The sequence below is a fragment of the Buttiauxella noackiae ATCC 51607 genome, assembly GCF_001654865.1.
In the GTDB taxonomy this organism is placed as follows: domain Bacteria; phylum Pseudomonadota; class Gammaproteobacteria; order Enterobacterales; family Enterobacteriaceae; genus Buttiauxella; species Buttiauxella noackiae.
Map to the genome: position 1 here is coordinate 1 of NZ_LXEO01000051.1, position 57,671 is coordinate 57,671.

The following is a 57,671-nucleotide window of genomic DNA, read 5'->3' on the forward strand; positions in this document are numbered from 1 at the left end:
GCCCTTTGCTACTGTCTTTAATTTCAGTTCTGGGAACAACTTTAATATTTAGCCCACTGTTTTTTATCGCGACCGATCTCATACCAATCCCATTATTGCCAGCTTTGCCTATGATCCCGCTCCCCCATGCTTGCGGACATCTTAATGTGAAGCTTGCATCTACCCATGAAGAAGCCGGATCAGGGATTGCTCCGTGATTATAGTTACCCAAGTACACGTTTACATTGGCGAAAGTACAGGTAGCAGGAAAAAGATTTAGCCCACCCGTGATTGAAGTAAAGCTTGCCGTCCAACTGTTAGGAAGTGGTGCGGGGCCAGTGCCTGCCTGAGATTTGGGACTTATTGTGTTCGGTGGATAAACCATATTAGCCTGCACATAACTTGGCCCCGTAAATGCCAGAACCCCATTGCTGTTGACATCCCCTAACGGGCCAGGAATTCGCCATATTGTAACCATTGGTGTTGACCATTCCGTGGTCGTTGCCGACCCTGGGTAAGTACGGCGAATATCAGGTGAAATGGCATTGAGCGAGGGGGTTGGGGTTGGGTCTCGACCCCATAATATGTCATTAAATGACATACCAATCCCACTCACTGATGTTGGGAAAATTAAATAATCAATGCCATCATCCGAATGTCTAATCGGCTCTTTGCCATTAACAGGTATCGCATAATAAACCACACTCCATGGCCCTTTATCACACCCGAGCGTAACACTCCCGACATTTATCGAGCTATAGGTATAAAGCTTAGTAAATAGTTTTTCACCAACAATCGTCCTGTCGCTTGTTTCAGAGTAAGGCAGCGCTATAGAGATGGGAGCTTTTCCTTTCCAACAAGTAATCTCAGCAGCGTAGACTTGTGTTCCACAGCAAATAATAGCCAGAAGGAATATTACGTATTTATGCATAGACAATACCGGGAGAGATAATTAGTGAAACCGCTAATAGAAAATGTGTATCATTATAATATTTTCAGGCTCACAGCTTATTATAGAACCATCTCGATTGTATTTGAGAAACTTACTCTTTTTAGTATTAAAATCTCACTCCTGATACCAAATATATTTTTCCGTACATTTATTTACTTATATACCCTTCATACTTCAAGCTGCCGGAAAAATCTTTGGCATTTGAACGGCGCTTGCGCTGACCCCGAAGGGACGAGGCCAGAGGATGAATAGACGCAGCCAATACACCCATTTTCGAAAAGTTTAGCTGCGCATCGCGCTGTATATTGCCTGTTGAATTCGAGCCTCATCCGGGCTTACTACTTCAGCCTGTATGCCCTGATCTTTGGCTCCATCCTGACGCTTTTGCCCGGCAGCCTTGCGAAGCAGCGCTCTTTCCAACTCCTCTTTTTGCCGCTTGATAGCATCCGGCGCGCTGCAAAAGGTTTTCAAAAACTGTTTGCGTAGTGAGGTCAGACTTTGCCCGTCATGCATCGCCTGGCTCATGGTTCTGATCATGCGTCGGCATGGTCGGTCTTCATCCATCTGCGAACGGTACTGCAGCAAAGTATTGAGCGCGTCGCGGTAATCGCCCGCTAATGCAGTTTCGGTGAAATAGATTTTCCAGTTCATCCCCCCTTGCATAAACAGCCTTACCACCGTGGTATCGCCGCGTTCGATTGCCGAGCGTAAGTTGCCTTCATCCCATGTGATTCCGATATCCGCCAGCTTTTCGCGCGCGCTTTCGGTTTCCGGGAGAGAATCGATCATGGTGACTTTGAATGGCGTATTTTTCGCAGCGGCAGGTTTATTGGTGACATCACTCAGAAAGTACATACCAAAGATGGCGGCGCTAATCACTGCCACTCCCGCCACGCACCACATCAGCATCAATAACGTTTCGCCGGAGTCCTGCTTTCTTTTGGTATTACGCAACTCAGGCCGTTCGATAGCGTCGCGCACCTCTTCGGTATCGCGTCCGGTTGCCTGGTATTTTTTCTGTGCCTGCATGAGCCAGGCTTGTAATTGTGAATCATCGGCTGCCAGAAGCATCGCCGGGTTCACCTTCGTTCGTCCCTCATCGAATGCGCGCTGAATGGTGTCGCTACTTTCCTGATAGTAACTGTCGAGCAACGTGAGTTGTACGGAAGTGAGGGGTTGCTGTTGAACCAGATCATTGCGAATTTCACGCACATCATTGAGAAACGTTTGCAGTGTCTTGCGCTGATCAATCAGTAAGCTCAGGTGCGAAGAGTGCTGAAATAGCCCGGCGTAATGGTTCGCGTACTCTTTTTTATCGACCACCATCAAAGCCAACTCGCTAAAGCGCATCCCACTTAGCACATCGCCACGTTCGCCATTTTTTAACCAACGACGGACACAATCAGCACCAAACTGCTTTTTCAGCTTATGTACCAATTGTGATTGGCTGGCATAGCTTTGATCAACCAGACCTTTAAGCATCAGCTCCAAAGCGCGCATCTGGCGTGTCGCTTTATGTTGCTGAGAATTATCATTATTTTCGATTTCTGTGGAGTAGCCAAGCAAAGGCTGCTTTGCTCGCACAAGCTCGAGATAACTCACAAAGCGCAATGCCGCAATGAGCTGGTTGTGGCTGACTTCCTGGCCGCTTTCATACTGCGGCACCAGTTGCTGTAAATGCCTTAGCAACAGCGTGAAATGTGAAATCTCAGCATCATTAAGATTTAATCGTTTTGCCACCGCCATCCAACTTCCCAGCGCCAGGCGGGCTTGCTCAAGCTGTTGAAAAAACCATTGCGGATCCTTGCCTTCACTGGCTTTGATGGTGAGAAGTGGCAGGATTTGCAATGACGCCTGGCGAATCACACTCAGGCAAGTCTCGAACTTTTCCCGCATCAGCAACTGTGCAGCGCTGGTCATGATCTTCCTTTCAATTAAAAAAAGCATGTACGCCTGGCGTGGGTACACAACACCATGACGCACAATTTTATCTCAGGTGGGTAACAGTCTATGGCTGTAAAAGAGTAGGAAAATTAACCATTTTCAAAAATATGGCCGATGACCTCGCCCATATTACGCAGTGCGGTTTCAGTCTCGGCATTGAACGGCAGCGCATAATTCAGGCGCATACAGTTGCGATATTTTCCGGAAGCAGAAAGCAAAGACCCCACCGCAATGCGGATATTGTGCTGACGCAGCGTATCGCTGATCGGCACGATATCAATATGCTCAGGCAACTCAATCCACATCAGAAAACCGCCCTGTGGCCGAGAAACACAGATTCCACATGGGAAATAATGGCGCACCCAACAAGTGAATACATCCAGGTTGCGCTGATAGTGCTGACGCATGCGCCGCAGGTGGCGATGGTAATGGCCGTTACGCACAAACTCCGCGACCGCCATTTGCGTAAAAGTGGTACTGCTGCCGGTCACGATGTACTTCATATGCATGGCGCGGTCGAAATAGCGCCCCGGCACAATCCAACCCACGCGCAGTCCCGGTGCCAGCGTTTTTGAAAATGAGCTGCACAACAGCACTCGCCCATCAACATCCAGCGATTTAATCGTCATCGGGCGCGGATATTCATACGCCAGCTCACCGTACACATCGTCTTCAATAATGGCGATATCAAAGCGTTGAGCGAGGTTCAGCACCGCTTTTTTACGTGCATCTGGCATGATAAAACCAAGCGGGTTATTACAGGTAGGAACCAGAATGACCGCTTTAATCGGCCACTGTTCGAGCGCCAGTTCTAACGCTTCCACACTGATGCCCGTTTCGGAATCCGTTGGTATTTCAACCACTTTAATCCCGAATGCGCGCAGCATTTGCATGGTGCCGTGGAAGCATGGCGATTCAACCGCCACAATGTCTCCTGCCTCACACACGGCACGAATCGCAATCGACAACGCTTCATGGCAACCGGTGGTCACCACAATATCGTCTGGTGTAACAACACAGCCGCTGTCGAGCATCAAACGGGCAATTTGTTCGCGCAGTACCTGCTTACCGTTAATGCAGTCATAACCCAAAATTTCAGGCTCCTGATGCTGCACAATACGGCTCATTTCACGCCACAGCGGTTTAATCGTTGCCTGGGTGACATCCGGAAAACCACTGCCAAAAGCGATGCTTCCGCTATCTTCCCTTCCGGTTAACTGTTCAAGCACCGCATCCCATTGGGTAATTTCTACCGGGCGCTGCGCCGGGCGTGTCAGGGCGGGCACTGGCGGCTGAGATTTTTGCGGTGTCACAAAGTAGCCAGAGCGCGGCTGCGGGGAGATAAGCTGGCGGTCTTCAAGAATATGATAGGCCTGCTGTACGGTGCTGATACTGACGCCGTGTTCACTACTCAGGTTACGCACCGAAGGCAGGCGTTCACCACTGCGATACAAGCCTTGTTCAATGCGTTCTGCCAGCAAAGTGGCAAGGTGTTGGTAACGCGTCATGCTGTATCCTCTTAATTCACCATACAGACAGAAAAAGCAGTACAGAATTATGGCAAAACCACCATTCAGATCTTGTTTTAGCGCGTCTGTATGTTAAATAAAAGTTATTTTTGAGTCTGCCTGCAATCTGTATGACGGCGCATGATAGACCTCGTCAACACGATGAGGAGCAAGATCATGGGCTATGAAGAGAACCGTCCGCACAAACCGTTTTATGGCTTTGTGATGATTTACCGTTATTTGCGCCAGAGATGGCTAAATCACCAGACAGCACGCACGTTGCAAGGATTGAACAAGGAACAATTACGAGATATTGGGCTGACATGTGATGATTTATCCCGCTGGAAGTAACCCTTCATAACGGCGCATAACTATGGCGCCGTTATTTTTTTGCTGATATCTATTAAAGGACCTGCAAAAAAATAATAAGGGATAAGAATGCGTATTAACGACCTGCCGTTTAATACCACCGACTGGGCGACACTCAGCGCCACAGAACATCCGGGCATCACCGGCAAAGCGTTCTGGCGCACTCAACAATTCGGGGAAATCCGTGTTCGGATGGTGGAATACAGCGCCGGATATCTTGCAGACCACTGGTGCCAGAAAGGGCACATCCTGTTTTGCCTGGCTGGAGAATTACAAACTAAGCTGGAAGATGGGCGCATATTTACGTTAAAGCCGGGAATGAGTTATCAGGTCGCCGATAATGCTGAACCACATCGTTCCTCCACCGCTATTGGCGCAACTCTCTTTATCGTGGATTAAAAACCATGTTCCCACTTGTGACTTCAAGGCTGCACTTAACCCAAATTACCGAACAAGAATGGCCGTTCTTTTTGCGCTTACAGCAAGATCCAGACGTGATGCGTTATGTTTCCGATGAACGACGAGAAGCTGAGGTTCGCCAGATTTTTAATTCACGCCTTGTTCGCTGGGAAACACAAAGTCGACACTGGCTTTGCCTGGTTATGCGCGACAAACATAACGGCACACCTATTGGTTTTACTGGGTTTGTGCGTGGAGATGAGGACATGGCAGAAGTGGGCTTTATTCTCGATCCGGTATTTCATGCGCAAGGCTACGGTTATGAATCGCTTCATGCCGTGTGCAAATTTGCCTTTGAGAAATGCGCGATCCGCAAACTGACAGCAACAGTAACTGTCGGGAATATCGGTTCGAAAAAAGTCCTGGAGAAAGCCGGTTTTCAGTCGGAAGGGGTACTGCGAGAAAACTATTTTCTTGCTGGAACCTGGCAGGATGACTGGATATTTGGTTTATTACGCAGCGAGTTCAGATAAAACACGGGCCGCACAACGGCGGCCCATACAGCGTGAATTCTTAGTTATACATCTCGGCAACACCAAACACTTTGTTATCGCCACCAGCAGAAATGATGCGGATTGATTTGGCACCAGCCTGCTCAGCTTTTGCTTGCAGTTGTGCCTGTAGGCTATCGATATTCGCAGCACCGCTCACTGAAACTGTACCGATTTTTTGGCTTTCAACCGATTGAGTGGTTGCAGCGAAACTTGAGAATGAAGCAGCCAGGGTCATAACTACGGCAAAATATTTGATGCTTTTCATGATGTATATCCTTGAGCTTGTTTAAGTGAGAAAGCTTGTTCGCTTTCGATGTGATAAGAATAGTGCCGTAGCATAAGTGGTGATAGTGGAATGATTCGCTCATATCATTCAATATTTTTGACAAACATTTAACGACGGAGGGTGAAGTAAATTTCACCCTCGCATATACCCTTTCTTATAAGAACATCCCACCGGAAACTTCAATGCGCTGCGCATTCATCCAGCGGCTTTCATCACTGAGCAGCACAGCAATTGCATCACCAATGTCATCTGGCTGCCCGACACGCCCTAAAGCGGTTTGTGCAGCAATGGCTTTCGCCACCTGTTCGTTATCACGCACTACGCCACCACCGAAATCAGTCGCAATCGCGCCCGGCGCGATAATGTTCACCGAGATCCCTCGCGCGCCCAACTCTTTGGCCTGGTACTTCGTCAGCACTTCCATCGCCCCTTTCATAGCGGCATAAGCCGCTTTGCCTGGTAGCGCAAAACGTGTCAGGCCAGTCGAAACGTTCAGGATACGCCCACCGTTTTTAATCAATGGCAGCAAGTGCTGAGTCAGGAAGAATGGCCCCTTCAAATGGATGTTCACTAAATCATCAAACTGTTGCTCTGTTGTTTTTTCGAACAGCGCATCCAGACCTGTTCCAGCGTTGTTTAATAAATAATCAAACGAATCACGCTGCCATACGTCATGTAGTTGTTGCTTTACTTCTTTCGCAAAGGTGGAGAACCCTGCACTTTCTGCGACATTCAATTGAATTGCCACAGCTTTTACGCCAATTAGCTCAATTTCACGAACAACATTTAGTGCCTCTTGCTGCTTGCTGTTGTAGGTCAGAATAATATTCACGCCACGCGCTGCCAGCTTCAATGCTGCGTTTTTACCTAATCCACGGCTACCGCCGGTCACTAATGCGATTGTTTGACTCATGATTTGCCCCTTCGATGACGGTTCGGTTGTTGAGATAGAGCTTATTACCTGCTACAAAATCAATAAAGAGTGCCAATTGCGGATCACTGTTTCACCCACAACAACAATAAGGAAAAATAGTGGATAAAATACAAGCAATGCAGCTATTCATTAGAGTGGCTGAACTGGAGAGTTTTACTCGCGCAGCCGATGCTCTGGGCCTACCTAAAGGTAGCGTATCGCGTCAGATTCAGGCGCTGGAAGGGGTGCTAGGAACAAGGCTATTGCATCGCACCACGCGTCGGGTACAACTCACCCAGGATGGAATGGTCTATTACGAACGCTGCCGGGATTTACTCGCAAACCTGGACGAATTAGACGGGCTTTTTTTACACGACCCCAAAACTGTCAGCGGGCGTTTGCGCGTGGATATGCCGGTCGGCGTGGCTAGAAATTTAGTTATTCCCAAACTGCCCGCTTTCTTGCAGCAATATCCAGGTATTGAGCTGGAATTAAGTAGCAGCGATCGCATGGTCGATGTAGTACGCGAAGGGTTCGATTGCGTTATTCGTGTTGGGCAGCTTAAAGATTCGGGACTGGTGGCGCGACCGCTAGGGAAACTGACTTTAATTAACTGTGCCAGCCCCGATTATCTGGCGCGCTTCGGTTATCCGGAGAATCTTGACGATCTCGCCTCTCATGCTGTAGTGCATTACGCACTCAATCTCGGCAACCGCCCACAAGGGTTTGAAATCCTGGAAGATAAAAACACGCGCTGGATAAAAACGGGTGGCGTGATAACAGTGAATAGCACCGAAACGTATCAGGCGGCATGCCTTGCGGGGCTTGGTATTATCCAGGTGCCTCGTATCGGCGTAAAAGAGTTACTGAAGAGTAAAAAACTGGTTGAGATCCTGCCGCAATATCGCGCCGAACCGATGCCGGTTTCCCTGCTGTATCCACATCGCCGCAACCTTTCGCGACGGGTTCATCTGTTTATGGAGTGGCTGACGGGGCTAGTTAAAGGGTACGTGGACTAGCACCAGGCTATAATTTTTTTAAGCTCCTGCCACACCTATAGGGAAAAGAACCTGATGACAGTGCCGGATAACACCGAAAAACGCCCAACAGAAACGCTCGACTATGAACCGATAGTCAAAATCAAAACCAGTAACGAGAAGGTCAATAAAACCATCGATAGTGTGAATAACACCGTCGAGCGCGTCGAACGTAATCCCATTATTGCGCACCTGATACGGGCGGCTGAACGGTTTAACGACCGCATGGGAAATCAGTTTGGCGCAGCCATCACCTATTTTTCGTTCTTGTCACTGATCCCGATTTTGATGGTGGCGTTTGCCGCCGCCGGTTATATCCTTGCCTCACACCCCACACTGCTCGAGGAGATTTTCGAAAAAATCCTCACCAACGTTAGCGAACCAACACTTGCCGCCACGCTGAAGAACACCATCAATACGGCGGTGCAACAGCGTACAACCGTTGGCCTGGTAGGTCTGCTGATTGCACTCTATTCCGGTATTAACTGGATGGGGAACTTGCGTGAGGCGGTACGTGTTCAGTCACGAGATAAATGGGAGCGCAACCCGCAGGATCAGGAGAAGTTCTGGGTAAAGTATCTGCGTGATTTAGTGTCGCTAATAGGTTTGTTGGTAGCACTGATTGTAACGCTGTCTATCACGTCGGTTGCCGGTTCAGCCCAGGCATTCCTGATAACTCTTTTACATCTCGACGGTATCGAATGGTTAAAACCCGCCTGGCATTTGGTCGGGTTGGCGATCTCTATTTTTGCTAACTACCTGCTATTCTTCTGGATTTTCTGGCGTCTGCCGCGCCACCGCCCGCGCAAAAAAGCGCTGATCCGTGGGACGTTCATTGCGGCGATTGGCTTTGAAGTTATCAAAATCATCATGACCTACAGCCTGCCAAAACTTGTCAGTTCGCCATCTGGCGCGGCATTTGGCTCCGTTTTAGGACTTATGGCATTTTTCTATTTCTTCGCCCGCCTGACGCTGTTTTGTGCCGCGTGGATTGCCACCGCACAATACAAAGATGACCCGAGAATGCCGGGTAAAACAGATAAATAATCTTCTCAAAAGTGTAGGGCGGATAAGCTTTAGCGCCATCCGCCATCTCACCTGACAGCGGCAGATGGCGCTGCGCTTATCCGCCCTACCGTATTCTCAATCCACAATCACAGCACATAAATCCAGCCTGTAACTTTTATTTAACCTAAAAGCAGTTTTATTATCTGATTTTTCAAATATGAGAAGCACGACATAGATATTTATTTTCTGGACTAAAAATTATCCTCTTATTGCTCGTTAATCGCACAGCGCCGCAGGCAACCGTGCGTTGAAATGCGCCTTTTGCTATGCGTAATATGGCTTTCGTTCGCTATAAATAAGAAAAATCTATGCAAGCCACCATCGCTGATTCAATCAATACCGAAACTGACGCAACACCCGTCAACTCACGCGGAAAAGTTGTCGTTGCCTCGCTTGTCGGCACCGCCATCGAATTCTTTGATTTCTATATTTACGCCACTGCGGCGGTCATTGTTTTCCCGCACATCTTCTTCCCGCAGGGTGACCCAACCGCTGCAACGCTACAGTCGCTGGCCACGTTCGCCATCGCCTTTGTTGCACGCCCAATTGGTTCTGCACTCTTTGGACACTTTGGCGACCGCGTAGGCCGCAAAGTCACGCTGGTAGCATCACTTCTGACGATGGGTGTTTCCACCGTGGTGATTGGCCTGCTACCGAGCTACGAAACTATCGGCGTGCTGGCTCCCATGCTGTTAGCGCTGGCGCGCTTCGGGCAAGGTTTGGGTCTGGGCGGCGAATGGGGCGGCGCGGCATTGCTGGCGACCGAGAACGCACCACCGCGCAAACGTGCGCTGTACGGTTCGTTCCCACAGTTAGGCGCGCCAATTGGCTTCTTTTTTGCCAACGGCACCTTCCTGCTGCTTTCCTGGTTATTGACTGACGAACAGTTCATGAGCTGGGGCTGGCGCGTACCCTTTATTCTTTCTGCAGTGCTGGTGATTATCGGCCTGTATGTGCGTGTGTCTTTGCATGAAACCCCGGTATTCGCCAAAATCGCCAAAGCGGGCAAACAGGTAAAAGTGCCGCTCGGCACTTTGCTGAGCAAGCACCTGAAAGCGACGATTATCGGCACGTTTATCATGCTGGCAACTTACACGCTGTTCTACATCATGACGGTCTACTCCATGACGTTCAGCACCGCCGCTGTGCCTGTTGGCCTTGGCTTCTCACGCAACGATGTGCTGTGGATGCTGATGATGGCGGTAATTGGTTTTGGTGTGATGGTGCCGATTGCCGGTTATCTGGCTGATAAATTTGGCCGCCGTAAGTGCATGATTGTTATCACCAGCCTGATGATTATCTTTGCCCTGGCCGTGTTCCAACCGCTTTTAGGTTCAGGTAACCCGACACTGGTTATGGCATTCCTGCTGATTGGTCTGAGTCTGATGGGTTTAACCTTCGGCCCAATGGGCGCGCTATTGCCAGAGCTGTTCCCGACCGAAGTGCGTTATACCGGGGCATCGTTCTCTTATAACGTGGCATCGATTCTGGGCGCATCCGTGGCACCGTATATCGCGACCTGGCTGCAGGCGAATTACGGTTTGTTCTACGTCGGGCTGTATCTGGCAGCGATGTCAGCGATTACGCTGGTTGCGTTGCTGGTATCGAAAGAGACGCGTCATTTGTCTCTTTAACGTAAAACAGCGCGGTGGAAACCGCGCTGTTATTTAAAATCCATCAAAAACAAAATCTATCGCCCCTTTAATCTCCGTCCTCCAGGCCATCGCGTTACCCACTTCTTCTCGTAGAACGCTGGCATCCACACTTGCCATTTCATGCGTCATCACGATGAATTCTTCCCCTTCAACCTCAACGATGGGACAAATTCTTTCTGGTAACCGGGTTTGTGCCTGCGAGGCATGCACTAAAGGAATAACGATACGAGTAGTCAGCAGGTCGATAAGATCACTTTGCACATCAATTAGATAAGGATACTTTTTATTATTACTACCATTGCGGTAAAAGTAATATTGCATAGTCAGAACTTCCGATGTTCATCCGCGAAGTTTCCACACTGCTCCATGATGCGATTAAGTTCAATAAGCCCCTCACGGTTGCGCTGCTTCCACTGCTGACGTTCGATTTCCTCAAGGTCCTGGGCAATAACCACGCTCAGGCGTTGTGACAAATTAAGACCATGAGCACGAGCGCGAACATAAAGCTCGTCGTCTATAGTCACACTCACGGTACGCTTCGGACCTTTCATTGCGACACTCATTGTGTTTCCTCTTGCATAAAGCACGTGTTTTCAACACGTGCTTTATGCAATATATAAGTGGGTTGTTATTTAAGCAATATCACTTCTTCATCTGTCCCAAAATATTCTGGCACTGGTTCTGCCCACCTTCGGACGGTGAAATCAGTGCCAACAGCGCTGCGGCTGGCGTCACCAGCGTTGCCAGTGCTGCGGCTACCGCACCGCGAGCAATAAGTGGCCCCGCTTTCACACCGGCATCCGGGTTCTTAAAGGTACCGCGCACATACAGCGGTGAACGCAGTGTGATGATGCGAATCCCTTTGCTTTCAGGATCGATGGTTAAATCGAGCCGTTCACTGGCAAAGTTGGTGGTACCTGTGACGTTTATCAGCGCGTTTTCAGTATCGAAGGCGAATATTCGTGGAGTCGCCACACCGCCGCGTAAATCAAGGTTTGCCGCCGCACAGTTAATCCGCACTTCGTCATCACCAAAGATTTGCCCAACAATATAGTTCCCCACATTCAGGCCGACGATTTCCATCAGGTTGCGGCTGATTAACCCATCATTCATCAACAACTTCAGGTTACCGTCGCTGCTACCCAACAACTCAGCAATAGAGTTACCACGGCCCCGTAATTCCGCATCACCGTTTAGCTCACCGAGCGTTTTTTGCATCGACTCCACTTTCGGCATCAACTGTTTGAGTTGTAAACGCCGCGCCCGAATATCTGCTCTTCCCTGCATCGGCTTTTTGTCGCCTTCCAGGTGGATATTGGCGCTGATGGTGCCGTTCGCCATGCCAAATTTCAGCGGCTGGAGCCGCAGGTCAGCGTTTTTCAAAATCACGTGCGTGGATAAGTTACTCAGTGGCAGCGTGCCGCTGTGTTCGATACGGCCGCCTTTAAAGCGCACATCGGCATCCATCACATCCCACTTGTCGGTTTCAAAACGGTCATACGGCAAAACTTTGTCGCTCGGCTGAACGGTTTTCTCGCCTTTGGCTTGCTCAGACTGTTTGCTCTTTTGTGCACCTTTGCCAGAGTCCACGCCAATCAGCGGGCCTAAGTCGGCCAGACGGAGCTGTTTAGATTCGAGATCCCCCTCCAGTTTCGGGCGCGGTTTGCCTTGCGAGTAGGTGAGCGAGCCGTGAATGTCGCTGTCGCCGATACGCCCGTTAAAGTTCTGGTAGCGGAATACCGAGCCTTTTTCAGTATCGATTTTTGCCAGCAGGTGCCCATCAGTTTCAAACGGTGGCGTATCTGGCAACAATACGCCGGTTAAATCATAAAGATTGCCCAGCGAATCACCGGAGAATTTAAGCTGTAAATCGACGCCACCCATTTTCATTGGGTCGTTAATGGTACCGATAAACGCCACACGGGAATTACCGGAATGGACATCCGCCTGCACCGGGAAGGCGGTTTCACCTTCGCTGCGTAGCGCTAACATGCCGCCGATTTTGCCGTTACCTTCGAGCGGCGCGCCGTTATAACGACCACTCACTTTCAGGCCAAACACATAATCTCCGGCTTTTGCGGCATCTTTGCCCGTGGGTTTCTTCCCTTCTACTTCACTAAACGGCAATGGTTTGCCGAGTGGGTCGACGAGGATCTCTATCTCGGCTTTGGTGAGTTTATCGTTAACGGCGATGCGGCCTTTATCGAACAGAATATTGTCCATTCTGAATGACCAGGCAGACGGCGTTTGATTGGGATCTTTTGTCCCATCGCTGGCAAGTTTAAAGGTCCAGTTATTGTTTTTTTCTGACAGGCGAATCAGCCGCGCATCCGGTTGCACCAGCTTAATCCATGGGATGTAGACCGTTTTCGTCAGCAGTGCGAGTGGTGCCAGGGTGGCGTCAACACGCGGTAGATGCACCATCGTGATTTCAGGAATGTCAGGCGGGTTACCGAGAATAATATCTTCGGCATGAACATGCGGCCAGGGCACCCAACTGCGCCAGCCTGTCTCTTCTTTGTTGCGTTCCCAAACCACACCTAAATCGCCACGAATGGCGAATGGCCTGTTCAATTCTGTCGAGACTTTTTGGTTGATGGTCGGTTTGAGCCGATTCCAGTCAAACGTCGCAATCACAATGATTGCCACCACAACCAACAACAATAAAACCCCGACGACTCCACTAACGATTTTTCCAGTTTTTGTCATGCCTTTCACCCTTTCCTGATGTGGCTCACTTTCACTAAAGATAGTTTAGTGGCGCCAAAACGGCATCAGGAGAGGCGAGTTAGCACATTTTCTAACTGTTCAAAAGGAATGGGACGTGAGAGAAAATAGCCTTGTGCCGCAAACGCAGGTGAGTTTTGAACATCGCGCCATTCATCTTCCGTTTCGACGCCTTCGACGATGACACCCTCGCAATAACGGTTCATCAATTGCAGTAACATGGTGAATAAATTGCGACCTTCATCGCTGGTGCGCAGCATGATGAATAAGTCACGCGCGACTTTGATGTAGTCGTAGCGCATCTCACTTAACGCCGAAAAATTAGCGACTCCAGTCCCGAAATCATCAAGCCATAGCGGCCCAAATTCGTGCATTCCAGCAAGCGTAATAGCCTGTGGTTGGGTGATATGTTCAACCAGTTCAAAGCGTACCCACGGCATTTTATTGATGCGAGCAAGAATCGGTTGGTGCTGTTTCATCGCCATCAATGTCGGGCCATCGACATTTACCGAGGCTAATATTTTATAGCCGAGGAAGACGGACTCCCATTCAGCTAGCAGGCTAAGTTGCTCTTCGATAACCATCAGTCGCGTACGGAAAGAGACAGATGTGAAGTAACGATCGGGTGGAATGCGAATTTCCGGTTCATCCGGGTGTGTCACCACCGTTAGCAACTCGATTGCCATTAAGTTGCCGTCGATTTTATAAATCGGCTGGAAGGTGTACTGCCGCTGGCACTGCAACCAGAACCGCCGCTCCTGCAAACTTTCGACACTCGCCTCAAGCGTATTAAGCCGGTGAGTGATCTGCTTAAACTTCATCATGTACGTCCTGTTTACCTTGATAACTCAGATGGCTCATCGAGAAGTTATCGGCGTGGCGCATGAGAACTTTATGTTCGCTTTCAGTACAACCTCATTCAGTGGGAGTTATCTAACATCGTCAATAAACTGCCTTAGCTCAAAGTTTTCCGAAACATCGTTTTAAATTGTTTGACTCGTTTTTAACCGACCATCAAACTAGTGGTAATTTCATTAATTCAGGTTTACTGCTATGCCAACGCGCAAAATCGCCGTTATCGGTGAATGTATGATTGAACTGTCGCAAAAAGGTGCGGAAGTTAGCCGCGGCTTTGGTGGCGACACCCTAAACACCTCCGTTTATATCGCACGTCAGGTTGACGCAGCCGATCTTGAAGTCCATTACGTTACAGCTCTGGGTGAAGATAACTTCAGCCAACAAATGCTCGACGCATGGCAGCAAGAAAATGTTCACACCGAACTGACACAGCGCCTGGAACACCGCTTGCCAGGTCTGTATTACATCGAAACCGACTCCACTGGCGAGCGTACCTTCTACTACTGGCGCAACGAAGCCGCAGCCCGTTTCTGGCTGGAGAGCGATCAGGCTCAGGCTATTTGCGCTGAACTGGCACAGTTCGACTACCTGTATCTGAGCGGCATTAGCCTGGCGATTCTGAACGCGGCGAGCCGTGAAAAACTGATGGCTCTGCTGACTGAGTGCCGTGCTAACGGTTGCAAGGTTATCTTCGATAACAACTACCGTCCGCGCCTGTGGGCAAGCCGTGAAGAGACACAACAGGTCTATCAGCAAATGCTGGCCTGTACTGACATCGCGTTCCTGACGCTGGATGACGAAGATTTGTTGTGGGGCGAGAAACCCGTTGAAGAAGTGATTCAACGTACTCAGGCAGCTGGCGTGCGTGAAGTGGTTATCAAGCGTGGCGCTGACTCTTGCCTGGTGGCGATTCAGGGCGAATCAACGTTAGAAGTTCCTGCGGTGAAACTACCGAAAGAAAAAGTGATCGATACGACGGCAGCTGGTGACTCTTTCAGCGCGGGCTATCTGGCAGTACGTTTGACTGGTGGCAGTGCAGAAGAAGCGGCAAAACGCGGGCATTTGACCGCAAGCACCGTGATTCAGTATCGCGGCGCGATCATTCCTAAAAAAGCGATGCCGAAGTAACAATACCGTCATAACTCGAGTTGCAGATTGGCTGTATCTCGAATGATTTAGGCCTTAAGAACATTGTTCTTAAGGCCTTTTTTACGGTCACTGAGCTGGAGGAATATCTGAAGTCGTATCTTGCTTTGGTTCATCCGTTAACGGAAACGCCTTAGCTGGAACCATCACTTTATCCCACGTCGCTTGCAGATCCTTCATGTTGTATTCAGGCTCACCCTGGGGTTGCAACAACACCAGAGCCATGTCCTGAGACAACTGCTGGCGCAAATCCTGGTTCAGCATGCTCAGTGTCAGATTGCTCAGGAAGTCCTGACGAAGTTTCTGATACTGCTCCGGGGCAATATCCACAACCTGGTTTTGCAGTGAACGCATACGCTGGCTAATTAATACATCGGTATCTGTCCGCGCGTAAGTGGCAAACAGCTTGGCAAGCTCAGCTTTTTTCTGCGCAATTAACGCATCAAATTCTTCCTGAGATAGCCCTTTATCACGCACGTTAACCAACTCTTTGCCGACAGCCATCAAGTTAGCGTTCAGTTTTGAATTTGGCGATTCCAGATTAATGCCGCACTGCGCACGCTGATAAAGTACGCGGCAATCGAAACTCAAATTCAGTTCCTGGATATTCTGCTTGCTGAGATTCTGCTGAACATGCCAGAACAGCGCCTCACGTGCGAGGTCTGCACGCCAATAATGCAATAGCGCAGAAGACTCACGGATAGGCTGCCAGGAGTTGTCCCACATCAGTGAGAGCCTGTCCTGGCGCACGCTATCGGTCATCAGACTTACTGGCGTGCGTTTAAGCGGAGAAAGGGTAGCAACCGGTGCAGGTGTTGCACGCTTACCAGTCAGGGTGCCAAAGGTTTTGTTGATTTGATCGGCAACGCTGCGGCTATCGACATTACCTACCACAATCAGTGTCATCGCATCCGGGGTATACCATTTCTGGTAGAACGCCTTCAGTTGTTCGTTATCAACTGGCTGCTTGAGATCTTCTGCCGGGTCATGGCCCAACAGCGAGGAACCTTGCAAACGATAGCGCCACCAGTTGTCTTTAGTGTTCATCGGCCAGGTGGAAACCATATCTTGAGTTTGGAGCGCAACATTTACCGTTTCAGGGGTAATTGCCATTCTGCCACTGCTGTCTGAAAGATAGGTTAAGGCTTCTTTGAGTAAATCATTGCGGTTATTTGGCAGGCTGAGATTAAACAGCGTGAAGTCATAAGAGACGATAACCGGGGGCAGAGGACGCGTTGGGTCCACACTTTGCTGCCATAGAGAACGAGCCTGTAACGGCTGCAAGCTGCCGCTTTGTGTCAGCGCCAGACGAGGTAAAAAGTGGCTATAGCCGCTCTGTTGGGTGGTTTCAGTCAATGAACCAGTATTAACCAACAGACGAATTTCAATACGATCGCTAGGACGCTGAGGTGTGGCCAGGACTTGCCATTGAAAACCGTTGGCCAGCGTCCCTTGCTGCCAGGCTGGGTCGGGCTGTAGAGCTTCTGCCTGCACATTACTGCCGGCGGCGACCAACAGCAATCCGCCAGCTAAGAGTCGAATTTTGGTGCCCTGCATGTGAACCCCTGGAAAACAATCCTGATTAAAAAGTGTAATGGCGACATAGTATTACGCAACAAAGCCACCACAAATGGCATTTCACCACTCCGTTTGACCGCATCTTCACGGAAACGTCACTTTAAAATTAAAAAAAACGCCAAAGAAAATGGCTCAGGGGTCAATTATGCGCAGCAGCCCACAGCGAGGGCAAGTCGCTGTGGGCAATTGAAGGGGTTAAGACGAGACTTCGCTCACTTTTTTTGCAGATTGTGGATTATCAAGAGTTTCTTTCAACTGTTTCTCATCCAGTTGCTTCACCCACTTCGCCACTACGACCGTCGCAACACCGTTACCGACAAGGTTTGTCAGCGCGCGGGCTTCCGACATAAAGCGGTCAATCCCCAGAATCAGCGCAAGTCCTGCTATCGGCAGATGCCCGACAGCAGAAATCGTCGCAGCCAACACAATGAAGCCGCTTCCGGTTACACCCGCCGCGCCTTTGGAGGAGAGCAGCAGTACTACCAGCAGCGTGATTTGATGGAAGATATCCATGTGACTGTTGGTTGCCTGCGCGATAAACACCGCCGCCATCGTCAGATAAATAGAGGTGCCATCAAGGTTAAACGAGTAACCGGTTGGAATCACCAGCCCCACTACCGATTTGCGACAGCCGAGTTTCTCCATTTTATCGAGCATTCTTGGCAACGCAGATTCAGACGAAGATGTACCCAGAACAATCAGCAGCTCTTCTTTGATGTAACGGATAAATTTGAAGATGCTGAAACCTGTCACGCGGGCAATCGACCCTAACACCAGCACAACGAACAGAATACAGGTGATGTAGAAGCAGATAATCAGTTGACCTAGCTGCACCAACGAGCCCACGCCATATTTACCGATGGTAAACGCCATGGCCCCGAAAGCACCGATTGGCGCAAGACGCATGATCATATTGATGATGCCGAAGATGACCTGCGAGAAGCTTTCAATGACGTTGAAAATCAGTTGGCCTTTGTGGCCCAGACGATGCAGCGCAAAACCAAACAACACGGCAAACAGCAGCACTTGCAGGATATTGCCGCTCGCAAAAGCACCGATAACGCTACCTGGAATGACATCCAGCAAGAACGCCACGACACCCTGTTGTTGCGCCTGCTCGGCATAGATTGCTACCGCTTTAGCATCGAGAGTTGCCGGGTCAACGTTCATGCCAGCACCTGGCTGTAACACGTTTACCACGATCAGGCCGATAATCAGCGCGATGGTACTGACCACTTCGAAGTAAAGCAGCGCTACCGCACCAGTACGGCCCACAGCTTTCATGCTTTCCATACCGGCAATACCCGTCACAACCGTACAGAAGATAACCGGGGCGATAATCATTTTAATCAATTTAACAAACGCATCGCCGAGCGGTTTCATCTGTGCGCCTAATTCCGGGTAAAAGTGCCCGAGCAAAATACCGATGGCTATTGCTGTGAGCACCTGAAAGTAGAGGCTTTTGAAGAGAGAGAGTTTCATAGGGTGTCCTTGAGAGGTAGAGATTCCACAAAACCTTTCGGTTTGCGGCACCAAAAATAACACCCTCAAAAACACCCAGAAGTGATATAGCGCTAATTTGTAAACATAATTGTTAAATAATTGAACTGACTCGCGCCAGCCTGGTAACATTTACTACAAATAGTTTACTAGTGAGCGGTAGATAGATACTGCGCATCAAACTCTTTAAGTGTCATGGCCCTGGAGAAGAGATACCCCTGTGTAAGCGTCACACCTTCGTTTAATAGCCAGTCACACTGAGCCTGGTTCTCAATCCCTTCGGCTACCAGTTTCAGCCCAAGGGTTTTCGCCATACCGATAATCACGCCAGCCATCGCACTGTCTTCCGGCAAGCCATCGATAAAGCTCTTGTCGAGTTTCAGGATATCTACCGGTAGCGCTTTCAAATAGTGCAAATGGCGTAGGCTGGCATAGCCCATCCCAAAGTCATCCAGTGCGATACGCACTCCGGCTTTACGCAGAGGTCGCAAAATGCTAATCGCTTTTTTCGGGTCGTCGATATGGTGACTTTCCGTTACTTCCAGAATCAGCATGCCCGGCTGAATGCGGTAACGCGTCAATAACTCTAACAGCGACGAGCCCATTTCTTCGTGCAGCAACTGATGTGCAGAAACATTCACACACAACGACATCGTGATGCCCTGGCTCTGCCAACCGGCCAGGACGCGGCAAGCTTCTTCAAGAACCCAGTTGCCGATAGTGAACATCAGGCCACAATCTTCAATACGCGCAATCAAATCGTCAGGTAACGCCCAGCTCCCATCTGGCTGTTGCATACGCAGCAAAACCTCCGCGCTCACAACTTCGCGGGTATGCATATTGACCTGTGGTTGCAGCCAGATAGCAAACTGCTGGTTCTCTAAAGCATTCATTAAATCGTGCTCCTGAGTCAGATGGCGTTGAGCCAGTTCCATCTGTTCAGGGTCAAAGAATTGAATCTGGTTTTTGCCGTGGCGACGGGCAGAAAATGCCGCCGATACCGCGCGACGATACAACTGCTCTGCTGCCAGGCCGCTGTGATACATCGCAATACCGATGCTGGCCGTAGGCTTAAGAGATATCGATTGAATCGGTAATTTTTCGTTGAGCACCGTGAGGATTTGCTTTGCCAGCGCCATCGCCTGCCAGGCGTCCTGAACACCATGCGCAATAATGCCGAAGTCATTGCCACTAAGCTGTGCCAGAACCATATTCGGTGAGAGAACACTTTTAATTTTTTCGACCAGCGTCAGCAACAGCATTTCGCGCTGCTCTTCATTTAACACGCCAGCTGCATCCTGCAAGGTTTCACTGGCAATCACGATCAGTGTGCTGTTCTTGCCACTCGCCGTGAGTTGTTCCAGCAACGCCAGGAACAGGGCTTTATTTGGCAGTTCTGTGAGCGTATTTCGGGTGCTCACAGCGCTCATTTCTTCATGCAAGCGCAGCGACATTTGTTGATTGCGGTTATAACTGCGCACCAGCATCCCAATCTCATCATCATGATGAAGATGCGGCAGTTTGAGCTGATGACTCGCCGCTTCTTGCGGACTTAAGCTGTCGAGCTCACGAGCGATTTTGCGGATCGGGTGCACAATTAAACGGTTAATCGACCAGCTGATGGCAACCGAGAGAATCAGCGCCAGTAGCAAATATGTGGTCAGCAACGTGGAAATCGTACTGATGATGAATTTGTACATCCGCCAGGAATCCGCCTGCAACACCAGATAAGCCAACGGCTGCGGATTTGCCGGGCGTTCGAGTGAATACAGTGGTAACGAAATTTGCACCGGGAGCTCAAACAGGCGAGCTATCCACATCGGAATCGGGCGTTCCGGTGCAAAGCTCTGGCGTAACGCCTGGAACTGATTCGGTAAAACAACATCTGCCCGGCTGATAATCCCGGAGGGTTGTATTTGATTAAGAATGAATTCAGCTTGAGGAATATCTGCTTTAAGGATTGCTGCAGACAGCGGAATACGCACCGAATGGGCGATTTTCTCCATCTGGCTTGCTGTGTCGTAGCGGCTTTGCTGCACAAAGTGGAAAAGCTGTACCACGATAAAAATAAAAATAAACAGTATGGAAACGGCTGACACCATTGCCATTTGTTTAATCGTTAATGAACGACTGACTCGCAAACTTACTCTCCGCAATTACCGTGCCGTATAGGCATATTCTTAAGCAGGCTGAGTATACTGCATTGTAGTGATGTTTAGGTGTTGAGGCTGGCTAATCAGGGAAATCTTCAGGATGTACCCTCTCCTGATGGAGAGGGTTCGGGTGAGGGTACTACGCACTATCAAAAATCACCTCACCGACAGTGACACCAGCATCTTCAAGCTCGCGGAATAATAGTCGTCCTGAGCCATAATTTGCGGTTGCTCAACACTTGCCGACTGGAGCATTAAATCGCGCACCGCCAATAACCCACCGTTCATCATATATGGCGCCGGATCGCCAGTTGTCACATTCACCCAGGCAGGCGTTTTATCGCGCGCAAAGCGCCCCCACCAGTTTTTGTAAACCTGAAGCTCCGGGCTGCTACGGTTAAACCATGATACGTAAAGTGGAACACGAATCGCATCATAGCTAAAGCGCGCAGGCCACTGTTTTGCCGGAACGGTGCGACCATCAGAATAGAGTGAAACCCAGTCAGAAGGGAGTTGTGGATTACCAAAGTGCATTTTCCCCAACAACTTCTGCCCGTCGCTAATCAAATCTTTCCACACCATTAAATGGCTGCGGTTAGCAAAGTCCTGCCAGGCCGGAAAAATAAAATAGGAAGGGTTAAGGTTCACGTAGCTGTTGAGATTAAAGCCTTTGGCTCCGGGCAGCATCACCTGGTAACCCGCAAAACGGACAACGTTATGTGCAATCAGTGCCTTGGTAATCGCATCTGATTGGTTGAGATAATCCTGGTTTTGCCATTTTGTCCCCGCCTTAAGCAACGCCCATGCGATAAAAGTATCGCCATCGGTGGCGTTATTTTTATCGGTGATCGGCTGTGCCTCGACCGGGTTATATCTCCAGTAGAACAGACCATTTTCAGGGTTTTTCAGGGTTTTTCGTGTCCAGTTCCACATCTTATCGAAACTGACTTGATCATCGTTGACCACCGCCATCATCATGGCAAAGCCCTGCCCTTCGGTATGGCTAACGCTTTTATTGCCAGTGTCGATGATGCGACCATCAGGCATTAAAAACCGTGATTTGTAGCTATCCCATGCATTATCAGCCAGAGCTTGCTGACTAAAGATCAAGGCAAACACTGCCACTATCAGTGTCTTGCATCGCTGCCACATCGAAGCACCTCATCGACTATTTTGATATCGAAAGTGTACCACTGTTGCCGACCCAGAAGATTCACGCCACAGCGACACATGCGGTTTTCCACCCTGATCACGTAACCAACGGGCGTATACGCCTTCCAGAACCGCGCTAAACGCGCTATTCCAGGAGGCCTGTTGCGCTTCATCCGCAGGAACAGGTAAAGCCATGTGGCGAATCAACATCGCCGTTTCGCTGGCTTCGATATCAATATAGCCCCAGTTGAAACGAGCGAGCTGAACATTTATCTGCGTTTCGAGCTCACCCACAGTTCGCGCTAATGCTAACGGGTGGCGTCCAGCCAACGCATCACCCATTTGTATCAGAAATGGGCGACTTTCTGCTTCACCTGCATTCGCCACCATACTGTCTATCATGATGTGGAGCAGAGAAAACCAGCCCGATTCGGTCTGCTGATTTTGAAAATACTGCAAAAGCTGCGCGTCATTCATGATTAATTATTCCCCAGCAGGTAACGGAAGTAGAGTTGCGCGGTACTTTCGTTGTAATCACCAAAGGTGTCATAGCCGACCTGGCCACCAATCGTCATATCTTTATTAACTTTGTAGTCGGCTGCGGCACGCAAGTTATAACCCATACCGTTTTCACTACTACCGCTGTACCACGCCTCTTTGGCAAAACCTCTGGAGACGTAATCTTCCAGCTGTGATTGCATGGCTGAGTCAGTCGGGAAGTACGGGCTTTCGTCCTGGCTGTAAGACTGATAACCCAGCGACGCACCAACAGACATATTCCAGTTATCAAATTTCTGAGTGTAATCCACCGGGAAGGAGACGCTAATATAATCCTGCGGGCTAAAGTAGCCACCTTGCCCATAACTGAAGTAGCTAAGGTTTTTAGAGAAGTCCATGTAAGTCATACTGATACCGGTTTTCAGCTCGCGGTCATCAGCACGATATGGACGAATATAAACTCCCGCATTTCCGGTGAAGTTGTCATTGCTCGGTACGTTTTCGCCGATGTAGTTATACAACCCGACACCTGCGTAGAAACCGGCATCACCATCGTCGTAGCTCAACTGCGCGCTACCGCCGTTTTTGGTGACCTGGCCCCATTTTTTGCCGCTGTATTTATCTTCTACACCGACATAAGAAAGCAAGCTGTCGACTACCGCACGGCGTTCGCCGGTCAAAATCAATTTCAGGTAATCAGTCAGTTGTGGTGACCACTGCACGCCACCAACAACGGTATTCAAATCCTGACCTAACGGTGTTGAACCGACATCAAGTTTGTACTGCTCACCCGTTAACGCCATGGCGACTTCTACACCCGCAGTGCTTTGCGAGCCTTGTGAAGGCACCTTGATCTTGTCGATATTTGGCAGTTCCGGCGGCGTGGTGGTTGAGGAGTTATACAAATCCTGGGCAACTTCCCCTTGAATTAATGCTCCCGTACCAAAACGACGGCTGGATTCATCTGACGAGCTACCGGCATTCAGACTAATTGGCGTAACGTTAAGATCTAAACGCGAATCGCCAAATGGCACCGTTGACCACTGTAGCGGAGCCTTTATCTCGGTGAGTTTGCTCAGGCCACTTTCGCCATCACGACCACGTACAGATACCGCACCTCGTGCCCATGTGGCTGTTTTGTCGGTTAACTGCTCCATCATGTTATCCACCTGACGCAACGTGCCTGCCTGAGCTGTTTCTACAGGCAGATCGGTACGCGTAGTGCCTGGATATGCAGTTTGCGGATTACGTGCCAGTTGAGCGACTTGCCACGGCATCGCTTCGCCATACAGTGAATTTGAAGCCGTTTGCGGGGCGACAGAAGTTTTCGGGGTAAACGGGTTATCCGCCAACGCCAGGCCACCTAATGTCGGAGCCGTGCCATCACCGACCCCTTGCAGACCAAGCAACTTCCCACGCGCAGTACGTAAATAGCTCATCGCCTGTTGGTGGTTACCATCAGCTTCCGCCACACGCGCCAGCAACAGCAAGCGATCCGGTGTTTCATCGTTACGCAAACCAGCTGCTAGCTGCTTCGCTTTATCCACATCTTTGCTGGCAAGCGCGACATCAATAGCACCCGCTCGCGCATCTTGATCAGGCGTGTCACGGGTCATCAGGTAGTCGTAAACCACCCCGGCTTCTTTATTCATTTTGCCGGATTGATACAAACGCGCCATCGCAAACATCAGGTCCGTATTTTGCGGGTCACTCTGCATGGCGCGGATCAATTTGTCGTACGCTGCCGCGTAATTGCCTTGAGTCCGAAGCTGGTCAGCTTCATTGATCACGTAGCCATTGCGAACGCTGGCAAGCTGAGTCGGCGTGCTACGCGACTGCAATTCCGGGCTGGCAAGAAACGCCTGCGCTTCACGCCCAAGCCCCGCCTGATTCAGCACGGCAATCTGGTCGCCATAATCGCCCGCATTGCCCTGCACACCCCGGCTCATGTTGCCGCGCACAATCGCCACGGCGGTACTGACATCACCCGTTTGCGCCAGCATTTTTGCCAACTTGCCAGCATCAGCCGGGCTTTGCGGTGGACGCGTAGCCAGTGCTTTTAAGGTATTAGCCGCAGCGACGTTATCACCCTGGGCCAGATAACGTTCCGCCACAGTCATTTGCAGGTTGTAGTTCACACGCGACGCAAGTGCGCGCATCTCGCTTGTCTGGCTAGAAGCCGGAATGCGCGACAACAAAGTCTGGGATTGCTGCCAGGCGTTGTTTTCGCTGGCAAACAAAGCGCCTGCATAGAGTTCAGTATTGGAAGCATTCGGCCGGAAAGAGGGCGCCATCACGTTGCTGGCTTCCGCGCTGTTGCCCTGTTTTTGTAGCTGGCGTGCTAAATCAAGGCGCAACCATGGGTCAGATGGGTAGCGTGCAACACCCTGCTGCAAAATGGCGATGGCACGTTGTGGATCGCCATTTGCCGCCGCCTGCTGTGCCTGGCGTCGCACCGGGTCAGTAGGGTTGCCACCGGAAACTCGCGGCTGCAACTTCGCTTGTAAACTTGCAGGCAAGGTTTGCAACATGGCCTGCGCTTCAGCGGTTTTATTCTGCTCACGCAGCACGTAGTAAAGGTTTTCACGGGCTGAGCCATTATTTGGCTGCTCGCTCAAAATACCGCGCAATGTCTGCTCTGCGGCGGCGTAATCTTTATTGTGGCGCTGCACATCGGCGCGGAATAATTTTGCCGCTGTGCCACGTTCACCGCTTTGCTGCGCCAGAGGTGCGCTGAGTGCCAGCGCCTGGCTGACATTACCCTGTTTGAATGCCGCCTGAGCGCTCGCCAACTGCCCGTAAAACGCCGCGTCCTCAGCCTGCTGTTTGCGCTCATCCGACTGGTCGCCACCGAGGCTTGCTGCACGGTTTAAGTATTCTGATGCAGCAATGTAATCACCTTTGCGTTGTGCGACGTAACCCATCCCGGCAAGCGCATCGGCATCTTGCGGGTTAGTTTGCAGCACTTGTTCAAACTGGTTTTTTGCCGCATCAGTATTGCCGCTATTGAGTGCGGTAAAGCCTTCACCTTTCGCTGTACCACCAATGCTTTTACGGTAGTGGTCTTGTACCGCCATATCTTTTGGATGGCGTTGCAGGAAGGTTTGATAATAGGTTTCATCACTCGCCGTTGGGCCAAGCCACAACAATGCCTGGCGCAGCGATTTATCAGCGTCTGAGCTGCCGCTCGCCATATTTTGCAGCAGATCGATCCCTTCACGGCGCGTGCCTTCCTGATAGGTCAGCACTTTACCCAGCGCAATTTTCCCGCCGTTATCCTGCGGGTTTTGCGCGACAAACTGGCGCAACCCCGCCAGAGCTTGCGGATAGAGTGATTTATCACCCGCCATCGTCAGATAATATTCTGGTGCGAGGCTTGGCGGCGGCTGATCGCCATTAAACAAACTTTGCCAGGTGGCCAGAGCGGCGGGAATGTTGCCGCTTCGCGCCTGCTGACGCGCTAAATCCAGCTGCCCACGAGGGATTTGCTGAATTTGTTTCGCGTTATCGAGTGCCTGCAAATTGTTATCTTGCGGTGACACCGCCGCGAGGCGTTCGCGCCACTGGGCAGCACCTTTGATATCCCCGGCCTGCTGCGCCCACAATGCCATCAGGTACATCGCCTGCGTGTTATTGGCATCAACCATCAGCACTTTTTGCAGCGCTTCTTTTGCCAGCTCGTCATGCGACTTTTCATGCCAGTAATTAGCCTGGTCAAACAGCGCTTTTAACGCCGGGTTGTTTTCCGCAGCCTGGGCGCCGAACGCCAGGCCGCCAAAGAAGCACAGAGTTAACAAGCGACGGGCGGTTTTGTTTTTATGATTCATGAGCACCACCTTTACTTACCATCATCCTGAGGATTAAGACGTTTATGCGCGCGTTTTTTCAGTAAGGCATACAAGCTCAAGCCAATCACTGTGGCGAACAACAAACCTAAAATGGCCAGCAGTGCAGAATGCTGGTTGGCATACCAGACCACCATCATGTACCAGGGCATTTGGCCGCTTGGGAACTGCTGGCCAACGCGGAAGCTCCGCACCCCGTTTTCATCGGTAATGATTGAGGCATCACCACGAATTCCGGCGTTAATGCGTGCCGAGGCTAAGTCGGTCTGAAGACGTGAAAGCTGCTCGTCTGTGCTGCCAATCGCCATCACCACCACGCGGTTTGGGTTCCATTGCGAGCGGAAGCTGACAAACCCGCGCCATGCCTCGTTAGAAGAGAAGTAACGGTCGGCGGCAATACCGGTCGAACCCCAGTCGCCTTCAAGCCAGCTCTGTACTTTTTGCCAGATTGAACGTTCCCGCACACCGAATGAGTGTTCGTTGCTGGTAAACGGTGACTGAGCCAGCAGCGTCCGGTTAAAGGTATTTTTGTTGATGGTAGAAACCGCAAGCACATGGCTTTCTTCGAGGCGTTGCAGGTTGCCACCGGCTGTCGGTACCCCGAACATCACGACGTTATTGTTAAGCGACGTTCCGGTCGCATTGCCTGAACGTGCCGCCATATTCAGGAGTGTGCTGATTTCAGCCTCACCTGGGTTTTCTGGCAGCAGCAACACGGTATGCGCGAAGTCAGCAAAGCGTGAGAACGGGAATGATGCACCCACGAAGTAAGAGAGATTTGGCAACAGCGAGAAGTGGCGAGTTTTGCTCAAATCAATCGATGAATTTTCATCGATACGGCTCTTGATGTTGTTGTTGAGCAGTACGCTACACGGTGCCGTTTCTTTGGTCTGGATGTTGAAGTACAACGACAACTGGTTGTCGCCGTAAATCAGGTAAGGCTCCAGCGCCAGGTTGTAATCTTCCTGGCGCGCATCGCCGCCTACTTTGCGCCACAGCGTTTCCAGCGCACCTTGTTTGTTTACCGGCAGGTTATGCAGGAAGGTGCCGTTAAAGGTCAGTGAAAGATAAGAGCGATCTTCATCAATCCAGGATTCCGTCGGGAAGCGGTAGCCAATCTTCACGGGAATAGTTTCACCATCCCACAAGAACAGATCCGGCGCGGCACGGAAGGCAACACTTAACGGCTCATGCCAGATACCCGTTGCCGTCAGGCTTTGGTCTTTGCGCATCAGTTCGGTCAAGCGCACCGGGCGATCGGTCGGTATCCAGCGCGGTGCGTCATACGCTTTACTAACCGGGATTGTCTGGTTTTCAACCAGGGTGCTTGCAGTTTGCCCAGGGAATTTACCCTGAGTTAAACGCCATGCCGCTGCACGTAATTGTTGGTCTGAATTACCCACTACCAGCAGCAGTTTATAAACCGGGTTGCCAGGGTTATCGATAATTTGCAGCATCGGTTTTTGCGTTTCTGGCAGCGTCAGGCCGCCAATTTGCTCACCCGATTTGCCAAACAGAATGCCGTTCTTCTCCGGCAATGTGTCGCGCAATGCGTTAAAGGAGATGCCACGATAATCCGCCTCAATCCCCAACCAGGAAGCGACTAATGCCGCAGCACTGACTTGCTCCGGTAATGTTTTTGCCGGGAAAGCGAACGTCACAGAAGCCGGGGTCATTTGCATCGCGTCAAAGAACGGGCGCGGGAAATGGCTGAGGTCTGCGCCAATATTGAGCTGCTGCCCTTCCAGATCCAGGCGCGTGTTCGGCATGATGGTGACCTGGTATTTTTCAGACAGGTCGCGCAGGCACAGTAAGGCATCGCCATCATTAATTTTGAAGCTGATGTTGTTGCTCGACACCACCATCGCCGCCGGGATTTCCAACTGGTAGCTGGAGACATCGCTATCGGCAGAACCCAGCGGAACAGTCCCTAGCGGCTGACCATTCATCATCAACTGCAATGTAGTATTTCTTGCCGCCATTGCCGGAGACACTTTCAGGTTCAGCGCCAATTGCGCGTTGGTAATGACCTGATCCGATGGCAACGTGAAATCAATACCCGCCTGCAACTGGCCGCCGCTCAGCGTAATACCTCGCGGTTGGCCCATTTGCGCCATGGTAATGCTGCTGACACTCCCCGGAACAAAGACCGATGGTGCCGCCGCAGGAGCCGGAGTTGGAGCTTGCACAGGATCGGGGACAGGCACCGTTTCTGGTGCTGGCATAGAATCTTGTGGCTCCACGGCTTCTTGCCCCGGAGCCGGTAAATCTACCGGCAGCAACGACTCCACCGTCGTTGGCTCTTCGGCCATAACAGGCGAAGTCAATACGCTAAATGCGAGCAACAACTGACAAACTGTATAGGTCATCCGTTTCATGCAACGTTGTCCTCGCCGGCAGCTTCCATACGTCTTGCTTCTTCCTGACGTAAACGGCGATTTTCGCGGCGTGATTTCCACGTCAGCCAGAACAGGTCAAATACACAACGAATAATGATTAGCAGGGAACGGAACGGGTTGTCCTGCGGCTTTGGCGGGTTAATCCACGCATCAGCACGGGCCAACACAACACGCACCAGCTCACGACGGCGGTCCAGTGGGATCTCTTCAAACTGCAAGCGAATTGCCTGTTCGTCGTGGGCAATCATTTGAACAGGAATACTGATGGAGCCGGATTTCAGTTGCAGTTCGATCTCTTCGATTTCATCAGTAAGATGTCGGTCATCTGGCACCGCAATTCGGCAGCCGCCCATTGATAAATCGAGCGTATTGCTGCGCGAAGAAATACCGCTGGCATAGTGAATAACGACTGGAACTTCGACATCAATACGGATAGTTTTACGCGTCTGGCGCGTTTCGCGAGCTACGGCAATTGCCGCCAGCAGGAACACCAGACTGTACAAGCCCCAACCGACGTTGAGCGCAATAACGTTCGGATCGACACCAAAGTAGTCATGGGCGCAGGCACGCACTATCCCGGCGATCACCGCCACCGTCAGCAGCACTGCGATAATCATGTGAAGCCGCACCACGCTGAAATCAAAGTAACCCACGTTCAGCAGCGCACCTTTGTCCGTCACGTTGAACTTGCCGCGTTTCGGGAAAATCATGGTGATAACCGTTGGCAAAATCAGGTGGAACGCCAGCACCAGGTCGTAAATCTCACCCCAGAAGCTGTAGCGGTAGCGCCCATTCATTCTCGAGTTCAGGTAGATGGTTAGTAGCAAATGCGGCAACGCATAAGCAAAAATCAGGCTTGCGGAGGAGTGAATGATGTTCAGGTTAAACAGCAAATACGCCAGTGGTGCGGTCAGGAACGCCACGCGCGGTAAAGCGAACTGGAAGTAGAGCATCGCACTGAGGTAACAGCAGCGCTGTTGCCACGTCAGGCCACGGCCAAACAGCGGATTATCCATACGGAATATTTGCGTCATACCGCGCGCCCAGCGGGTTCGCTGAATCACATGTAGTACCAGGCGCTCAGTCGCAAGCCCTGCCGCCAGCGGAATATCGAGGAATGCAGATTTCCAGCCAAGGCGCTGCATCTTCAGCGCGGTGTGGGCATCTTCAGTTACGGTTTCAACCGCAAACCCACCAATCTCTTCAAGCGCGGTGCGACGAATAACGGCGCAAGAGCCGCAGAAGAATGTCGCGTTCCAGTTATCGTTACCTTGCTGAATTGGGCCGTAGAACAGCGAACCTTCGTTAGGGATATTACGTCCACCTGATAAGTTGCGTTCAAACGGATCGGGTGAATAGAAGTAGTGTGGCGTCTGTAGCAATGCCAGTTTTGGATCTTTCAGGAATGCTCCAACCGTCGCTTGCAGGAAAATACGCGTAGCTACGTGGTCGCAGTCAAAGACGCAAATCAGCTCACCTTTGGTCAGCTTCATTGCGTGGTTGAGGTTACCGGCTTTGGCATGCGAGTTGTCGTTTCGCGTGATGTAACCCACGCCAACATCAGCGGCAAAAACTGCAAATTCACGCCGCTTACCGTCATCGAGCAGATAGATTTTGATCTTATCGCGTGGGTAGTCGATACATTGCGCGGCCAGTACGGTATCACGCACCACATCGAGGCTTTCGTTGTAGCTGGGAATATAAACATCCACAGTCGGCCAGGTCGACGTATCATCCGGCAACGGCACAATTCCCCTTTTTAACGGGAAAGAAGTTTGCAGATAGCTCAGTAATAAAATGACCCAAATAAACAGTTCAGCTAAAAATAGCCCTATTCCGAGGATGGCTTCTATTTCAGAATTAAAGTGCAGCGTTTGAGTGGCACGAAAATAAATATAACGCGTGGACATCAAGACCGAGACCAGCATCATGATTATCGACACGCTGTGCTTTTTGCTGAAGCCTAATACAAACATTATCGCGAGACTGATAAAGCCAAAGATAAACTGCTTCTGGCTGTCCATAGGCGTAATGATGATAAGCACAGCTATAGGTGCTAACACCAATAGCAGTAAATAGAACAGGACCTTTTTCATAGGACATCCTGAATGATTGTCAGAAATTTGACGTTCTTAAAGCGGTGTGAACCGCGCCATCACCAATTTTTATACCGAGAAGAGCGGCAACGCGTTTACTAATAAGCTCAATATCAAAAGCTGCAGCGGAAGCCGGGCTGAAATCGAATATTGATTGCTGGGAAGCGTTAGCTTCAGCCACACTTTCATCGCGGTTAATAACACCAAGCAGGCGATCGCCAAGACGTTGCTGCATAAATGCTGTTACGTCGCGGCTTATATGGCGGCGGTTATCACTTTGGTTAAGGACAAAATAATATCCTGCTTTATTATTGAGCGGCTCGCCAATCAAGCGGTGATTTTCAATATGTGGCAATAAAGAAAGTGAAGCGGTATCCGCAAGCATCGTGACCAGATGCAAGTCGGCAAGATGCGATACGGCTTTCAGCGCAGGATTCGGCCCTGGAGGGAAGTCAGCAATAATCACAAGGCCTGGATAGTTAAGCAAAGTACTTAACCCGCGTAACAGGAAGTGGCTATCGTTAGTCAGACGCTGTTCAAACTCAAGTCTCTGATCTTCAGTGACATCACCATATGGCAGCACAAACATATTGCTGCCTGCCGTCAGAACCGACTGGCTCCAGTCTGCAGATTCAATAGCTTTAGCGACATAACCCCGACCATCAGACAAAGGCACGCCAAAATGCAGGCGCAGCGCGTTCTGCACATCAAAATCAATGGCTAATACTTTGCTACCCGCACGAGCCAACGCATACGCCAGATTGGCGGTAACCGTGGTTTTCCCTACTCCGCCTTTTGGCGAGCAAACACACACTAACGGCATGACGCAATCATCTCCAGCAACGGTTGCAGCGGTAAGTCTTTGGCGGGATGATTCCGCGCCGTATTCCCTTTGGCTGCGAACAGTTTGTCAAAACGCACGGGCTCTGTTTTTACCGGTGCAGGGGCCTGCGGCGCTGAAACAGCGGCAGGTTTCACGATTTCTTTGATGGGTTCTATAACCGGTTCAGGTGCTGCAACCACGGGTGCCAGCTGTTCAAATAATGTGGTAGTGGTCGGTTTACCAGGCTCGGACTGTGAAATCGCAGACTTTGCTTCAGGCAATGCACTATTCAGGCTATTGAGAATCGAGCCTTGTGATGCAGTGTTGCTGATAGGTTGTGCCGTAAGCGGCCTGAAGTGGCTCACATCAAACTCATCAGCCTTCACCGCTTGCGGTGCAGGAACAGAAATACTCCCGGCTTGAGCAAGTACAGAATCATCATCGCCAGTATTCATTAGCTGTTTGATTATTGTCCAGTTACTGGCTTCTGACTGTTGGTTTTGCGCCGACATATCCTTGAATTCGATAGCGCCTGTGCGGGTCTTATCCTTGAATCGCTGCAAGTCATCATAGTTTTTCATTGCGACACTCATGATTTATAAGACGTTTCGATGAGATAGTTATTCAAAGCTTATACCAATACTATTAAAAAGGTTTTTTAGTTAATGATTATGGCTTATTGACTTCATAAATCGTTATTAATTGCCATACGTTATCATTACTTATTTTATTATTCTTTTTTTGATAAATCGACGGCATTTCAAGCCAATATATAGGCTCAGGAGGTCATTTCTCCACCTTTTTTTCTTATTAATATCTATCTAAGCATGAAGATGCATAAATTTGTGATTAAACGCCATTTAATACTGATCGATAAAGGTAGCAGACTTTTTTTGTGATTCAACACACATAAAGGAATATTTATAGCTCGTGAATATTTCATAATGGAAATTAACTTTATAAGAAAAATAAATGTTTTTAGGGAGTTTTGTAGGACAAATACGACATGATTTGTAGGGGGAATATGACAACAAGGAAAGTGCCGGGATTATTCTTGATATTTATCCACTTTTTGTATGGTTAATTTAGGGGAGTTAAGGAGTCACCTCAATCTTCCGCTTCATGGGAATCATAACCCCTGCATTTGGTCGATAGGAGCAGGTGATTTTACCTATCTACAGTTCACTAAAATTTACTAACGGCTCCATTTTATGATGCAATATTCGGAGGATGAAAATATCGTCATCGCGGATGCGATAGAAGATGGCATGTAAGCAATAGTCTATTCGGCGAACACCCTCATCAATTTCCGGGTACTCACGACCAATAAAAGGTGAACGAACTACCGATTCCAGCACATTTTCCATTGCTTCCGTGTAATTGTCTGCCTGAACCTCACCAAATTTGACCAAGGTGTATTCGTAAATACCGGCAAAATCCTCTGCGGCCAGATTCGAAAGTTTATACATTGCGCTCCCGCTTTTTTTTCGCCGCGATATCCCGCAATGTCAACGCACTCTCGCCACTTTCCTCACCATCTGTAATCGCCTGCCTGAGAGCCGCCAGCTGTGATTCTTTTTGCTCAAGCAGACGGAGTGCTGAGCGTACGACTTCACTGGTCGAGCCGTAACGACCATCATCAATCATGCGATTCACAAATGCATCAAGCTGATCGCCGATCGTAATACTGGTTGTCCTGGGCATAAAGCCTCCTGTGTTAATAGATAACACAAGCATAATACAAAGGTGGGCGCTTTTAAATCCTCGGCCGGGACGTTGATCAATTCGAATAATAATCCGGTGATGTGTTCTTCTTGCTCCGCTGGCTACTGACTCTGTAAAAACAGCATTGGTAATGCTATGCAGTATTCCCGCAGGGGTTCGGAATCGGTTGAGAGCGGGCAGCGGAAATTCTCCACATTTCAAAATGCGTATCGATCCCGAATTACGAGAGTAGTTGGACATAGAGTCCGCAGAACAAGGAATAAGCCCGGCGAACTGGTTTAAGAATCTGGCGCGAAAAGCTTTAAAGCAAAAAGGGATTGAGCCAAAGGGATAAAGCTGGGCTTGAATTTTCCAGGTTTGGTTAGCGCTAGCACCATCAAACATTCATGACAGGTGGCGGTTATGCTGCTTACACAAATACCACAACCCAGCCTTTTAACAGCGCCCACCCAATGGGATATACCATTGACATATCCCACATCTTCGCTATGCTTATGTGAATATAATATGAGCATTCAGGAGGTCAGGATGGAAAAAACAACCGTTTTCAAAAGCAACCGCAGCCAGGCCGTCCGCTTACCCAAGGCTGTCGCCTTACCAGAAGATGTTAAGCATGTAGAAATTGTCGCAATCGGTAGAACACGCATCATCTCTCCTGCCGGAGAAAGTTGGGACGATTGGTTTAATGGTGAGAGCGTCACTGCTGACTTTATGTCAGAAAGAGACCAGCCGAGCGAACAAATCAGGGAAGATTTTTAATGCTCAAATATATGCTAGATACCAATATTTGTATCTTCACTATTAAGAACAAACCGCAAGAGGTGCGTGAAGCGTTCAATCGTTTTTACGGGCAGATGTGCATCAGTTCAATAACGCTGATGGAGCTGATTTATGGTGCAGAGAAATCATCTAACCCAGAAAAGAACCTGGCGATCATCGAGAGTTTTGCAGCACGTCTTGAAGTGCTGCATTTTGGATCTGAGGCAGCAGCACACAGTGGCCAGGTCAGGGCTGAACTGGCCAGAAAGGGAACACCTATTGGCCCCTATGACATTATGATCGCCGGGCATGCTCGTTCACTTGGTTTAACCGTTGTGACAAATAATTTACGTGAGTTTGAGCGCGTTGCGGGGATTCGGGTTGAAGACTGGACGAGGCCAGGGTGAGATGTCCAGCACGTAGGTTTGATAAGCGCCAGCGCCATCAAACATTTTCGGCGGGTGACGCTTCGCTTACCCGCCCTACAATTAAAAAGCCGGGAAACTTCCCGGCTTTATCTTTTAACGAATTTCCCCGTTCTCATCCTGATCAACAGCGAAACACGCCACCAGCTGGCCGCCGTACTCTTTTAATTGCGGCTGCAACTGCGTGCATGGCCCGAAACGACGGCGACAGCGGGCGTTGAAGGCGCAGCCCGGAGGTGGGTTCAGCGGGCTTGGTAGCTCGCCGGTGAGTTTAATACGCTCGCGACGGTCGTCCGGATTCAGGCGAGGTGTCGCTGAAAGTAGAGCCTGGGTGTACGGGTGGCGCGGGTTCGAGAAGATCTGGTCTTTGGTGCCCTTCTCTACGCAGCGGCCCAAGTACATCACCATCACTTCGTCGGCAATGTGCTCTACCACGGACAGGTCGTGGGAGATAAACACATATGACAGCCCCATTTCCTGCTGCAAATCCATCATCAGGTTCAGCACCTGTGCACGCACGGAAACGTCGAGTGCCGAAACGGGTTCATCCGCAATCACTACGTCCGGGTCAAGCATCAAGCCACGGGCAATAGCAATACGCTGACGCTGGCCGCCGGAAAACATGTGCGGATAGCGGTCGTAATGTTCGGTTTTCAGGCCAACTTTCGCCATCATCGCCAGCGCTTTTTCACGGCGTTCGGCTTTGCTCAGATTGGTGTTGATTTGCAGTGGCTCTTCAAGAATTTGCCCCACTTTCTTACGCGGGTTCAGAGAGCCATACGGGTTCTGAAAGACGATCTGGATTTTCTGGCGACGCAGCTTTTCGGCTGTTTCGTCAGGCTTGAGCAGATCCTGGCCCTGGTAGTAAAGCTCGCCACCGGTCGGGATTTCAATCATCGTCAGCAGGCGGCCCAGCGTGGATTTACCACAGCCAGATTCGCCCACTACCGCCAGCGTTTTTCCGCGCTCCAGCTCAAACGATACACCGTCCAGCGCTTTCACCAGGCGTTCCTGGCCGAAAATGCCTTTCTTGACCGGATAGTGTTTTTTCAGGTCGATGGCCTGCAACAGAGGTTGCGCAGTGGCCTTATCGGTACTCATAGCGTTGGCCTCCCGGCATCATCGAGTGGGAAGTGGCATTTGGACTGACGCCCGTTATCCACCATATTCAGTTCTGGTTCTTCGCTGCGACATTTGTCGGTCGCATACGGGCAGCGTGGGTTGAGCAGGCAGCCGTTCGGGCGGTCATACTTACCCGGAACCACGCCCGGCAGCGAGGCCAGGCGCGCTTTGTCCTGTGCAAATTCAGGCAGTGCACGCAGCAACGCCTGAGTGTACGGGTGGCGCGGTGCACGGAAAATATCGTGCGAGTTGCCCGTTTCCACCACTTGCCCTGCATACATCACGATGATTTTGTGTGCCGCTTCAGCCACCAACGCGAGGTCATGGGTGATAAGAATCAACGCCATGTTCTCTTTTTGCTGCAGTTCCAGTAGCAGTTCGATGATTTGCGCCTGGATAGTCACGTCCAGTGCGGTGGTCGGTTCGTCGGCAATCAATAGCTTAGGACGGCAGGCAATAGCCATCGCAATCATGACGCGCTGGCTCATACCGCCGGAAAGTTGGTGCGGGTAGACGTCCAGACGCGAAGCCGCATCGGGAATACCGACCAGGTTCAACAGATCGATAGCACGCTGACGACGCGTACTTTTGTTGCCACCCTGGTGCACCTTAATCGCCTCCATAATCTGGAAACCGACTGTGTAGCAAGGGTTGAGGCTGGTCATCGGGTCCTGGAAGATCATCGCCACTTCGGCACCGACCAGGTTACGACGTTCTTTCTCAGAAATCTTTTGCAGATCCTGGCCGTTAAATTCCAGTTTTTCCGCCATGACGCGGCCTGGGTAATCAATCAGCCCCATAATCGCCAGCGAGCTGACCGATTTACCGGAACCTGATTCCCCAACGATACCGACAACTTCGCCCTGATTTACGCTGTAACTCACGCGGTCTACGGCACGGAACGGTGTCTTTTCGTCGCCGAAATGCACCGATAATTTATTTACATTCAATAACGCCATTACGTAGCCCTTTACTGCTTGAGTTTAGGATCGAGCGCATCACGCAGCCCGTCACCCATCAGGTTAAATGCCAGCACCGTCAGCAGGATTGCCAGACCAGGGAAGGTGACCACCCACCAGGCACTTTGTGCGAACTGCAACACGTCGGAGAGCATGGTGCCCCACTCTGGTGTTGGCGGCTGCGCACCCATACCGAGGAAGCCAAGAGCGGCCATATCGAGAATGGCGTTAGAGAAGCCAAGTGAGGCCTGCACGATAAGCGGTGCAAGACAGTTTGGCAGAATGTTGATGAACATCTGGCGCATGGAACCTGCACCCGCAACGCGCGAAGCGGTTACGTAATCGCGGTTCACTTCCACCAGCACCGCACCGCGCGTCAATCGCACATAGTGCGGCAGTGCAACAAAGGTTAAGGCAAGCGAAGCGTTAACTATCGATGGGCCGAAAATTGCCACCAACACCAGCGCCAACAGCAGGCTTGGCAGTGCCAGCATGATGTCGACAATACGCATAATGATATTGTCGATAATACCGCCGAAGTAACCTGCCACCAGACCGAGCACCACGCCCATAATCAGCGACAGCACCACCACCAGGCAACCTACCAGCAGCGACAGACGCGCGCCGTACATCAGGCGAGCCATGATGTCGCGGCCTACGTCGTCAGTCCCAAGCAGGAACTGCCAGCTGCCACCATCCTGCCAGACCGGCGGGTGTAGCAGTGAATCACGGAACTGTTCTGCCGGGCCGTGTGGCGCGAGCACGTTAGCGAAGATGGCGATCAGAATCATCACGGTGACATACACCAGACCGATGACCGCCCCTTTGTTACGTTTAAAGTAGTGCCAGAACTCCTGGAATGGCGTCATTGGAACTGGCGCCGCTACCACTTTGTTTTCAGTTAATTGCGTCATGATGGCCCCTTATTTCTTATGGCGTATACGCGGGTTCACCACGCCGTACAGTAAGTCGACGATCAGGTTCACGAGGATAATCATCGTCGCGACCAACAATACGCCGCCCTGCACTACCGGGTAGTCACGACGTTGCAATGCATCAATCAGCCAGCGGCCAAGGCCTGGCCAGGAGAAGATGGTTTCCGTCAGGATTGCACCCGCCAGCAACGTACCGACCTGCAGGCCGATAACGGTCACAACTGGCAGCATGGCGTTGCGCAGCGCATGAACCACGATAACGCGCATGCGCGTCAGGCCTTTAGCGCGAGCGGTACGGATGTAGTCTTCACCGAGCACTTCCAGCATTGACGAGCGAGTCATACGCACGATAACCGCCAGCGGGATAGTACCGAGCACCACCGCTGGCAATATCATATGCATCACTGCATCGATGAAGTCGCCCGGCTCACCCCATATGGCGGTGTCTATCAGCATAAAACCGGTGAGGGGCAAGGTGTCGTCGAGGAATACCGTATCGCTGACGCGCCCGGATACCGGAGTGAGGTTCCAGTAAACGGAAACCAGCATGATTAACATCATACCCCACCAGAAAATAGGCATTGAGTAGCCTGTCAGCGCAAGGCCCACAGAGGTGTGGTCAAAGACGGAACCACGTTTAACCGCAGCAAGCACGCCAACCGGAATACCCACAGCAACGGCAAACAGCATTGCGCAGACACCGAGTTCCATGGTCGCTTTAAAACGCGGTACGAACTCGTCCCACACAGGAAGACGGCTTTTTAACGAAATGCCCAGATCGCCATGCATTACGCCCCAAATATAATGGACGTATTGCTGCCACATAGGCTTGTCGAGGCCAAGTTCAGCCAACAACTGAGCATGACGTTCAGGAGAGATACCGCGCTCACCGGCCATAATCATCACCGGGTCACCGGGAATCATGTGCACGAAAGCGAAGGTAAGAAGGGTAATACCGATAAAAGTGGGGATAACTAGCCCCAGACGTCGGAGGATGAACTGCAACATAACCCGGATTCTCTGTAGTGACTGAAAGCCTTGCAGCCTTCAGTCTGTATTGCTCACAAATCTTTCACCCTCTCCCGATTGGGAGAGGGAATAAAGCACGCTACTGTTATTTATTATTCGACAGACACGTTCTCAAAGTGGTGTTTGCCCAATGGGTCAACCACATAACCTTTCACTTCTTTGCGCACTGGCTCGTATACCGTGGAGTGAGCAACGATCAGCGCCGGAGCCTGGTCATGCATCACTACCTGAGCTTGTTTGTACAGTTCGATACGCTTGTTGTGATCGTCTGTGGCACGCGCAGGTTGGATCAGGTCTTCAAACGGCTTGTAGCACCAGCGAGAGTAGTTAGAACCGTCTTTTGCCGCAGCACAGCTGAACAGAGTGGCGAAGAAGTTATCCGGATCCCCATTGTCGCCGGTCCAGCCCATCATCACAGCCTGGTGTTCACCAGCTTTGGCGCGTTTGAGGTACTCGCCCCACTCGTAGGTTACGATTTTGGCGGTCACACCGACTTTCGCCCAGTCAGCCTGAATCATCTCAGCCATACGGCGAGCGTTCGGGTTGTACGGACGCTGTACTGGCATTGCCCACAGGTCAACGGTGAAGCCATCAGCGTGGCCAGACTCTTTCAGCAGCGCTTTCGCTTTTTCAGGATCGTAGGTGTAATCCTTCACGTCATCGTTGTAGCCCCACATAGTTGGTGGGATCAGGTTTTTAGCCGCAGTGCCTGCGCCTTGATAAACCGCTTTGATGATCGCTTCTTTGTTCACCGCATAAGTCAGCGCCTGACGCACTTTCACGTCATCAAACGGTTTCTTCTCGGTGTTGAAGGACAGGTAACCCACGTTCAGGCCAGCCTGTTCCATCAGGTTGATGCTCTTGTCTTGTTTCATACGAGCGATGTCAGCCGGGTTTGGATACGGCATAACCTGGCACTCATTTTTCTGAAGTTTCGCGTAACGAACAGACGCATCAGGTGTGATGGAGAAGACCAGACGATCGATCTGTGGCTTGGTGCCCCAGTAGCCCGGGAAGGCTTTGTACAGAATGCGAGAATCTTTCTGGTATTGCAGCAGCTGGAACGGACCAGTACCGATTGGGTTCAGGTCAGTTTTTTCCGGCGTACCGGCTTTCATCATGTTGTCAGCATATTCTTTGGACAGAATAGAGGCGAAGTCCATCGCAAGGTCAGCCAGGAATGGTGATTCTGGACGAGTCAGCACGAACTGAACGGTATTGTCGTCCACTTTCTTAATTTCGCTGATCAGGTCAGATAAACCCATGCCTTCGAAGTATTCGTAGCTGCCGCCAGAAACTTTGTGGTACGGGTTGTTAGCATTTTTCTGACGATCAAAAGAGAACACGACGTCATCGGCATTCAGATCGCGTGTTGGTTTGAAATCTTTGTTGTCCTGCCACTTCACACCTGAACGAAGGTGGAAAGTATAGGTTTTACCGTCTGCACTGACGTCCCATTTCTCAGCAAGGCCTGGGATGATTTCAGTTGTGCCTGTTTTGAACTCAACAAGGCGGTTATAGATTGGCACTGAACTGGCATCGTAAGTTGTACCAGAGGTGAACAACTGCGGGTTAAAACCTTCTGGGGAACCTTCTGAGCAATAAACCAGGGTTTTTGCCTGAACGCTAGCTGCTACGGTCAATGCCACCAGGCTCAGACCAAACTTCAGCATCCCTGACTTCTTCAAGGAAAGACTCATTCTTCTGCTCCGTTGTGATGTTCCCTTATTGATTCTTATAACGGCTTTATAGGCTTAATAAGAAATCTATCGGGACATGTGTCGTGTTGTTTTTATCCGTAGACCTTTGTTATTTGAGTGCGGTCTGTTCGGTGTGCCCGGAGGCGGTGGTGAGGCCAGGTGTTCCTTTCGTCAGGCTAGCTGTGTGGTAGTGCGGACTGTCCATAATTTGCCCCTCACGCCCTACAATCTGTCAACAGATGAGTTAAACGTCAATATAGGTAACGGGGATTTACAACCGAGGTGAGAATCAGCGAACAAAGTTTAAAAAAAGCCTGAAGCTCTGTTTCCAGCAGGGAAATTTATGCTACTGCCATGTACCTAGAATATTCCACTGATTAAAAGACGAGCGGGAGTCGTAATCAGTTGTACTAATTCTGTAAAATTTCTTGCCAGATGCTGATTATCTGAACGATAAGTTTTGTGATCTATATCTCCTGGAGTGAATCATGCTGGTATGAAACATAAGCAACGGGTCATTAATCCACGATTTTCCATAACAAAATACGATGGAATATGTCACAAAATCATATAAAGGCAGTTGTTGGACGATGAAGCGGATGTTTTTGCAAGATTACGAGAGTTGTAAGGTCGAAAAGCGATAGCGTCATCCATTCTTGCACCCGTTATGTCGGATGGCGCTGCGCTTATCCGACCTACGTATTCAAAGTACAGACGTAAAAAAACCCAACCTTGCGGTTGGGTTTTCTTGAATTTGGTCGGCGAGAGAGGATTATTCCCCTGCGGGCCGTTGCTAAAGCAACGTTGTCTCGCTGCGCTCGGCTCAAACCTCCTTCGGAGGTTCTCATCCTCTGTAAACTACAGATGCAAAAAGACCAACCCGAAGGTTGGTCTTTTCTAAATTTGGTCGGCGAGAGAGGATTCGAACCTCCGACCCACTGGTCCCAAACCAGTTGCGCTACCAAGCTGCGCTACTCGCCGAATGCGGAGCGCATCTTACTGCGCACCGTTTTACCCGTCAATCCCTGAAACTGAAAATCCTATCTGTTTGCTTTAAATTCCAGCACATGTGGCTAAAAAGTTACTGTACGGCTTTCTTTTCCGGCACATGGCACCAGTTGTTGTTCTGGTTGATACCACCGTCTGGAGACGTGTAACCCAGGCAACCCATGATGGTGTCATACAGCTCAACATGGCGATGTGGCACCTTCATTTTTGCCTGTTCCTGCATATGTGCAAACTCACGTGCGCGATCGGGGTTTTCCAGATATTTATCTGATGCCCAAACCAGCAACGGCACACGGAACTGCTCAGGTGGAGCCATTTTACGTGGCGTGCCGTGCAGGTGTTTGTGTTCGTCAATCGACTCACCGTGGTCAGAGGCATAGAAAATAATCGCACGCTTATCACGTAGCTCAGAAATCACTTGTTCAAGCACACTGTCGGTATACAGCACGGAGTTATCAAAAGCGTTAATCAGCTGCTCTTTGCTGCACTCTTTATCAATGCTGACGCACTCTGGAGTCCATTTCGCGTAGCTGCGTGGGTAGCGTTGCACGTAAGAGAAGTGCGAGCCTTTGGTGTGCAGCACAATCAAATGCTTGCCGTTAGGATGCTCATCCACAGAACGTTTCATCTCTTCGACCAGCAACATATCATCGACTTGCTTACCGCGGTTACGCGGCTCAGCTGCTATCTGCTCACGGTAAGAGAAGTTATCTGCCATGGTGTTGCCGTAGAACCAGACTTCACTTTGCATGGCAAAAAGGTTTGAGCTGAAACCAAGCTGCTTAAGTACCGCAAAAACGTTTTGCTCTTTCAAAGTACGCTGCGGATTCTCTTCCGCACCGCCTTCACGCACGAACATACAACGTAGCGAAAGCTTAGTTGCGGTATCGCAAGATTCGCCTCTGAATGCGACCAGGTTTTTCTCCTGGGCAAGTTTTGGCGTGGTGTCGCGGTCATAACCCAGAATACCCATGTGATCCCAGCGAGTGGTTTCGCCAATCACAAACACAACATAAGTATCATCGAGCTCTTTTGGCGCGACATAAGTAAATTTCTTCGCTGGGTTGAGCAACGAACTATTGTCGTTAGACTCATCAGCCTGAGCCCAGGCAAAAAGACCCAACGCTGAGACCCAGTTTGATGGCAGATAAGAGTTAGCCACCACGCCGCCGTAGCTTGGCATATCTACCGTGGAGCGCTTCTCTGTACGATTTTGTTGTTTATCGAGTAAACGCAGTGGTGCCCAGACCATGAGTCCAGCCAACAACACAATGGCCACATTTTTGATGCGCTGACCTGGGGTTTTTAATTGATTGAGCAAGGTATCGCGTGTTTGGCTTCCCCAGATAAGCACCAATGGAATAGCACTGACCAAAACCATCCATAATACAAATTGATAGCCGACAATTTCTTTCGAGAGGTCGATATCGGTGGTCATCACCGAGGCGATAATACCGTAGCCAATCACGACGTTAAGCAACGTCATGTAATAGCTGGCACCAACGGAACACAACACGATTAATGTCGCGAGGATTCGCCATACGGTACGACCAAACAGGGATAACACGCGGAATAAAAAGAAAGTGACCAGTACGCAAGCCACAACCTCAGCAACCATGGAGAAAGCTTTCAGGCGGCTAAAGTCCTGAGCAAAACCCATGAAACGATTATAAAAAACCGAGAGGTTCAAAAATATGCCGATGTATACCGCTAACAGAAAACAGAGTTTCTGCTGGGTCATCGATTTAATGTAATTCATGCAGGTTGTCCGAAAAAATAATGCAAAAAAGAGATGTTATAAACATCACTCAGACTTCCCGTAGCGAGGAAAATTCTGAGCAATAAAAAATAGAGTCCGAATCAGGATGATTCTTAGCCAATTTTTGGCGCGGATTAGTAGAACATAGGGAGAGTAAAAAGTATCGGCAAAATTGGTGATCCACACGGTTGTTTACATATCTCATGCTGGCTCAGTGCAGGTCGGTGATAAAACATATCAGGCAATATTGGTGATGCAGAGAGGTAGTTATGCTGTCTTTAGAAGAACGTGCGCGCCGATATGCAACGAAGGCTCATGCGGCTTGCGATCAGCGGCGCAAATATACGCTTGAGCCATATATTGTCCATCCAGCAGCCGTGGTGGAGATAGTCAGGAGCGTGTCCCCCATTGAGGAAGTGCTCGCGGCGGCCTGGTTGCACGACACTGTTGAGGACACCGATACCACGCTTATCGACATTCAGGAGCACTTTGGCCCGGATGTGGCGACGTTGGTGGCAATGGTCACTAACCCTGAACAACTCCCCGGCACCAACCGCATTCATCGTAAACGTGCTCATTTCTTGCATACCGCCAACGCAAGCCATGAGGCGCAAACCATCAAACTGGCAGACATCATCGATAACACGCGTGAAATTTTGCGCTACGACCCACACTTTGCTCGGGTCTATTTGATAGAAAAACGCATTCAGTTAGCTGGGTTACAACGAGGAAATGAGATCTTAAAAGCGCAAGCGGAAGGCATTATAGAACAGGGGATTTCACAATTAATGATGCCGCCGTATAACGTCCCGGCGGCATGGTTTGCGGCACTAATGGCTCGCTATCAGGCGTGAGACTCTTGATAAACTTCGCGCGCTGGAGTGCGGATGGTGGTGGAAATCGCCAGAGACAAAATCAGCAGGGCAAAGATGACGCAGAAGGTCACGTAGAAGCCGCCAAAGATGGAAGCGATAATCGAACCACAAATGCTGCCAATACCGAAGCCCAGGTAAATCACACCGTAGTTTTTAGTCAGGTTATTCAGACCAAAGAACTCGCTCACCAGTGATGGGTAAACAGTGATAGTGCCGCCGAAGTTAAACGCTACACAGGCAATCGCTGCAAAGAAAGTCACTTCATTAAGTGGAGCGAACAGCAGGGCAGCCATGCCAACTAAAGAAATAACCTGGCCGATAGTGATAACGCGGATACGTGCAATCTTATCGGACAGAATACCCAGCACCAGGCGGCCACTCAGGTTAGCAATTGCAATAACGGTTACCGCATTTGCCGCAGTCTCAGCAGTTAAATGCACCATGCCCTGTGCGATATCTTTTGCTACGCCGATAACATACAAACCACTCATGCAGGCAGTAAGGAACATAACAGCCAGCATCCAGTACTGAGGCTTACGCATAGATTCAGCAAGGGTGTAATCTTTTTCAGCCACACCATTTACTGTTTTAACTTCCTGCAATGGCGCATCTTTCATCAGCATTGAACCGAACAGAATCATTGCCATCGCCAGAGCACCCCAAATCATAAAGGTACTTTCAAGGCCATAAGTTGCCAGTAAATGGGTATCGATATATTTGAAACCCAGGCTGCCAAGGCCGTAAGAGCCAATGGCAAATGCGGAAATCAGACCTTTACGCTCCGGGAACCATTTCACGCAGTTGGAGAGCGTTAACAGGTAACCTGCACCATCGGCCAGCCCCACCAGCACGCCTGCGCTCAACCATAGCATCAGCAGATTGTTGGAATGAGCGGTAAGGAAGAAACCAACGCCCAGCAGTACACCTGCCGCCATCGTTACTTTGCGTACACCAAAACGTTCCTGCAATTTACCCGCAACAGAGGAAGAAATCGCAAGGCCAAGGCTGAGTAAACCGAAGGAGAATGCCACCTGGCTGATTGGCTCATCCAGTTTTTGCGACAATGCGCTATTGAACAAACTCCAGGTATAAACAGAACCCAGAGCAAACTGGGTAATGATGGTGCCGATCAGAGTTAACCAGCGAGTACGGTTGTAGGTAGAATTATTCATGGCAGATGTCCGCAAAATTTAAGAGAAATCTTCTGCTGCCAAGAGTAACGAAGTGCATTTTATTCCAGGAGAAAAAGGCATGAAGTGCATTCAGGCCGGAATGAAATGCACCTGAGAGGGAATGAATGACCTGGACGTTGATTCAAAAATTAATAAAGTTAGTAATCACTATCAATATAAGGCGCGTAAACACTGATAATTAAATGTTAAATATATAAATTCAAAGTTACTTTAATGATCAAAAACGCGCACTAACACCAACATTATAAATATATGCCTCGCCCGTCGTTAATCCTTCAGCTTGCGACATTGAAGCAAACGCGGCCATATTTTTACCAATTGGCATATCAGCACCCACTGTTACATCCATCCAGCTCGAGTCCTGACCCGTCACGGCATTTGTTCGCAATCCTGACTGCGCTTTCCAGAGATTCTCACCATATTGATGGTTGTAGCTAACCTGTGCCCACGGGCGCAGATAACCGACCGACGAATCCAGACGCCAGCCCACAGTAGAGACGCTGGCATGCCAGAGCTGATCGGTAAACCGTGCTGCAACAGCCGTGTCGCCATACTCGTTATAAATTCCGGGTGTAGTGCCATCCCAACTGTACTTTGCTGTCGGGCCGGTTGTGATATTGCCGGGCAAAGAGATATTCCAGCCGATGCCCAAACGTGAGGTATCAGCGCTAATATTATCGTTACCAGAAACGAGCATCAGCCCCTCCTGGTTTTGGGAGGTAAAAGAAGATTTGATCCTTTCTGCGAGAATATCGTTGTAGCTTGGTTGGCGATTACTGTCCCAAGTGTAACGATCCTGCGCTTCGCCCGAAGTTTCTTCGGCGACATATTCTTCTTGCCAGGCAAATACATTCGTAGCATAGGGCAGACAACACAAAGCCAGCACCGTGGTGAGAGTGACACGGTGACCACTGCGTATATTTATAATCATCAAAACGACTCCAGAAAAGAGCCAAATCCGGCGATATTTTTTTGTCTTTTTGGCGGGCCTGCGTTGCGGATACCCCCTAAATAATTCAAGGTGCGTCGAGGCGGCAAGAGAGCGAGTCCCGATGGGCTTACAAAAGTAAGCACTTCGGGTGAGTAAACGCAGCCAGCAAAGAGACAACTTGAAATATGATGGGGGATAGCCCTGAATTAACTATTGTCTCTTTATCTGGCACGTCAAGTTGGCATGAGAAATTTCATCAAAGGAGAAACGTATGCTGCGTTGTGGATGGGTATCCCAGGATCCGCTTTACATGGAGTATCACGATAAAGAATGGGGCGTGCCGGTAACTGATGGACAGCACCTTTTCGAGATGATTTGCCTTGAAGGACAACAGGCTGGTTTGTCGTGGATAACCGTGCTGAAAAAACGCGAAAACTATCGTCGCTGCTTTAAAAACTTCGATCCTCAGGCCGTGGCTTTACTGCAACCGGAAGATGTCGACGAACTGGTGCAGGATGCCGGTATAATCCGCCACCGCGGGAAGATAGAAGCCATTATTAATAATGCGAAAGCATACCTGGCGATGGAAGCCAACGGCGAGAAATTCCCGGAGTTTGTCTGGTCGTTTGTCAATAATCAGGCGCAGATTACACAGGCGGCAACGCTTGCAGAAATTCCCACAACGACCCCCGCTTCCGACGCGCTATCAAAAGCGCTGAAAAAACGCGGCTTTAAGTTTGTGGGGTCAACCATTTGCTACTCATTTATGCAGGCCTGTGGGCTGGTCAATGACCACGTCACCACTTGCTTCTGCCATCCAGATAACCTCAAATGATTCGCCGCCTACAGCCTGCTGAAATGGATGAACTGATTAAAATCTGGCTTGCCAGCACTATTCAGGCTCATCCATTTATTAGCGAAAATTACTGGCACGAAAGTGAGTCCATCGTACGGAATGTTTATATTCCGCAATCTGCGACCTGGGTTTATCTGCACCAGGACAAAATGGTGGGATTTATTAGCGTGCTGGATTCGCTATTTATTGGCGCACTGTTTGTTAGCGAACCTTTTATTGGCAAAGGAATTGGGCAAGCGTTGATGGAGCATGTCAAAGCGCTTTATCCCTCACTGAGCCTTGAGGTTTACCAGAAGAATCATCGGGCAGTACATTTCTACCATCACCAGGGCTTTCGCATTGAAGAAAGTGCCTGGCAAAACGAAACGCACCACCCGACCTGGATTATGAGCTGGCAGGCGGAGCAAATGCTGTAACTTCCGGTACCGGGCCGAGATACTTTTCGGCCCACACCAGCGATGAGTTTGCAGCACAGCCATTTGCCAGTCGCGAAGTCGGAATATCGAGCGTTAGCACATTCACCGCACCGTTTTTACACAGCTTTTCATCGTCTAAATCCGGCCATGCCCCCTGGTGAATACAGACCACCCCGGGCTTAATGCCTTCTGTTACCAGTGCCCCCACCAGCACCTGCCCACGCGCATTCCAGACACGCACTAAATCACCATCCGCAATGCCGCGTTCAGCCGCATCTTTTGGATGCAGAGTTAACGGCTCACGTCCGGCAATGGCGTATTTGTCACGCAATGCCGCGTAGTTGAGTTGACTATGCAGGCGGTGTGCCGGATGAGATGAGAGCAGTTGAAGCTGGCCGGACTGCGCATTGCCTTGCCATTCGTCTGGCGCAATCCAGGTCGGATGCGGCGGGCAATCAGCGTAACCAAAACTAGCAATACGTTCGGAATATATTTCAATTTTTCCGCTTGGAGTTTTTAATGGGTTAGCCTGCGGGTCATGGCGGAAATCAGCAAAACGAATAAAAGCGGCACTCTTCTCACTTTCTGGCATTTCAATTAGTTGGTTAGCTTCCCAGAACTGATGAAAATCAGGCAATTCTATTTGCTGTGCTTCCCCGCGCTTACGGGCGATTTCATAGAACGCCTCCAGCCATTGCAGCTCGTTTTTCCCTTCCGTGAAACGGGCTTCGCCGCCCTCTTCCCACAAGGCACTGAGTTGTGCAAAAACGTCGAAATCATTGCGCGCCTCCCCCTGTGGGGAAACAACCTGCTTCATCGGCACTAAATGCTGGTTGCTGTAATCACCGGTCATCGTTAAATCATTGCGCTCAAACGATGTGGTGATCGGCAACACAATATCTGCGTGTTTTGCGGCCGCCGTCCAGAAGCACTCGGAAATAACCACCAGTTCCGGTTTCTGCCAGGCTTTGATCAGACGATTGGTATCTTGATGGTGGGTAAAATTACCGCCACCTGCCCACCAGAGCATGCGAATATCCGGGAATATTTTTTGCTGCCCATTGTGCTGATACTCTCCACCTGGGTTTTCCAGCGCCTCAACAATGCGCGCCACTGGGATTTTTTCGACAGCATCAGTACCGTTTGCCACCGTTCCCTGCATTGAACCGAGCACCGCTGCGCGCCGCGTCGGGTTGCCACCGTTCGCAAAGTGATAAGACAAACCAAAACCACCGCCCGGCGTACCAATTTGCCCCAGCATCGCTGCAAGCGTGATCAACATCCAGTGCTTTTGCTCGCCATACTGCTGGCGCTGCATCCCCCAGCCTGACATCAGCATCGTGCGATTGCGGCTAAACACCTGCGCCAGATACTCAATGGTTTGCACCGGCACACCACAAATTTTCGCCGCCCATTCGGCATTTTTCGGCTGGCCGTCGGTCTCACCCGTCAAATAAGCAGCAAACTTTTCGTACCCATAAGTACAGCGCGCCAGGAATTCTGTGTCGTGCCAGCCGTGTTTAACCAGCGTATGCGCAATACCCAACATCAGCGCGACATCAGTTCCCATATTTGGAGCAATCCACTGGGCATTTTCACCAAAGAAATCCACCGTTTCCGATCGCATCGGATCAATGGCGATCACGGTTTTGCCACTGTTTTTCAGTTGCTCAAAAAACTTCACACCCTGTTCGTCGCTGGCATTCCAGGCAATCTTTAGTGTGTTCAATGGGTTGGCGCTCCACAACACCACCACATCACTGTGCTCCAGCACCAGTGGCCAGCTGGTTTGCTGCTGATAAACCTCATTTGAGCCAACCACATACGGCATAATGACTTGTGCCGCGCCGGTGGAATAATCCCCCAAATGCCCGGTATAGCCGCCCGCCAGATTCATATAACGCTGCAATAACGTAGACGCTTTATGGAGTACGCCATTGGAACGCCAGCCGTAGGAACCCGCGAAAATAGACGCTGCACCATAAGTCGTGCGAATGCGTTGGTGCTGCTGGTGAATCAACAAGAACGCTTCATCCCAGCTGATGCGCACATACTCATCTGCACCTCGCACACCTTGTGGTGCCTCGGGTGAGGCAAGAAAACCTTTCCTGGCCATGGGATACTGCACACGGGCTTTACTGTGTACCTGGTCCGGAACTGCGCTTTGCAATGAATTCTCATGCCCGGTATCCAATGCCCCTCTGGAAGCGAAGACTCGCTCTCCGTCAGTTTCAACGATCATCGGGCCCCAATGTGCGGCAGTTAGAATTTTCTTGTTTGGTGAGAATGCATTAGCCAATTCGGGCTCCCCTATTTGCAGGTGTTGTGCAGGTGGCGGCCTGATGGCCACTCAATATTTTGTTTACAAATTCAGACGACTCTATAGAAATTTCTACACATTCACACGGCATAATCAACCGCCGCTGAAGTCGCGGTTGAGTTATTAAATTCACAAAGGAAATGAGATGAAAAAACGCGTCATGATGATTGCCGCCATTGTTTGCGGCACGTTAGCAGTTTCTGGTTGTACGACCAACCCTTATACCGGCGAACGTGAAGCAGGGAAATCAGGCATTGGAGCCGGTATTGGCTCGCTGGTAGGCGCAGGCGTGGGTGCACTCTCCTCATCGAAAAAAGATCGCGGCAAAGGTGCTCTGATTGGTGCCGCTGCGGGTGCCGCATTAGGCGGTGGTGTCGGTTATTACATGGATGTGCAGGAAGCGAAACTGCGCGAGAAAATGCAGGGAACAGGCGTGAGTGTGACGCGTAGTGGCGATAACATCGTGCTTAATATGCCAAACAATGTCACCTTCGACAGCAGCAGCGCAACACTGAAACCGGCTGGTGCGAATACCCTGACCGGCGTGGCAATGGTATTGAAAGAATACCCAAAAACTGCGGTTAATATCGTGGGTTACACTGACAGCACCGGCAGCCAGGAACTGAATATGAAGCTTTCCCAGCAGCGTGCAGATGGCGTAGGTAGCGCGCTGATCACGCAAGGCGTGGCAGCAAACCGTGTGCGTACCACAGGTGCAGGTCCGGCGAATCCAATCGCCAGCAACAGCACTGCTGAAGGTAAGGCGCAGAACCGCCGCGTAGAAATTACGCTGAGCCCGCTGTCTTAATCATTGGATTTGGCTATCTCTCGCCCTGGGTAATTTGCCAGGGCGAAGTTTGATAAAAAGCGCTGCATTTACATCGGTGGCGTCAGCCCATCTTTACCGGCGGATATCCCGCGGGCCACCAACTGACCTTTATCGTCTTTCGTGCCGTGTAAAACGACTTTAGTACCGGGTTTCAACAGTGATTTATCCCCAGGGGTAATCAGCACGACCGGAACGTCATCCGGAACAATGACTGTTTTTTCCTGATCCTTAACCTTCACCGTCATCGTGCGACCATGACTATTAACCAGTTTTCCGACCGTACCGTTGGTCATGGTATTTACATTTCCGTCGGCAGATTCAAAAGGGTTAAACCCTTCACCCGATCCCCGTAAGCTCGGTGCGAATACATGTACTTCTAACGCTTTCAGCGTGCCATCAGCCTGTTGCACCGCCGCTGTACCAATAAAACTATCAGGTTTGATATCACTCACTTTTGCCTGGCTTATGCTATTCACTTTAGTTTGATCGGTGAGTGCGACATCAAGCTTCTCCCCCTGCCGCGTGGTGATTTTGAGCGTATTACCATTCACAGCATCGATAATGCCACGCACTGGCCTAATAACATTTTCAGCTGCCGTCGCCATAGAACCAGCACTCAGCAACAATGCGCTGAGCAGAAAAGCGGAAAAACAGTGCTTAGTCATTTTCTCTCCAGTATTCAGTTTATGGATCATTAGCACGCTTATTAAGGGTAATTCGCAAATGAAAACCGGTGAGGAAAGTCGTTTGAAAGAGTGTGTTTAAACATTTCTCTAAATCGTGTGGCGGCAGGCAGTCGCAGCTAAACTATCCATGATACGCTGCGTGAATACGCTATCCATCGTGCTGGTTCAGGAAGAAATATGGCTTACAAATTTGCTCTGATAGTGCTCATCCCACTCGCGGTTATTGGCTGTTCATCGACTGACACTTCAGGCTATGACGGGCATAAAACCATTAGCCCGGCAGAGACTAACGAGGCATTAATAATGCGCTCGCAATATCCGGATCAGTATTATGGACGTGAAAATTTAACCACTGAACAGCGCAGAGAAATAAGCGAGAAAATGCGTGCAGACCGGCTGGAAGCACGAGGACGGCAGGATAACAGCACTGATAGTGGCGATGGTTTCGGACAGTCGGTTCCCAGCGGCTTCTTTAACTAAGAAAGTTGAGGGCAGCGCGAGTTAATCACGCACTGCCATATCCAACTTCTCTGCTGCAAACCAGGCAAAAGCGATGACTTTTTCGGCACTCGTTGTGTCGCCATCTTCAATAAACCATGATGCGGACAAACCCGCATAGGCCATTATCCACTGTAGCAACCGCGTTTTGCCCATACCCGTAGCCTGCGTAACAACTTTAAGCTGTCGTTGAAAACGTGCTCGACGGCCCGCTGTGGGTAGATCAGGGTTACAAAACAGGTTCGCATAATCGTAGCCTCGCTCACCGACGAGCCCTTTCGGATCGATTGCCAACCAGCCTTGCTCACCAAAATCCAGAATGTTGTTGTGATGAATATCGCCGTGCAGCGCGACTTCGTTTTGCGCAGATGACAACAGATTGATTGCGACTTCGCGGCACAGGCCGTAAATAGGATTGCTCTGCGTCGAATTAAGAAGAGAAGCAAACCAGCGGCTCAATGGCACTAACTCGCCAGGCAATACTACTGAGGATGAATGAAGTGTTTCTACAACCTGGCAGATTATCTGGCTCACCTGTTCATCTTCGTTGTTATTTGCCATCTCAAGCAAAGAGCGATTTCCGCAAGCTCTCTGCATTAACAACGCGTTAGATTCGCAAGCCAGCACTGGAGCTGCACCTTTACCATTCCAGCAGTTCATCAGTTTAGCGCCTCGCCGTTCATCTTCATTGAGTGCAACTTTCAGCATTAATGCTTTGCCGTGGCAATCGCGCACAGGCTGCAAATGGCTGGTATGCGTGATGATTTGCTCACCGTCAGAAGACAAATTCCATTTTTTAATCCAGGGCGTTAGCGTTTCGATTTGATATTCCAGAGTGGATTTATGCATGAACAACCAGAGTAGACGCTAGTGAAGTCAAAAACAAAAAACCCCGCTGGTGAGGCGAGGTTTTTTGTTTTTGCTGCTTAGTGCTTTTACTGCTTTGCACATCGCACAACATCAACTCCCCAAATATACGACGAAAGCCACAGTGGCGCAAATCCTTGCTGATATTGTGAGCAACGCATAAATCAGTGGCTTGCGATACTGTTCGCACTTTCATCTTTTTACTGTTTATTTATACAGTAAAATGGATATACTGTGTGTGTTGAAAGCGTTGTGCTCTGAGGCCGCAAACCGCCGCGCAAATGAAGTCCTGGCTGAAACGGGTGGTGCCGTCAGTGCCTTAACCTCAGAGGGGCACATCGTACAACGTCAACAAATTCAGCAGACTACAGGCAGCGGAAAGGCTCGTCGGCTGACAGTGCTCCTGGCGACAGGAGAAAGCGTATGGGCTTGATGGAACTGGCTATTTTGTTTCTGAAACTCATGGTTGCGTTGCTGCAACTACTTGAAGTCGCCATGAAATACTTCAAGTAATTCATCGTCTTCAAGTCGCACCAAAAGGAGGCGGGAAACCGCCTCCTTTTTATAAACCTCTGTTGCCGTTTCGCTGGCAACATAAATTGCCGTTAAGGCTTTACATGCTGACAATTTATCTCTCATTCAAAAGGTGTCAGGCCATAGGGTTTCATCGTCTATGTGTGGTAGATTCCTCTCGATTTTTTGGCGTAATCAGTTTTATAAACTGATGATTGGCATCTGAACCCCAAATTACACCTGAGAAAATGAAAAAGTTAGCCAATATTCACCTGCTGATGATGTTGATTCTGCTGGTTGCTGTCGGGCAAATGACGCAAACCATTTATATCCCCTCAATTCCCGATATGGCTCACGACTTCGGCGTGCGCAGCGGTGCAATTCAGCAAGTAATGGCGGCCTATTTGCTGACCTATGGCGTGTCACAACTTGTCTACGGGCCGATCTCAGACCGCATCGGCCGCCGCCCGGTCATTCTCACCGGTATGAGTATTTTCATCCTCGCCACAATTTGGGCTCTGTTCACAACTAATTTAACGGCTCTGGTGATTGCCAGTGCGTTGCAGGGAATGGGGACAGGCGTTGCGGGTGTGATGGCACGAACCATGCCGCGTGACCTTTACGAAGGTGCATCGCTTCGTTCTGCCAACAGTCTGCTGAATATGGGGATTCTGGTCAGCCCACTATTGGCTCCGGTCATCGGCGGGATGCTTGATTCCGTATGGGGCTGGCGTGCTTGCTATGGCTTCTTGCTAGTGCTTTGCACCATTGTCGCCTTCTGCATGTTGCGCTGGTTACCTGAAACTCGCCCTGTTCAGGCTAAACCTCAACGACTGGTTGCAAGCTATAAAGCCTTGCTGGGTAGTGGTTCATTTAATTGTTATCTGCTGATGCTGGTCGGTGGATTGGCTGGCGTAGCCGTATTTGAAGCCTGTTCCGGTGTATTGATGGGCGGTGTTCTTGGGCTCAATGGTGTAGTGGTGAGTATCCTGTTTATTCTCCCTATCCCGGCAGCCTTCTTTGGCTCCTGGTATGCTGGCCGGGAGAATGCGCGCTTCTCTTCATTAATGTGGCAAGCCGTATTGAGCTGCCTGTTTGCCGGCATTTTGATGTGGATTCCAGGCTGGCTTGGAATAATGAATATCTGGACATTACTGGTACCAGCCGCGCTGTTCTTCTTCGGTGCAGGGATGTTATTCCCATTGGCGACCAGCGGCGCAATGGAGCCATTCCCATTTCTCGCAGGCACCGCGGGCGCGCTGGTTGGTGGGCTGCAAAATATTGGTTCAGGAGCGATGGCGTGGTTTTCTGCGTTGCTGCCACAAACCGGGCAATTCAGCCTTGGAATGCTGATGACAGCAATGGGTGTGATGATTTTGTTCTGCTGGCTTACTTTGTCGCATAAGTTTCAGCGACATGGTGAAGCGGTGTAACTTCCGCTCACCTTTACGTCACCCAGCGAGTTAGCTCGTTTGATATCAAACTTGTGATTGCAGCCAGTGTATAAACGCTTCAATTTTTGGCCACTGCCGCCCAGGGAGCGTTGTTGCGTAATAATGTTGGTGGCATTTCAATGTCATATCACCAAATGGGGCAACTAACTCGCCGCGATCCAGGCGCTTTTGCACCAGCCTTTTGCGCCCCATTGCCACACCTATCTGGTTTACGGCGGCAATAACAGCCAGGTCTGAACGATCAAATCCAATGCCTGAAGATAAAGGCAAATCAATGGAAAAATGTTGCGCCCAGCTATGCCATTCGTCCGTACCCGAATCGTTACTCCACGCCTGACGGTCATGCAGCAGCGTGCAGTTTCGTAGGAACTCGGGTTTATTATGCAATTCGAATCGTTGCGCGTATTCCGGGCTACAAACCGGCAAGATGTCTTCATCCATCAGAAAATGATGGGTTAGCTGCGATGAAGGCGCATCATCAAAATAAAGCGCCAGGTCTACTCCAGCGCGTTGCAAGTTCACATTGTCGTTGCCAGTGAGAATGGTCAGTGAAATGGAAGGGTAGCGCCGCGTAAAATCGCCTAAAATCGGCACCAGCCAGCATTGCGCAATCGAAGGGCGCGAATAAATAGTCAGCAGGCCAGACAGCTCCTGGTTTTTGATATCCAGGATCTCCTGATTCAACGTATCCAGCGATGATTTCAGCGCCCAAAAAACCCGTTTTCCTTCATGCGTTAACTCAACTTTACGGTGTGAACGCACAAACAGCTGAATCCCCAACTCTTGCTCAAGTTGATTAATCCGGTGGCTAACCGCACTCGAACTTAGCGAAAGCTCTGCCGCCGCCAGCGCGAAGGATTGATGACGTGCCGCAACTTCAAATGTGTAGAGTTTTGATAACTGCCAACCGTTAAGCAGGCGGTTTCTGACTTCGCGAATCGGGTCCATAGCGCGTTCCTGAGAGATAAATCATGGCGGTATTGTAAAATACGCCCTCGAAAACGTCGTTTTAAGATGTGAAAAATCGAACCAAAATCAAATTAACACCCCTGATTTCGACTTGAATCACTCTTTTGCATCAATCTGGCTCATCTTAGATGCCATTTATATCGTTTGTCAGCCAGGAGCAATTTTTATCCAATAGCGGCAGATAAATCGCAGAGTGAGGTGGGTATGGAATCTCAGATTTGGGTTGTGGGAACGCTGCTAAGCAGCATAATTTTAATCGTCTTTACCATCGTAAAATTTAAGTTTCACCCTTTCCTCGCTTTGTTGCTGGCCAGTTTTTTTGTCGGCACCATGATGAGTATGAGCCCGCTGGATATGGTGAACGCCATAGAAAACGGCATCGGTAGCACGTTGGGCTTTCTCGCGGCAGTCATCGGCCTTGGCACAATTTTGGGCAAGATGATGGAAGTTTCAGGCGGCGCGGAACGAATTGGCCTGGCATTACAGCGCTGCCGGTGGTTATCAGCTGACGTGATTATGGTGTTAGTCGGCTTAATTTGCGGCATCACGCTGTTTGTGGAAGTAGGCGTTGTGCTACTGATTCCACTGGCATTTTCTATCGCCAAAAAGACCAACACCTCTTTGCTGAAACTGGCTATCCCATTGTGTACTGCGTTAATGGCTGTGCACTGCGTGGTTCCGCCGCACCCAGCAGCGATGTTTGTGACCAACAAACTGGGCGCGGATGTCGGCACGGTGATTGTGTATGGTTTACTGGTGGGCTTAACTGCATCGTTAGTCGGCGGGCCGCTGTTCCTGAAAATCGTCGGCAATCGCCTGCCATTTAAAGCGGTGCCAGCTGAATTTTCCGACCTGAAAGTTCGTAACGAAGAAACTCTGCCTTCATTGGGCGCGACACTGTTCACTATCTTGCTGCCAATTGGCCTGATGCTGGTCAAAACCCTCGCCGAGCTGAATATGGCGAAAGGCGGGGCGCTCTATACCCTGCTGGAGTTTATCGGCAACCCAATAACAGCCATGTTTATTGCGGTGTTTGTCGCCTATTACGTGCTTGGATTACGCCAGCATATCGGCATGAGCCAGCTGTTAACCCATACCGAGAATGGTTTTGGTTCTATCGCCAATATTTTGCTGATTATCGGTGCCGGCGGCGCATTTAACGCCATCCTGAAAACCAGTGGTCTGGCAGATTCGCTGGCAGTGTTGTTATCCAATTTGCATATGCACCCGATTTTGCTGGCATGGCTGGTCGCCCTGATTTTGCATGCGGCGGTAGGCTCAGCAACGGTGGCAATGATGGGAGCAACCGCGATTGTCGCGCCGATGCTGCCGCTATACCCCAACGTCAGCCCGGAAATTATCACCATTGCTATTGGCTCCGGCGCAATTGGCTGCACTATCGTCACAGATTCACTGTTCTGGCTGGTGAAGCAATATTGCGGCGCCACGCTTAACGAAACATTCAAATACTATACAACGGCGACATTTATCGCCTCTCTGCTGGCACTGGGCGCGACGTTCCTGCTTTCCTTTATCATCTAAGCGCAAAGAGATTGTCTTATGAAAAACGCTAAAATAAACACATTGATTCAACAATTTCCGCTGGTTCGCGATCTGATTGATTTGCAAGAAACCCGTTGGTTTAACCCGGAAACCACAACCCTCGCCGAAGGCTTACCATACGTGGGTCTGACGGCCGAAGATGTACAGGATGCCCATGCACGCCTGACGCGTTTTGCACCTTATCTGGCGCAGGCATTCCCGGAAACCGCTGCGACTAACGGCATTATCGAGTCCGAACTGGTAGCCATTCCGGCAATGCAAAAACGCCTGGAAAAAGAGTTTGATCAGCAAATTTGTGGCCAATTGCTGCTGAAAAAAGACAGCCATCTGCCGATTTCAGGCTCCATCAAAGCACGTGGTGGGATTTATGAAGTCCTGACACATGCCGAAAAACTGGCAATCGAAGCCGGTTTACTGACCACCGACGATGACTACACCAGACTGCTATCACCTGAATTTAAAGCTTTCTTTAGCCAGTACAGCATCGCGGTGGGTTCAACCGGCAACCTGGGGTTATCCATCGGCATCATGAGCGCACGCATCGGCTTTAATGTCACCGTGCATATGTCTGCCGATGCTCGCGCATGGAAAAAAGCTAAACTGCGCAGCCATGGTGTGACGGTTGTGGAATACGAACAAGATTACGGCGTTGCCGTTGAACAGGGCCGTAAAGCAGCTGAATCCGACCCGAACTGTTTCTTTATCGACGACGAAAATTCCCGCACGCTTTTCCTCGGCTATTCAGTTGCCGGCCAGCGCTTAAAAGAGCAGTTTGCCCAGCAAGGTCGCGTTGTGGATAAAGATCACCCGCTGTTTGTTTACCTGCCATGCGGCGTGGGCG

52 protein-coding genes, 1 tRNA gene and 1 other RNA gene (1 of these 54 running past the window's edge) are annotated in these 57,671 nt (G+C 50.1%); 19 read left to right on the forward strand and 35 right to left on the reverse strand.

What is annotated here, in order from left to right:
• The 3 genes from M979_RS17065 to M979_RS17075 all read right to left on the reverse strand — a co-directional run.
• A partial coding sequence (locus M979_RS17065; protein ID WP_157093266.1) for a hypothetical protein occupies positions 1–910 on the reverse strand: 910 nt, incomplete at its 3' end.
• 303 nt (positions 911–1,213) lie between these two features.
• A complete protein-coding gene (locus tag M979_RS17070) occupies positions 1,214–2,851 on the reverse strand; it encodes an STY4199 family HEPN domain-containing protein (protein ID WP_064555780.1) in 1,638 nt (545 codons plus the stop codon).
• Positions 2,852–2,964: 113 nt separating this feature from the next.
• Positions 2,965–4,383: an aminotransferase-like domain-containing protein gene (locus M979_RS17075; RefSeq protein WP_064555782.1), complete on the reverse strand. Its 1,419-nt coding sequence runs from the start codon at positions 4,381–4,383 to the stop codon at positions 2,965–2,967.
• 177 nt (positions 4,384–4,560) lie between these two features.
• Here M979_RS17075 and M979_RS22665 point away from each other — a divergent pair, with 177 nt between their 5' ends.
• The 3 genes from M979_RS22665 (at position 4,561) to M979_RS17085 (ending at position 5,684) form a co-directional block, all read left to right on the forward strand.
• Positions 4,561–4,734: a DUF1127 domain-containing protein gene (locus tag M979_RS22665; RefSeq protein WP_072009474.1), complete on the forward strand. Its 174-nt coding sequence runs from the start codon at positions 4,561–4,563 to the stop codon at positions 4,732–4,734.
• Positions 4,735–4,821: 87 nt separating this feature from the next.
• A complete protein-coding gene (locus tag M979_RS17080; protein WP_064555784.1) occupies positions 4,822–5,151 on the forward strand; it encodes a DHCW motif cupin fold protein in 330 nt (109 codons plus the stop codon).
• Between the two features lie 5 nt (positions 5,152–5,156).
• Positions 5,157–5,684 carry a GNAT family N-acetyltransferase gene (locus tag M979_RS17085; protein ID WP_034460588.1) on the forward strand — a complete coding sequence of 176 codons (528 nt, stop codon included), beginning with the start codon at positions 5,157–5,159 and terminating at the stop codon, positions 5,682–5,684.
• Positions 5,685–5,724: 40 nt separating this feature from the next.
• Here the strand turns inward: M979_RS17085 and M979_RS17090 are convergent, their stop codons facing one another.
• Together M979_RS17090 and M979_RS17095 are read right to left on the reverse strand one after the other, a co-directional pair.
• Positions 5,725–5,970 (reverse strand): YdgH/BhsA/McbA family protein, encoded by a 246-nt coding sequence (locus M979_RS17090; RefSeq protein WP_064514721.1) that lies wholly within the window; start codon positions 5,968–5,970, stop codon positions 5,725–5,727.
• A gap of 175 nt (positions 5,971–6,145) precedes the next feature.
• A complete protein-coding gene (locus M979_RS17095; RefSeq protein WP_064555786.1) occupies positions 6,146–6,904 on the reverse strand; it encodes an SDR family NAD(P)-dependent oxidoreductase in 759 nt (252 codons plus the stop codon).
• A 119-nt stretch (positions 6,905–7,023) separates the two neighbouring features.
• Here M979_RS17095 and M979_RS17100 point away from each other — a divergent pair, with 119 nt between their 5' ends.
• The 3 genes from M979_RS17100 (at position 7,024) to M979_RS17110 (ending at position 10,643) form a co-directional block, all read left to right on the forward strand.
• Positions 7,024–7,923 carry a LysR family transcriptional regulator gene (locus M979_RS17100; protein WP_064555788.1) on the forward strand — a complete coding sequence of 300 codons (900 nt, stop codon included), beginning with the start codon at positions 7,024–7,026 and terminating at the stop codon, positions 7,921–7,923.
• Positions 7,924–7,977: 54 nt separating this feature from the next.
• Positions 7,978–8,988, forward strand: a complete 1,011-nt coding sequence (yhjD, locus tag M979_RS17105) for an inner membrane protein YhjD (protein ID WP_034460592.1) — start codon at positions 7,978–7,980, stop codon at positions 8,986–8,988.
• Positions 8,989–9,317: 329 nt separating this feature from the next.
• Positions 9,318–10,643 (forward strand): MFS transporter, encoded by a 1,326-nt coding sequence (locus M979_RS17110; RefSeq protein WP_064555790.1) that lies wholly within the window; start codon positions 9,318–9,320, stop codon positions 10,641–10,643.
• 33 nt (positions 10,644–10,676) lie between these two features.
• Here M979_RS17110 and M979_RS17115 read toward each other — a convergent pair whose 3' ends face one another.
• The 4 genes from M979_RS17115 to pdeH form a co-directional block, all read right to left on the reverse strand.
• Positions 10,677–10,985 (reverse strand): CcdB family protein, encoded by a 309-nt coding sequence (locus tag M979_RS17115; protein WP_064555792.1) that lies wholly within the window; start codon positions 10,983–10,985, stop codon positions 10,677–10,679.
• Positions 10,986–10,987: 2 nt separating this feature from the next.
• Positions 10,988–11,227: a type II toxin-antitoxin system CcdA family antitoxin gene (locus M979_RS17120; RefSeq protein ID WP_245164774.1), complete on the reverse strand. Its 240-nt coding sequence runs from the start codon at positions 11,225–11,227 to the stop codon at positions 10,988–10,990.
• Positions 11,228–11,306: 79 nt separating this feature from the next.
• Positions 11,307–13,373 carry an AsmA family protein gene (locus M979_RS17125; protein ID WP_064555793.1) on the reverse strand — a complete coding sequence of 689 codons (2,067 nt, stop codon included), beginning with the start codon at positions 13,371–13,373 and terminating at the stop codon, positions 11,307–11,309.
• A gap of 65 nt (positions 13,374–13,438) precedes the next feature.
• Entirely contained in the window at positions 13,439–14,212 is a 774-nt protein-coding gene (gene pdeH, locus M979_RS17130) for a cyclic-guanylate-specific phosphodiesterase (RefSeq protein WP_034460597.1), read from the reverse strand.
• A 232-nt stretch (positions 14,213–14,444) separates the two neighbouring features.
• Here pdeH and kdgK point away from each other — a divergent pair, with 232 nt between their 5' ends.
• The gene (gene kdgK, locus M979_RS17135; protein WP_064555795.1) at positions 14,445–15,377 is read left to right on the forward strand and encodes a 2-dehydro-3-deoxygluconokinase; all 933 of its coding nucleotides are present in this window, start codon (positions 14,445–14,447) and stop codon (positions 15,375–15,377) included.
• 87 nt (positions 15,378–15,464) lie between these two features.
• On the opposite strand, the gene M979_RS17140 is transcribed toward kdgK, so the two are convergent.
• The 12 genes from M979_RS17140 to M979_RS17195 all read right to left on the reverse strand — a co-directional run bounded on the left by M979_RS17140 (position 15,465) and on the right by M979_RS17195 (position 33,143).
• Complete coding sequence (locus M979_RS17140) at positions 15,465–16,952, reverse strand: M16 family metallopeptidase (protein ID WP_064555797.1); 1,488 nt, start codon at positions 16,950–16,952, stop codon at positions 15,465–15,467.
• Positions 16,953–17,168: 216 nt separating this feature from the next.
• The gene (locus M979_RS17145) at positions 17,169–18,455 is read right to left on the reverse strand and encodes a dicarboxylate/amino acid:cation symporter (RefSeq protein ID WP_034460600.1); all 1,287 of its coding nucleotides are present in this window, start codon (positions 18,453–18,455) and stop codon (positions 17,169–17,171) included.
• 167 nt (positions 18,456–18,622) lie between these two features.
• Positions 18,623–20,614, reverse strand: coding sequence for a biofilm formation regulator HmsP (gene hmsP / locus M979_RS17150; protein WP_064555799.1), 1,992 nt, complete (start codon positions 20,612–20,614; stop codon positions 18,623–18,625).
• Positions 20,615–20,782: 168 nt separating this feature from the next.
• On the reverse strand, positions 20,783–21,778 hold the full coding sequence (locus M979_RS17155; protein ID WP_064555802.1) for a family 8 glycosyl hydrolase: 996 nt from the start codon (positions 21,776–21,778) through the stop codon (positions 20,783–20,785).
• Positions 21,779–21,787: 9 nt separating this feature from the next.
• Positions 21,788–22,255, reverse strand: a complete 468-nt coding sequence (bcsD, locus tag M979_RS17160; RefSeq protein ID WP_064555803.1) for a cellulose biosynthesis protein BcsD — start codon at positions 22,253–22,255, stop codon at positions 21,788–21,790.
• 2 nt (positions 22,256–22,257) lie between these two features.
• Positions 22,258–26,103 (reverse strand): cellulose biosynthesis protein BcsC, encoded by a 3,846-nt coding sequence (locus M979_RS17165; RefSeq protein WP_064555805.1) that lies wholly within the window; start codon positions 26,101–26,103, stop codon positions 22,258–22,260.
• A gap of 11 nt (positions 26,104–26,114) precedes the next feature.
• Positions 26,115–28,499: a cellulose biosynthesis cyclic di-GMP-binding regulatory protein BcsB gene (bcsB, locus tag M979_RS17170; protein WP_064555807.1), complete on the reverse strand. Its 2,385-nt coding sequence runs from the start codon at positions 28,497–28,499 to the stop codon at positions 26,115–26,117.
• On the reverse strand, positions 28,496–30,616 hold the full coding sequence (bcsA, locus tag M979_RS17175) for a UDP-forming cellulose synthase catalytic subunit (protein ID WP_064555809.1): 2,121 nt from the start codon (positions 30,614–30,616) through the stop codon (positions 28,496–28,498). Before bcsA ends, bcsB begins: the two co-directional genes overlap by 4 nt.
• A gap of 19 nt (positions 30,617–30,635) precedes the next feature.
• On the reverse strand, positions 30,636–31,439 hold the full coding sequence (gene bcsQ / locus M979_RS17180) for a cellulose biosynthesis protein BcsQ (protein WP_034460607.1): 804 nt from the start codon (positions 31,437–31,439) through the stop codon (positions 30,636–30,638).
• Complete coding sequence (gene bcsO, locus M979_RS17185) at positions 31,430–32,020, reverse strand: cellulose biosynthesis protein BcsO (RefSeq protein ID WP_064555811.1); 591 nt, start codon at positions 32,018–32,020, stop codon at positions 31,430–31,432. Before bcsO ends, bcsQ begins: the two co-directional genes overlap by 10 nt.
• Positions 32,021–32,614: 594 nt before the next feature.
• Positions 32,615–32,908, reverse strand: coding sequence for a type II toxin-antitoxin system RelE/ParE family toxin (locus M979_RS17190; RefSeq protein WP_064555813.1), 294 nt, complete (start codon positions 32,906–32,908; stop codon positions 32,615–32,617).
• Positions 32,901–33,143: a type II toxin-antitoxin system ParD family antitoxin gene (locus tag M979_RS17195; RefSeq protein ID WP_064555816.1), complete on the reverse strand. Its 243-nt coding sequence runs from the start codon at positions 33,141–33,143 to the stop codon at positions 32,901–32,903. Before M979_RS17195 ends, M979_RS17190 begins: the two co-directional genes overlap by 8 nt.
• 549 nt (positions 33,144–33,692) lie before the next feature.
• Between M979_RS17195 and vapB the strand changes: the two genes are divergently transcribed.
• Positions 33,693–33,923 carry a type II toxin-antitoxin system VapB family antitoxin gene (gene vapB / locus M979_RS17200; RefSeq protein ID WP_064555819.1) on the forward strand — a complete coding sequence of 77 codons (231 nt, stop codon included), beginning with the start codon at positions 33,693–33,695 and terminating at the stop codon, positions 33,921–33,923.
• Entirely contained in the window at positions 33,923–34,330 is a 408-nt protein-coding gene (gene vapC / locus M979_RS17205; protein WP_064555822.1) for a type II toxin-antitoxin system tRNA(fMet)-specific endonuclease VapC, read from the forward strand. Before vapB ends, vapC begins: the two co-directional genes overlap by 1 nt.
• 114 nt (positions 34,331–34,444) lie before the next feature.
• On the opposite strand, the gene dppF is transcribed toward vapC, so the two are convergent.
• The 8 genes from dppF to eptB form a co-directional block, all read right to left on the reverse strand.
• Positions 34,445–35,449, reverse strand: a complete 1,005-nt coding sequence (gene dppF, locus M979_RS17210) for a dipeptide ABC transporter ATP-binding subunit DppF (protein WP_064555825.1) — start codon at positions 35,447–35,449, stop codon at positions 34,445–34,447.
• A complete protein-coding gene (gene dppD / locus M979_RS17215; protein ID WP_034460617.1) occupies positions 35,446–36,429 on the reverse strand; it encodes a dipeptide ABC transporter ATP-binding protein in 984 nt (327 codons plus the stop codon). Before dppD ends, dppF begins: the two co-directional genes overlap by 4 nt.
• Positions 36,430–36,440: 11 nt before the next feature.
• Positions 36,441–37,343: a dipeptide ABC transporter permease DppC gene (gene dppC / locus M979_RS17220; RefSeq protein WP_034460618.1), complete on the reverse strand. Its 903-nt coding sequence runs from the start codon at positions 37,341–37,343 to the stop codon at positions 36,441–36,443.
• A gap of 9 nt (positions 37,344–37,352) precedes the next feature.
• Positions 37,353–38,372 (reverse strand): dipeptide ABC transporter permease DppB, encoded by a 1,020-nt coding sequence (gene dppB / locus M979_RS17225; protein ID WP_034460620.1) that lies wholly within the window; start codon positions 38,370–38,372, stop codon positions 37,353–37,355.
• 113 nt (positions 38,373–38,485) lie between these two features.
• Complete coding sequence (gene dppA / locus M979_RS17230) at positions 38,486–40,093, reverse strand: dipeptide ABC transporter periplasmic-binding protein DppA (protein WP_034460622.1); 1,608 nt, start codon at positions 40,091–40,093, stop codon at positions 38,486–38,488.
• 755 nt (positions 40,094–40,848) lie between these two features.
• Positions 40,849–40,962: non-coding RNA, RtT sRNA (locus M979_RS17235), on the reverse strand.
• A gap of 35 nt (positions 40,963–40,997) precedes the next feature.
• A tRNA-Pro gene (locus M979_RS17240) sits at positions 40,998–41,074 on the reverse strand.
• A gap of 100 nt (positions 41,075–41,174) precedes the next feature.
• Positions 41,175–42,860, reverse strand: a complete 1,686-nt coding sequence (gene eptB / locus M979_RS17245; protein ID WP_064555828.1) for a kdo(2)-lipid A phosphoethanolamine 7''-transferase — start codon at positions 42,858–42,860, stop codon at positions 41,175–41,177.
• Positions 42,861–43,129: 269 nt separating this feature from the next.
• Between eptB and M979_RS17250 the strand changes: the two genes are divergently transcribed.
• Positions 43,130–43,714 (forward strand): HD domain-containing protein, encoded by a 585-nt coding sequence (locus M979_RS17250; RefSeq protein ID WP_064555831.1) that lies wholly within the window; start codon positions 43,130–43,132, stop codon positions 43,712–43,714.
• On the opposite strand, the gene M979_RS17255 is transcribed toward M979_RS17250, so the two are convergent.
• Complete coding sequence (locus M979_RS17255; RefSeq protein WP_034460627.1) at positions 43,705–44,907, reverse strand: L-lactate MFS transporter; 1,203 nt, start codon at positions 44,905–44,907, stop codon at positions 43,705–43,707. The genes M979_RS17250 and M979_RS17255 overlap by 10 nt on opposite strands.
• 238 nt (positions 44,908–45,145) lie before the next feature.
• Positions 45,146–45,859: an autotransporter domain-containing protein gene (locus M979_RS17260; protein ID WP_074388679.1), complete on the reverse strand. Its 714-nt coding sequence runs from the start codon at positions 45,857–45,859 to the stop codon at positions 45,146–45,148.
• A gap of 271 nt (positions 45,860–46,130) precedes the next feature.
• Here M979_RS17260 and tag point away from each other — a divergent pair, with 271 nt between their 5' ends.
• On the forward strand, positions 46,131–46,694 hold the full coding sequence (gene tag, locus M979_RS17265; RefSeq protein ID WP_034460631.1) for a DNA-3-methyladenine glycosylase I: 564 nt from the start codon (positions 46,131–46,133) through the stop codon (positions 46,692–46,694).
• On the forward strand, positions 46,691–47,131 hold the full coding sequence (locus M979_RS17270; protein WP_064555833.1) for an N-acetyltransferase: 441 nt from the start codon (positions 46,691–46,693) through the stop codon (positions 47,129–47,131). The genes tag and M979_RS17270 overlap by 4 nt, the downstream gene beginning before the upstream one ends.
• On the opposite strand, the gene M979_RS17275 is transcribed toward M979_RS17270, so the two are convergent.
• Positions 47,100–49,430: a molybdopterin guanine dinucleotide-containing S/N-oxide reductase gene (locus M979_RS17275; protein ID WP_064555836.1), complete on the reverse strand. Its 2,331-nt coding sequence runs from the start codon at positions 49,428–49,430 to the stop codon at positions 47,100–47,102. The genes M979_RS17270 and M979_RS17275 overlap by 32 nt on opposite strands.
• A 166-nt stretch (positions 49,431–49,596) precedes the next feature.
• Between M979_RS17275 and M979_RS17280 the strand changes: the two genes are divergently transcribed.
• A complete protein-coding gene (locus tag M979_RS17280; RefSeq protein ID WP_034460637.1) occupies positions 49,597–50,259 on the forward strand; it encodes an OmpA family lipoprotein in 663 nt (220 codons plus the stop codon).
• Positions 50,260–50,327: 68 nt separating this feature from the next.
• Here M979_RS17280 and M979_RS17285 read toward each other — a convergent pair whose 3' ends face one another.
• Entirely contained in the window at positions 50,328–50,945 is a 618-nt protein-coding gene (locus tag M979_RS17285) for a DUF5666 domain-containing protein (RefSeq protein WP_064555839.1), read from the reverse strand.
• Between the two features lie 198 nt (positions 50,946–51,143).
• On the opposite strand from M979_RS17285, the gene M979_RS17290 reads away from it, so the two are divergent.
• Entirely contained in the window at positions 51,144–51,446 is a 303-nt protein-coding gene (locus M979_RS17290) for a hypothetical protein (RefSeq protein WP_064555842.1), read from the forward strand.
• Positions 51,447–51,467: 21 nt separating this feature from the next.
• Here M979_RS17290 and M979_RS17295 read toward each other — a convergent pair whose 3' ends face one another.
• Positions 51,468–52,313, reverse strand: a complete 846-nt coding sequence (locus M979_RS17295) for an aminoglycoside phosphotransferase family protein (RefSeq protein WP_064555845.1) — start codon at positions 52,311–52,313, stop codon at positions 51,468–51,470.
• 256 nt (positions 52,314–52,569) lie between these two features.
• Here M979_RS17295 and M979_RS17300 point away from each other — a divergent pair, with 256 nt between their 5' ends.
• The 3 genes from M979_RS17300 (at position 52,570) to emrD (ending at position 54,277) form a co-directional block, all read left to right on the forward strand.
• Entirely contained in the window at positions 52,570–52,764 is a 195-nt protein-coding gene (locus M979_RS17300; protein WP_034460642.1) for a hypothetical protein, read from the forward strand.
• Positions 52,755–52,844 (forward strand): type I toxin-antitoxin system toxin TisB, encoded by a 90-nt coding sequence (locus M979_RS23400; RefSeq protein ID WP_122974051.1) that lies wholly within the window; start codon positions 52,755–52,757, stop codon positions 52,842–52,844. The genes M979_RS17300 and M979_RS23400 overlap by 10 nt, the downstream gene beginning before the upstream one ends.
• Positions 52,845–53,092: 248 nt before the next feature.
• A complete protein-coding gene (gene emrD / locus M979_RS17305) occupies positions 53,093–54,277 on the forward strand; it encodes a multidrug efflux MFS transporter EmrD (RefSeq protein WP_064555848.1) in 1,185 nt (394 codons plus the stop codon).
• A 45-nt stretch (positions 54,278–54,322) separates the two neighbouring features.
• Here the strand turns inward: emrD and dsdC are convergent, their stop codons facing one another.
• Positions 54,323–55,246 carry a DNA-binding transcriptional regulator DsdC gene (gene dsdC, locus M979_RS17310; protein WP_064555851.1) on the reverse strand — a complete coding sequence of 308 codons (924 nt, stop codon included), beginning with the start codon at positions 55,244–55,246 and terminating at the stop codon, positions 54,323–54,325.
• A gap of 225 nt (positions 55,247–55,471) precedes the next feature.
• Here dsdC and dsdX point away from each other — a divergent pair, with 225 nt between their 5' ends.
• Both dsdX and dsdA read left to right on the forward strand, forming a co-directional pair.
• Positions 55,472–56,809, forward strand: a complete 1,338-nt coding sequence (gene dsdX, locus M979_RS17315; protein WP_034460648.1) for a D-serine transporter DsdX — start codon at positions 55,472–55,474, stop codon at positions 56,807–56,809.
• Between the two features lie 18 nt (positions 56,810–56,827).
• On the forward strand, positions 56,828–57,671 hold the 5' portion of the coding sequence (gene dsdA / locus M979_RS17320) for a D-serine ammonia-lyase (RefSeq protein WP_064555853.1). It continues 485 nt past the right edge of the window; only the first 844 of its 1,329 coding nucleotides appear in the window; it begins with the start codon at positions 56,828–56,830; its stop codon lies beyond the right edge, outside the window.

Excerpts from the sequence above, each read along its gene's own strand:
- M979_RS17070 (WP_064555780.1), bottom strand. The coding sequence starts at position 2,851 with ATGACCAGCGCTGCACAGTTGCTGATGCGGGAAAAGTTCGAGACTTGC.
- M979_RS17075 (WP_064555782.1), bottom strand. The coding sequence starts at position 4,383 with ATGACGCGTTACCAACACCTTGCCACTTTGCTGGCAGAACGCATTGAA.
- M979_RS22665 (WP_072009474.1), top strand. The coding sequence starts at position 4,561 with ATGGGCTATGAAGAGAACCGTCCGCACAAACCGTTTTATGGCTTTGTG.
- M979_RS17080 (WP_064555784.1), top strand. The coding sequence starts at position 4,822 with ATGCGTATTAACGACCTGCCGTTTAATACCACCGACTGGGCGACACTC.
- M979_RS17085 (WP_034460588.1), top strand. The coding sequence starts at position 5,157 with ATGTTCCCACTTGTGACTTCAAGGCTGCACTTAACCCAAATTACCGAA.
- M979_RS17090 (WP_064514721.1), bottom strand. The coding sequence starts at position 5,970 with ATGAAAAGCATCAAATATTTTGCCGTAGTTATGACCCTGGCTGCTTCA.
- M979_RS17095 (WP_064555786.1), bottom strand. The coding sequence starts at position 6,904 with ATGAGTCAAACAATCGCATTAGTGACCGGCGGTAGCCGTGGATTAGGT.
- yhjD (WP_034460592.1), top strand. The coding sequence starts at position 7,978 with ATGACAGTGCCGGATAACACCGAAAAACGCCCAACAGAAACGCTCGAC.
- M979_RS17110 (WP_064555790.1), top strand. The coding sequence starts at position 9,318 with ATGCAAGCCACCATCGCTGATTCAATCAATACCGAAACTGACGCAACA.
- M979_RS17115 (WP_064555792.1), bottom strand. The coding sequence starts at position 10,985 with ATGCAATATTACTTTTACCGCAATGGTAGTAATAATAAAAAGTATCCT.
- M979_RS17120 (WP_245164774.1), bottom strand. The coding sequence starts at position 11,227 with ATGAGTGTCGCAATGAAAGGTCCGAAGCGTACCGTGAGTGTGACTATA.
- M979_RS17125 (WP_064555793.1), bottom strand. The coding sequence starts at position 13,373 with ATGACAAAAACTGGAAAAATCGTTAGTGGAGTCGTCGGGGTTTTATTG.
- pdeH (WP_034460597.1), bottom strand. The coding sequence starts at position 14,212 with ATGAAGTTTAAGCAGATCACTCACCGGCTTAATACGCTTGAGGCGAGT.
- kdgK (WP_064555795.1), top strand. The coding sequence starts at position 14,445 with ATGCCAACGCGCAAAATCGCCGTTATCGGTGAATGTATGATTGAACTG.
- M979_RS17140 (WP_064555797.1), bottom strand. The coding sequence starts at position 16,952 with ATGCAGGGCACCAAAATTCGACTCTTAGCTGGCGGATTGCTGTTGGTC.
- M979_RS17145 (WP_034460600.1), bottom strand. The coding sequence starts at position 18,455 with ATGAAACTCTCTCTCTTCAAAAGCCTCTACTTTCAGGTGCTCACAGCA.
- M979_RS17155 (WP_064555802.1), bottom strand. The coding sequence starts at position 21,778 with ATGTGGCAGCGATGCAAGACACTGATAGTGGCAGTGTTTGCCTTGATC.
- bcsD (WP_064555803.1), bottom strand. The coding sequence starts at position 22,255 with ATGAATGACGCGCAGCTTTTGCAGTATTTTCAAAATCAGCAGACCGAA.
- M979_RS17165 (WP_064555805.1), bottom strand. The coding sequence starts at position 26,103 with ATGAATCATAAAAACAAAACCGCCCGTCGCTTGTTAACTCTGTGCTTC.
- bcsB (WP_064555807.1), bottom strand. The coding sequence starts at position 28,499 with ATGAAACGGATGACCTATACAGTTTGTCAGTTGTTGCTCGCATTTAGC.
- bcsA (WP_064555809.1), bottom strand. The coding sequence starts at position 30,616 with ATGAAAAAGGTCCTGTTCTATTTACTGCTATTGGTGTTAGCACCTATA.
- bcsQ (WP_034460607.1), bottom strand. The coding sequence starts at position 31,439 with ATGCCGTTAGTGTGTGTTTGCTCGCCAAAAGGCGGAGTAGGGAAAACC.
- bcsO (WP_064555811.1), bottom strand. The coding sequence starts at position 32,020 with ATGAAAAACTATGATGACTTGCAGCGATTCAAGGATAAGACCCGCACA.
- M979_RS17190 (WP_064555813.1), bottom strand. The coding sequence starts at position 32,908 with ATGTATAAACTTTCGAATCTGGCCGCAGAGGATTTTGCCGGTATTTAC.
- M979_RS17195 (WP_064555816.1), bottom strand. The coding sequence starts at position 33,143 with ATGCCCAGGACAACCAGTATTACGATCGGCGATCAGCTTGATGCATTT.
- vapB (WP_064555819.1), top strand. The coding sequence starts at position 33,693 with ATGGAAAAAACAACCGTTTTCAAAAGCAACCGCAGCCAGGCCGTCCGC.
- vapC (WP_064555822.1), top strand. The coding sequence starts at position 33,923 with ATGCTCAAATATATGCTAGATACCAATATTTGTATCTTCACTATTAAG.
- dppF (WP_064555825.1), bottom strand. The coding sequence starts at position 35,449 with ATGAGTACCGATAAGGCCACTGCGCAACCTCTGTTGCAGGCCATCGAC.
- dppD (WP_034460617.1), bottom strand. The coding sequence starts at position 36,429 with ATGGCGTTATTGAATGTAAATAAATTATCGGTGCATTTCGGCGACGAA.
- dppC (WP_034460618.1), bottom strand. The coding sequence starts at position 37,343 with ATGACGCAATTAACTGAAAACAAAGTGGTAGCGGCGCCAGTTCCAATG.
- dppB (WP_034460620.1), bottom strand. The coding sequence starts at position 38,372 with ATGTTGCAGTTCATCCTCCGACGTCTGGGGCTAGTTATCCCCACTTTT.
- dppA (WP_034460622.1), bottom strand. The coding sequence starts at position 40,093 with ATGAGTCTTTCCTTGAAGAAGTCAGGGATGCTGAAGTTTGGTCTGAGC.
- eptB (WP_064555828.1), bottom strand. The coding sequence starts at position 42,860 with ATGAATTACATTAAATCGATGACCCAGCAGAAACTCTGTTTTCTGTTA.
- M979_RS17250 (WP_064555831.1), top strand. The coding sequence starts at position 43,130 with ATGCTGTCTTTAGAAGAACGTGCGCGCCGATATGCAACGAAGGCTCAT.
- M979_RS17255 (WP_034460627.1), bottom strand. The coding sequence starts at position 44,907 with ATGAATAATTCTACCTACAACCGTACTCGCTGGTTAACTCTGATCGGC.
- M979_RS17260 (WP_074388679.1), bottom strand. The coding sequence starts at position 45,859 with ATGATTATAAATATACGCAGTGGTCACCGTGTCACTCTCACCACGGTG.
- tag (WP_034460631.1), top strand. The coding sequence starts at position 46,131 with ATGCTGCGTTGTGGATGGGTATCCCAGGATCCGCTTTACATGGAGTAT.
- M979_RS17270 (WP_064555833.1), top strand. The coding sequence starts at position 46,691 with ATGATTCGCCGCCTACAGCCTGCTGAAATGGATGAACTGATTAAAATC.
- M979_RS17280 (WP_034460637.1), top strand. The coding sequence starts at position 49,597 with ATGAAAAAACGCGTCATGATGATTGCCGCCATTGTTTGCGGCACGTTA.
- M979_RS17285 (WP_064555839.1), bottom strand. The coding sequence starts at position 50,945 with ATGACTAAGCACTGTTTTTCCGCTTTTCTGCTCAGCGCATTGTTGCTG.
- M979_RS17290 (WP_064555842.1), top strand. The coding sequence starts at position 51,144 with ATGGCTTACAAATTTGCTCTGATAGTGCTCATCCCACTCGCGGTTATT.
- M979_RS17295 (WP_064555845.1), bottom strand. The coding sequence starts at position 52,313 with ATGCATAAATCCACTCTGGAATATCAAATCGAAACGCTAACGCCCTGG.
- M979_RS23400 (WP_122974051.1), top strand. The coding sequence starts at position 52,755 with ATGGGCTTGATGGAACTGGCTATTTTGTTTCTGAAACTCATGGTTGCG.
- emrD (WP_064555848.1), top strand. The coding sequence starts at position 53,093 with ATGAAAAAGTTAGCCAATATTCACCTGCTGATGATGTTGATTCTGCTG.
- dsdC (WP_064555851.1), bottom strand. The coding sequence starts at position 55,246 with ATGGACCCGATTCGCGAAGTCAGAAACCGCCTGCTTAACGGTTGGCAG.
- dsdX (WP_034460648.1), top strand. The coding sequence starts at position 55,472 with ATGGAATCTCAGATTTGGGTTGTGGGAACGCTGCTAAGCAGCATAATT.